A 57,671-nucleotide genomic window follows, 5' to 3' on the forward strand; every position below is an offset into this window, starting at 1 on the left:
GGCAGAAGCTGCCCCAGGCCGTACGCGACAGCCACGACCTCATCGGATTCGCGCCGCGCGGGCTCGCCCCGTCCACCGCGGTCGACTGCGGTCTGGAGTACGGCGACCTCGCCACCTCCAGGCTGCGTCCCTGGCCCGCCCCGGACGGGTCGGTGGACGCCAACATGGCCACCGCCCGGCGGATGGCCGACGCCTGCGCACGCAACGGCGGGGAGCTGATCAAGCACCTGAGCACCGCCAACGAGGCCCGCGACATCGACCGCCTCCGGGCCGCGCTGGGCGAGCGGAAGATCTCCGCGTGGGGGGTGTCGTACGGGACGTACGTCGGCGCCGTGTACGCGCAGTTGTTCCCGCACCGCACCGACCGCATCGTGCTGGACAGCAACGACGACCCGGACCCCGCCCGGGTGTCGCGCGGCTGGCTCGCGGGGCACGAGCAGGGCGTCGAGGACACCTTCCCCGAGTTCGCCGCCTGGGCCGCCCGGCCCGGGAACCCCGACCGTGTCGCCCGCCGGGCCGCCGAGGTGCGGCCGCTGTTCCTGCGGCTCGCCGCCCGTCTGGACCGGGAGCCGATCCCGTGGCCGGGTGCCAACCCGGCGGAGCTGAACGGCAACGTGCTGCGGCAGACGATGCTCGACAGCCTGTACTCCCCCGGCAAGTTCCCCACGCTGGCCAGGCTGATGCGGGCCGCCCAGCGGGGCACCGTGCCGCCCGCGCCCCCGGCGCCGCCCGAGGCCGTGCTGCAGAACGTCGCCGCCGTCGGGGCCGGGGTGCTCTGCAACGACGTCGCCTGGCCCGGCTCGGCGTCCTCGTACGAGAAGGACGTCGCCGTCAGCCGCGCCGCCCACCCGCTCACGGCGGGGATGCCGCGCAACGCGATGCTGTGCGCCGCGTGGCCCTACCCGCCCCGCGAGGCCCCCGTGCGGATCACCGGCCGCGGGCCCTCCAACGTGCTGCTGGTCCAGAACGAGCGGGACGTCGCCACTCCGCTCGCCGGCGCGCGCAGGCTGCGGGAGGCGTTCGGCCGGCGCGCCGTCATGGTGACCGTGGACTCCACCGGGCACGACGCCTACCTGGCCAACGGCAACGCCTGCGGGGACGCCGCGGTCTCCCGGTTCCTGGCGACGGGACAGCGGCCGGACGCCGACCTCTACTGCCGTCGGCTGCCGGGCGCGTAGCGGCGGGCCAGGGCGTGGAAGGCGGCCTTGGGCTCCCAGTGCCAGGGGGACGCGGGGTCGTCGGGGCGGTCCCGGACCGGCCTGGTGAGGGCGTAGCTCGCCATGTCCAGGTCGTGGAGCGGGTCGTCGGGGTGGTGGGGCGCGTCCGGGGTGACGAACTCGAAGGCCATCGCCGCGTACAGGCCCATCGACTCGAAGACCGAGAGCAACCGCGTCAGGTAGGCGGCCTGGGTGGACTCGCTGCGCACCAGGCCGCCCCTGATCTCCGGCGGGTCCTTGTCGTAGTCGACGACGGACCAGCCCATGCCGCCCGCCTGCGGCGCCCCCTCGTACGTGCACGTGCCGAACTCGGTGATGGCCAGGGGCTTTCCCCAGCGCTGGTAGCCGCGCAGTTCGCGGACGTAGTCGGCGGGGTCCCGGTGGTACGAGTAGTAGTCGATGCCCACCACGTCGAAGAGGGACCAGTCGACCTCGTCGTCCTGGGCGGCGGCGTAGCTCAGCCGGCCGTCGAAGACGGCGCGGCCGACCGCCGCCGCCTTCGCGGTGAAGGCGTTCAGGCGGCGCTGCATCCGCGCGAGGTCCACGGTGCCGTTCTGGAGGTTGGCGACCCGTTCCAGGGCCGTCTCCCCGGGGACGATGCCGGGGACGAAGAGCCAGAACTCGCAGCCGACGCTGAGTTCCACGCTCGCCCCCTGCCTCCGCAGCCGCTGGGCGAACCGGCCGCACTCGGCGAGGTGTTCCAGGATGTCGCGCTGCGGTGCGTCGCCGAGGGTCGGCTGCAGCCAGACGTGCAGGCCCTGTTCGGCGGCCTCGGCGGCGGTGGCGACGAGGCGTTCGACGCCGTCCCCGGTGACGTCGACGGTGTCGGCGTGCAGGTCGCGGCGGACGGCGCGGAGGTCGGCGCGCATGCGGGCCGGGTCCCAGGCCGTGGCGGGGGTCTCGCCCGCCCCGACGGTGTAGACGACGCCCCGGCGGGTCAGTCCCCGCCTCCGCCCGGCCCGTTCCTCCGCCGCCCCGGCACCGGCCGCCGGGAGCGCCGCTCCCGCCAGGCCCAGCGCCGCCGTCCCCGCCAGGAACCGTGCCCGGCTGATGCCCTTGCTGTCCTTGCTGTCCTTGCTGGTCTTCCCGGTCTTCTCCATGCGGCCACTGTGCCGGTGCCGGGCACCGGGGGCAGCCCTCCGTCGGTCTACGGCACACCGACTTGAGTAGACCCTCCCGCGCCGAAGGTCGGCCCCGCCCCGGCGAGGGGCGCGTCCGGTGTCAGGCCCGGTCGACCATCCAGTTGCCGTCCTCCTCGTCGTCGACGCGGACCTCCAGTTCGCGCAGGCCCATGCCGGCGTCCCAGAGTTCCCTGAAGCGCTTGAGGCGGTCCCGTACGTACTCCTGGCGGGCGGTGAGCCGGGTGCGGACGTTGATGTCGCGCAGGTCCTGCTCGATCTCGAACGACACCTCCTCGTCGTAGAGGATGAAGTCGTTGGTGGTGCCGCGCTGGAGGTGCGGGGGCAGTTCGGGCAGGACCGCCGCGCGGACGTCGATGCGGCGCAGTTCCTGTTCCTCGCACAGCCGCAGCAGCCGGTCGTCGAGTTCGCGGGCGCTCTCCAGCAGGAACAGGCGGCGTACTTCGACGCCCTGTTCGTCGATGGCGGCCTGCTGGGCGTCCAGGTAGCGGCCGGCGGGCTCGCTGTTCCAGAACTGCCGGTCCACGGAGGTGCTGGTGGCGTAGATGGAGCGCTCGGCGGCACGGGTCAGGCCGAGCATCCAGTCGTGGTTCTCGCCGGGGCACTCGGCGCTCAGGTTGGTGAGGTCCGCCATGTGCCCGACCACCCGGGACATCTCCAGGTGGACGAAGGTGTGCAGGATGGAGTCGCCGGGCAGCAGGACGTCGGCGAAGCCCTTGGCCAGGTCGGGCACGCTGTCGATACGGACCGGGTCCAGGGCGCGGGCGGCCTCGGCGGGCCGGTGGTCGGCCTGGGCGACGTGGGTCTCGACCAGGTGCTTGACGTCCTCGGTGTGGCGGGTCAGGCCCGACTTCAACTCGTCGTCGTACCGGTTGAGTCCCTCACGGACGGCGGCGGTGTTCTCGGCCAGGGCGTCCTCCACCCGGCGGGTGTGTTCCGCCAGGCGGTCCGGCCGCGGGCGGGGGGCCAGGCCGAGGACGTACTGGACGGCCAGGGCGGCGACGGCGCTGAGCAGCGCGGCCAGGAACTGCCGCACGGTGGCGCCGTCCGGGTCCAGCAGGGCGGCGACGCTCCACAGGAGGCCGCCGACGACCAGGGCGACCAGCAGCCTGCGGGGCCAGGGGGACTCTCCCCTCGGGTCGATCGGGCCGGCCGTGCGGGGTGTGTCGTCGGGTCGGGGTGACTGTGCCGTGCTCATCTCGCTCTCCCCCCGTTGGGATACGCGTCGGATGGTGCGGGGCGGCTGTGCGGGGACGTGCGTGCCGGGCGGCGGGGTCCGGTCAGGGCGCCGGTTCCACCTCCCGGTGGGCCGCGGGAATGGCCTGCAGGGTGAGCTGGTCGCGGATGCGCTGCACCAGGGCCTGCCACTGCCGGGTGAAGCCGGGCCGCTCCTCCAGCGGGTCCCACAGCGCGGCCAGCGTGCGGCCGACGCGGGCGCCGGGCATCCACAGGTGGAGCAGGTGGTCGACGGCCGGGCGCAGGGTGCGCACCACGGCGTCGGTGTCCTGAGCCGCTCCGGCGCCCAGGCGCAGGCCGTCGAGCATGCGGACGACGGTGGTGAGCAGCCAGTCGTGCAGCGCGAGGTCGTCGCAGAGCGCGGCGATGTCGGCGCCGGAGGTGCCCTCGGGCACGCGCAGGCGCACGGTGCGCAGTTCGTCCTCGGCGAGGGTGAACCGCTCCAGCGAGGGGCCCTCGCCGGGGGCCGCGGGCAGGGCCGCCCAGCGCAGCCGGGTGGGGCGGGAGCGGAAGGGCGGGCGCTGGTCGAGCAGGGGGTGGCGCAGGACCCGGGTGAGCAGGCCGTCGGCGATGAGGCCGACGTCGAGGTCTCCCTGGCGGGGGCCGCCGAGGACGCCCTGCGCGACCGCCTCGTGGGGGAGCTTGCCGAGCGGCTCGACGACTCCCGGCCGCACCAGGTACTCGCCCCAGGGCCGCCGCTGGTCGGGACCGGCGCCGGGCAGGCGGCAGTGGGCGGAGGTCTGCAGGACGCGGCCCTCGGTGAGCGCGGCGTGGGCGGTGACGGTGCCGACGGCGCGCACGCGGGCGCCGTTGGCGCTGGGCAGGGGGCAGTCGACGCCCGTGAGGGTGTCGGGGGAACGCGCGTAGAGGCCGGGGCGCTCGGAGAGCAGGACGCGTTCGCCGGGGCGCAGGCCGAGGAGCTGGGCGGCCGAGCGGATGTCGAGGGCCTGCCGGGCGGGCAGCAGGCAGGTGCGGATCTCGCCGCAGGCGAGGACGGCGGGCGGGGTGCTCTGCCGCGGCGCCATGTCAGTGCCCCGCGTAGTACACGTAGGAGATGCGGTCGGCGACCGAGGGCGGGACGGTCAGGCCCTCGCGCCCGGAGCGGTCGGTGACCTGTTCGAGCGCCGCCGGGTCGGCCTCGATCTGGTCGAGGATCACGCGGACGGCGTGCTCGACGGGGAGGAACCGGGTCGGCAGGACGGAGCAGGTGCGGTAGGCGGAGAACGGGGCCGCGCGGTCGTTGAGCCGGAGCAGGGAGGGTAACTCGTCCCACTTGTCGGGGAAACCGGCGGCGGCGGTGTGCGGCTGGGGGGCGAGGACGGCCTCGCCCTCGTTGCGCAGGAGCCCGAGGCGGGCGAGCTGCCACACGGCGGCGAGGAAGGGGCAGGACCAGGTGCGCAGCCCGTCGGCGTCGTCGCTCCACAGTTCGACGTCGAGGAAGATGGAGTGGCGGCGGGCCGCGGTCTCGTGCGGGGGCTGCCAGGGCACCGCACGTTTCATGGCCTGCGGGGCGCGGGCGACGGGGCTGCGTTCGCCGTTGGCGAGCCAGCCGGTCTGCGCGGCGGGCGGGCGCAGGCCGTAGGTGCCGGGCGGCGGGGACTCCACGATGTGGGCGGCGACCGCCTCGGCGACGGGCACCTTGCCGGTGACCGCGCAGCCGGACTCGCGGGCCAGGTAGTCGACGCTCAGCCCGGCCGCCTCGGCCTCGGCCAGGAGCATGGGGACGACCTCGGCGGGGGTGGAGAAGCGGGTGAAGTAGTCGTCGATGAGGAAGCAGGTGCTGATCCGGGGCCGCTTGCCGCCGGCCCGGGCGGTGGCGGCTGCGCGGGCCGCCTCCGCCCAGGGGCGCACTTCGGCGAAGTGGGCGCGCAGCCGTTCGGGCCCGGCCTCGAAGTCCTCCATGTAGAGGTGGCCCAGCTCCAGGGAGAGGTGGGCCAGCGGCACCGACTGGGTGCGCGGCTCGGCGGCGGTCTCGCTGAACACGGACTCCGTCACAGCCGCCCCCAGTGGGTGTCGTCCGTCAGACGCCTGGCGATCTCCTCCAGCGCGTCCAGCGTCTCCTTGTTGGCTATCTGGGTGGAGAGGACGTCTTCCTCGGTGATCAGTTGCTCGTGCCACTGGAGGATGGGCTCCAGCGGCACGATGCCGAGGACGACGCTGTCGCCGATTCGGTGCTCGGCGGCGAGCCGGCGCAGCGCCTCGTCGCGGGCCTGCATCCAGGTGGCCTGGGCGGTGGAGCCCTGGGACCACACGGCCGACTCGGGGTCGGGCACGGCGGCCCGCACGAAGCGGACGGCGGCGCGCAGGGTGTCCTCGTCGTGGCCGCTGAGGACGCCGCCGCCGATGATGCCGTGGTCGCCGTGGACGAGTCCGGAGGCGGCGATCACGTGCTGGCGGGTCCAGCGGTGGAAGACCAGCCAGCGGAAGGGGATGTTGCTCATCCGGGGGTGGGCGGTGGCGGCGAGGACCATGTCCACGGCGTAGCTGCGGCCGGCGCTGAGATCGACGAAGGTGACGTCGAACTCGGTGTTGAGCTTGAGCAGCAGGTCGACGCAGCGCTCCAGGGCCTCCTCGCCGGTGGCGAACTCGCCGCCGCCCGCGTCGCCGGGGAGCAGCACCAGACGGCCGGACTGGTTGGGGCGGGCGCGCAGCAGGGGGTGCTCGGTCTGCCGCCAGACGTCGATGCGGACCGGTTCCGCGGTCTCGCCCTCCAGGTAGGAGTGCAGGCCGCGTTCCTCGGCGCCGCGCATGGCGCCGGGCACGTCGAAGACGGCGGCGGCGGTGGGGGAACCGAAGTCGAAGTCGACGTAGGCCACGTGGTCGCCGGTGAGGGCGCGCTGGTAGGCCAGGTTGGCGCTGGTCACCGAGCGCCCGGTGCCTCCCTTGTCGGAGGCGGCGAAGACCAGCACCTCATACCTCCTGGGAGGCGGCGCCCCTGGCCTGGGCCAGGGTGTCGAGTTCCTGGAGCACGGGCAGGGCCAGGGCGAAGGCGGTCGCGGGCCGTTCGTCGACCAGGCTGCGGGCGTGGTCGAGGCGGCTTTCGATGCTGCGCATGGCCCGGGCTCTGCTTCCGTCGGCCGCGGCGGATGCCTCCAGTTGCTCCCGGCCGAACAGGTGGGTGGCCTCGCTGAGCAGTTCCCGGGCGAACTCGGCGAGTTCGGGGCTGCGGATGGGCTGTTGCTCGTAGAGGGAGCGGGCGGCGACGAGGCATTCGGTGACGCGCTCGGTGATGCTCCAGGACAGGCGCAGCCCGGCGTCCTGGGCGTCGGGGTAGACGGCCTGGATGTTGTCCCAGAGGCCGGCGCCGTCCTCCTCGTCGATCCGCCGTTTCCACAGGTGCTCGAAGGACTGCTCGGCGAGGCGCAGCAGGCGGTCCTGAGCGCCGATGTTCCGGGAGAGTTCGGCGAGTTGGATGATCCGTTTGAGGAGCTGGGCGGAGAAGTCGGTCATCCGCCACAGGAGCAGGCCGCCGGCCCGCTCGGACCCGGCCAGCGGCATGGTGACGCCGGGGGTGTGCAGCCGGAGGGTCGGGTCCCTGCGGGTCATGCGGCTGGTGACGCGGCCCCGGTCGGCCAGGCGTTCCATGATGGCGACGGTGCGGGTGAGGTCGTCGTCGGTCGCCTTCCGGCGGACCAGGTCGTGGACGAGGATGGCCGCGACGGTCAGGGAGAAGTACTCGGACTCCAGGCGCAGGCCGGTGGTCTGCCAGGGCAGGTCCTCCAGGGGCCAGCGATCGCCGCCGAAGCGGGCGATCGCGGACCAGTACTGCTGGCTCAGCTCCCAGCGCAGGCGCAGCATCTCGGCGAGCTTCTGCTGGTCCTCGTCGAGGAGGCCGAGGGTCAGGGTCCGGTCGGAGAACAGGTCCTGGATGCCGTCGAGGGCGACGACGGTGAAGTACACGTAGGGCAGCCGGTCGGCGATGCCGTCGGGCTGGCCGGGGACGTCCGCGTTCAGGTCGGTGATCTGCGGGGCGTCCTTGACGATGCCCCAGGCCCAGCCGCACTCGAAGAGCTGGCTCTCGTCGCGGATGCCCTCGTCGACCTGGATGCCCCGGGAGAGGCTTTCGATGATGGTGGCGCGCAGCGGGCGTAACCGGCGGGAGAACTGCTGGAGGACGATCCGGTCGGACTGTCCGCCCTGGCCGATGACCTGGATCAGCCGCTTGCCCTGTTCCGACTCGGCGTCGAAGACGTTCACGGCGAAGGAACGCAGCAGGCTGACCATCGCGGCGGTCAGCCGGGCGTTGGTGGCTTCCCTCAGTTCGGCGATGGACCTGAGGACCTCGGGCCGGGTCGTGGCGCCCTCGTAGACCTTGAGGAAGCCGAGGGTGGCGAGGCAGAGCGTGACGGACATGGAGTAGGAGTCGACGACTCCGAGCTGCCGCTGTTCGTGGGTGACCGTGCCGCCGGACTCGGAGGGGCGGAAGTAGTGGCCGCCGGAGAAGGTGGGGCTGTCGTCCGTGGCCGTGTGGGTGCGCATGAACTGGGTCAGCGCGGCGATCAGGTTGGGCGGGATCTCCAGCCGGCTGCCGACCCGCTCGAGGGCGCGCAGTACGTCCCGTTCGGTGGTGTCGGGCTGGTCGAGGCGGAAGGCGGGGACCTCGGTGGCCGGATACAGGAGGCAGAGCAGGCGTTCGGCGTCCGCGACGCTGCTCAGTCCGTCCGTGTCCCGCCGGACCAGCTTGCCCTCGTCGAACGCATGGCGGGCCATGGCCTGCCAGATGTCCAGCAGGTGCTGGCGTGGCTTGATCTGCATCCCCGCACCCCCTCGTACAGACCTCGTTACTTTATGTTTGTCATGTCCCCGTTATACAAGGCTCTGCCCGGCGGCCACTCGTTCCTGCGGGGCGGCGACCGTCGCGTTGCGCCGTCCCAGGGCGAGGAGCATGCCCTCGTGCCCGGGTCGTACGGAGTGGTGGAGATCGTGGATCTCCAGCTCCCCGGTGAACGGCTCCAGGCTCTCCCGGACCGTCTCCTCGTTGACCCGGTAGGCCGGGTAGTCGTGGGCGCCGACGCGGTAGCCGACGGACTCCTTCATGAAGGCGGCGGCGAACGGCGCCGTGTCGTCGAGCGCGTTCATGAAGCAGCGCACACCCCGGTGGAACTCCTCGGGCGCCTCGGACATGGAGTCGGCGACGAAGAACATGGTGCCGAGGGACCAGCGCCGGTCCCCGCCCTCCAGGTCGAAGAGGTTGCCGCGCTCCACCCGGACGATGTCCGCCACCAGCGGTCTGGGCTGGACGGCGGCGTAGGCGGGAGCCTCGCGCAGCACGTCCCAGAAGGGGTCCCAGGCGATGTCGAAGCCTGCCGGGGCGATCTGCTTCTCCAGGTACTCGACGTTCGGGTGCGCGTACTCCAGCAGGAGCACCTTCTCGCACCAGGGCAGCATCGACAGGGCGGGGTACAGGTTCGCGCCGGCACCGACGTCGATGCCGCACGCCGAGCGCGGCGGGGCGCCCTCGAAGCAGCGGCTGAAGTAGTCGCGCATCAACCGGACGATCAGCAGGTCGACTTCGAGCGGCGTCCGGTAGTTGTTGTCGACGTACACCTCTGGATCGAACTTCGACCACGGTGCGTCGGCGTTGCGATCCATAGTCACCCTGCCACGTTCCATTCGAATTTGGACAAACCCCCAGCACTGTCACGGTAGGTGACCCAGCCACTACGGACCAGTGCGGGAATACGCCATCCTCATCCGCCCGGCGCACGTCGGGCGCATGGTCGCACACCCGAACTCGCCCTTGCATGAGGGAAGTTGGGCGCTCACTCTAGCCAGAAGCAGACACTGGCCGCCACATGAGTCCTTCACTCGATCGTGAGCGGTGCGGGTGCCCACGAGTTGACGCAGTCTGAGCAGGGGGTTACATGACCGCCGAACCGCTGGAACGTTCCCTCGACCATCACGACCAGCTCACGCGAACCGGTGTGACACCGGACGGCCTGCCACTGGACCTGCGCACGGCACGGGAGTCCGATCTTCCGGAACTGCGGCGGCTGGACGAGGAGGTCTTCCAGGAGTTCGCCTACCCCGGCTTCCTGCTGCGCCAGCTCTTCGACATGTACGAGGAGCACTTCCTGGTCCTGGACGACGGCACGGGCCGGCTGCGCGGCTACGTGCTGGCCGCCACCCGGACGCTCGGCACGGACAGTTGGATACTCGGGCTGTGCGTGACCCTGGACCGGCGCCGCCACGGGCTGGGGCGGGAGCTGATGCGGGAGGTGCTGGCCCGGTTGCGCCGGGACGGCATACGGGTGGTCCGCCTCACCGTGGAGCCCGCCAACCTCGCGGCGATCTTCCTCTACCGCTCCCTGGGCTTCCGCCCCGAGGAACCCGACGGAGGCCTGCGTCCGGACTACTTCGGTCCGGGCGTGCACCGTCAGGTCATGCGGCTGGACCTCCCCGGGGGTCCGTGAGCACGGCACGTCGCCGGTCCGCCCTAGGAGGGCGTGCCCGCCGACTCCAGGAGGCGGGTGACGTCGTCGGAGCAGAGGGTCAGGGCCGCGCCGACGGTGGCCAGGGCGTCGCGTTCGGCGGGGGTGTACGGGCCGTCGGCCAGGGCGATGCGGGCACCCTGGAGGAGGATCGACTCGCGGCCGACGGCGGCCAGGTGCGGGGCCAGCGGGTCGAGCGCCTCGTGCAGTTCTATCGCCAGCCCCGGCACGCAGGGCTCCCCGCGGACCCGGCCGGTGTCCGCCTCCAGCGCCTCGACGAGCGCGTTCAGCCGGTCCTCGGTGCACTCCTCGAAGCCGGCCGCGCGCACCGTGACGGCGGCGGTCTCCAGTGAGGTGCGGGAGCAGGTGCCGCCCGCGGTCAGGACCGCCAGGGCGACGGTGTGGACGGCGTCGCGGAGCATCGCGGAGAAGCGGGTGGTGGTCGGGTGGTCGAGGACGTCCGTGCCGTAGCGGCACCGGCAGGCCGCGCACTCGACGGCCGGCGCGGACTCGCCGCGGGGCAGCAGGGGCACGCCGAGCACGGTGAAGCGGCGGTGGCCGGTGAGCCGGGTGTAGTTGCGGTCGCCGCCGCATCCGGGGCAGAAGAACTCCCCGTCGCCGACGGGTGTCCACGCGGTGCGGGTGCCCAGGATGCGTGGCAGCCCGGCAGCTCGGCCGTTTCGTCCCCGTCCAGGCAGCACGTCGCACCTCCGTAACGGCGCGACAGCTTCGTCGCGCTGGCGTGATGTTAGCCACATCACCGACGTGGAGTCAGTACCCAGGACGAGACCTTTTCGTGACCATCACAGATATATGGCCGGTATATGACGGGGTCCCGTCCGCCGGATTCCGGCGGACGGGACCTCAAACCGCTGATTCGGCTGGTCAGCGCGCCGCGCGGTTGACGGCGGAGACGACCGCCTTCAGTGAGGCGCGCGTGGTGTTCGCGTCGATTCCGATGCCCCACAGCACCTTGTCGCCGATGGCGCACTCGATGTAGGAGGCGGCCTGCGCGGAGGCGCCCTCGCTCATCGTGTGCTCCTGGTAGTCCAGCAGCCGTACGTCGATGCCGATGCCCTGCAGCGCGTGGAAGAACGCCGAGATCGGGCCGTTGCCGGTGCCGACCAGGGTGGTCTCCGCGCCGTCGACCGTGGCGTCCACGGTGAGGGTGTCGACGCCGTCGCGGTCGGTCGTGGTCTGCCCCTTGGCCACCTGGATGCGGCCCCAGGGGTTGTCCGGGTTGGGCAGGTACTCGTCCTGGAAGACGTCCCAGATGGCGCTCGGGGTGATCTCGCCGCCCTCGGCGTCGGTCTTGGCCTGGATGATCTTCGAGAACTCGATCTGCATCCGGCGCGGCAGGTCCAGGCTGTGGTCGTTCTTCAGGACGTAGGCGATCCCGCCCTTGCCGGACTGCGAGTTGACGCGGATGACGGCCTCGTAGGAGCGGCCGACGTCCTTGGGGTCGATGGGCAGGTAGGGCACCGCCCACTCGATGTCGTCGACGGTGACGCCCCTGGCGGCCGCGTCGGCCTCCATCGCGTCGAAGCCCTTCTTGATGGCGTCCTGGTGGGAGCCGGAGAAGGACGTGTAGACCAGGTCGCCCACGTAGGGGTGGCGCGGGTGGACCTCCATCTGGTTGCAGTACTCCCACGTGCGACGGATCTCGTCGATGTCGGAGAAGTCGATCTGCGGGTCGACGCCCTGGGAGAACAGGTTCATCCCCAGGGTGACCAGGTCGACGTTGCCGGTGCGCTCGCCCTGCCCGAACAGGCAGCCCTCGACGCGGTCGGCGCCCGCCATGACCGCCAGTTCCGCCGCCGCCACCGCCGTGCCGCGGTCGTTGTGCGGGTGGACGGACAGGCAGACGTACTCACGGCGGGACAGGTGGCGGCCCATCCACTCGAAGCGGTCGGCGTGCGTGGACGGCGTGGAACGCTCCACGGTGGCGGGCAGGTTGAGGATGATCTCGCGGCCGGGACCGGGCTGGTAGGTGTCCATCACCGCCTCGCAGACCTCCAGGGCGAAGTCCAGCTCGGTGTCGGTGAAGATCTCGGGGCTGTACTGGTAGCCGAACTCCGTCTCGGGGCCCAGCAGTTTCTCCGCGTACTCCATGACCAGGCGGGTGCCGTCGACGGCGATCTGCTTGATGTCGTCCCTGGAGCCGCGGAAGACGACCCGGCGGAAGACCGGGGCGGTCGCGTTGTACAGGTGGACGGTGGCCCGCCTGGCGCCCTTCAGGGACTCCACCGTGCGCTCGATCAGGTCCTCGCGGGCCTGGGTCAGTACGGAGATGGTGACGTCGTCGGGGATCGCCTCCGGGTCCTCGATGATGGACCGCACGAAGTCGAAGTCGGTCTGGCCGGAGGCCGGGAAGCCGACCTCGATCTCCTTGTAGCCCATCTTGACCAGCAGGTCGAACATGGCCCGCTTGCGGACCGGCGACATGGGGTCGATCAGGGCCTGGTTGCCGTCGCGCAGGTCGGTGGAGAGCCAGCGGGGGGCGGCGGTGATCCGCCGGTTCGGCCAGGTGCGGTCGGCGATGTCGACCTGTTCGTAGCCGCGGTACTTGGCGGTCGGCATGGGGCTGGGCTGCTGGCGGTTGGCCATGATGGCGTGGGCTCCTCTGATGTCCGCGGTCTGTGCGGTGTCCGCGACGTCCGCGTGTCCGGAAGGACGGCCGACGGCACCACCAAGCTCCGCGGGGAGGGAGTCGGCCTCTACAGGCCCTCGCCGCGGCAGCTAAGGAGAAGCAGCCCGAATCGCATGATGCCCAGCACCTTAGCCGAGTCACGCGGGTCACGCGGGTCCGTATCAGTATGCGGGACCGGGACCGCAACCGGGACAAAAAGTGCCGTATACCACTCGTGGCCGGATCGTGGAGCCGCGTTCGCGCCGCAGTGCCCCCATCGTGGTCGCGACTGGTGACAGGACGGTCACACAGTGCGAAAGTGCCGGACATGACGACATACGGGGGCTTCCAGCCCGTCTTCTGCACCATCGTCCCGCCCCACGTCCTGGACCGGCTCGCCCAGCACGGGGACCCGGTGCTGGCCGGGCCCGCCCGGCGCACCCTCCAGCGCGACGCCCTGGAGCGCACCCGCCGCGGCCTGACCACGGTCATCGGCGCCCCCGCCGTGGCCCCGCTGGCCGGCGCCGAGCCCGGCAAGCCGCAGCGCACGGTCTACGACGCCCGGCACGGCACGGACCTGCCCGGCCGCAAGGTGCGCGGCGAGGGCGACGAACCCGGCCGGGACGCCACCGTGAACCGGGCCTACGCGGGCCTGGGCGCCACCTTCGAGCACTACCTGGAGGTGTACCGGCGCGACTCCATCGACGGCGCCGGACTGCCGCTGGACGCGACCGTGCACTACGACCGCGAGTACAACAACGCGTTCTGGAACGGCGAGCAGATGGTCTTCGGCGACGGGGACGGGGAGATCTTCCTCGACTTCACCGTCGCCCTGGACGTGATCGGCCACGAGCTGACCCACGGCGTCACCCAGCACACCGCCAACCTGACCTACTACGGCCAGCCCGGCGCCCTCAACGAGTCGGTGTCGGACGTCTTCGGCTCCCTCATCAAGCAGTACACGCAGGGCCAGACCGCCGCCGAGGCCGACTGGCTGATCGGCGCCGGGCTGCTCGCCCCGCGCGTGACCGGCGAGGCGCTGCGCTCCATGAAGGCGCCGGGCACGGCCTACGACGACGACGTGCTCGGCAAGGACCCGCAGCCCGCGACCATGGACGACTTCGTGCGCACCGGCCGCGACAACGGCGGCGTGCACATCAACTCCGGCATCCCCAACCACGCCTTCTACCTCCTCGCCACCGAGCTGGGCGGACACGCCTGGGAGCGGGCCGGGCAGATCTGGTACGACGTGCTGACCGGCGGCGAGCTGGCCCAGGACGCGCTGTTCGCGGACTTCGCGGAGCTGACGGTGAAGGCCGCCCGGGCGCGCTACGGCGAGGGGGACGAGCTGGACGCGGTCGGAAAGGCCTGGGAGCAGGTCGGGGTGCGGACGCCGTAGTTCCGTACTAGACACGGGTCCATGCGGATTCAGGTGAGGCGCACAGGAGGCTTCGCGGGCATCGAACGCCACGCGGAGGTCGAGACCGCGGGCCGCCCCGACGCGGACGAGTGGCACGCCCTGGCCGAGCGGGCGGTCGCCGACGGCCGCGGCACCCCGCCGGTGGGGGTGCCGGACGGGTTCAGCTACCAGCTCACCGTGGACGGCAGGACGGTGTACGCCGCCGATCCCCGGCTCACCGACGAGCAGCGCGCGCTGATCTCGCGGGTACTGAAGGAGGGGGCGTAACACCGCTCGCGCGCACGGGCGTTGACTTCCCTCGCCGGGGGTGCGGATGATCCGCGCATGGCGACTGACGCGATGCCCCGGTTCCCCGACGGCTTCCTGTGGGGGTGTCCACGTCCGCGCACCAGATCGAGGGCGCGGCCGGGCTGCGGGGGCCGTCCGTGTGGGACGCCTTCACGGCCGAGCCCGGGCGGGTGCGGGACGGCTCGACGGCGGCGGTGGCCTGCGACCACTACCACCGCTACCGCGAGGACGTGGCCCTGCTCGCGGACCTCGGCGTGGACGCGTACCGCTTCTCGGTCTCCTGGCCCCGGGCGGACTCCCCCGGCGGCCTCGACTTCTACGACCGCCTGGTGGACGAGCTGTGCGCGGCGGGCGTACGGCCGGTGCCGACGCTGTTCCACTGGGACCTGCCGGCGGGCCTGGACTGGCTGGAGCGGGACACGGCGGCCCGGTTCGCCGAGTACGTGTCGCGCGTCGCGGGACGCCTGGGCGACCGGGTCGGCAAGTGGATCACCCTCAACGAACCCGCCGAGCACACCCTGCTCGGCCACGCCCTGGGCACCCACGCCCCCGGCCGCAGGCTGCTGTTCGACGCGCTCCCGGCCGCCCACCACCAGCTCCTGGCCCACGGTCTGGCCGTGCGGGCCCTGCGCGCCGGGGGCGCCGGGGACATCGGCATCGCCAACTCCCACGGCCCGACCTGGGCCGCCTCGGACGACCCGGCGGACCGGGAGGCGGCGGACTTCTACGACCTCCTGCTGAACCGGATGTTCGCCGACCCGCTCCTCACCGGGCGCTACCCGGAGGGCATCGGCGACCTCATGCCCGGCTCCCCCGGTGACGTGGCGGCCGACCTGGAGGTCATCGCCGAGCCGCTGGACTGGTACGGCGTGAACTACTACGCGCCGACGCGGGTGGGCGCCCCGCAGGGGACCGGGACCGAGTTCGGCGGGGTGCCGCTCCCGGCCGAACTGCCCTTCTCGGTGCGCCCGGTCGAGGGCCGCCCACTGACGGACTTCGGCTGGCCGGTGGTCCCGGAGGGGCTGACCGAGCTGCTCACCGGCTTCCGCGAGCGCTACGGCGACCGCCTCCCGCCGGTCGTGATCACGGAGAACGGCTGCTCCTACGAGGGCCTCGACGACCAGGACCGCATCGCCTACCTCGACGGGCACGTGCGCGCCCTGCACCGGGCCCTCGAGGCGGGGGTGGACGTGCGCGGCTACTTCGTGTGGTCGCTCCTGGACAACTTCGAGTGGGCCGAGGGGTACGCCCGCCGCTTCGGACTGGTCCACGTGGACTTCACCACGCTGGAGCGCACGCCCAAGGCGTCGTACGGCTGGTTCCGGGACCTGCTCCTCGGGCAGCGGCGGGCACCGGTCGGATAAACGACTCGGTGCTGTGGACGGGGAGTCGTACGCTGGAGACAGCAGAAACACCCGTCACGCGGCGTGCGCCGCAGAGGAGGACGAGCAGGCCTAGAGCGCCGGCCCATGACTCAGACACCCTCAGCCCACACCCCCGCGCAGGGGCAGGCGAGAGCACAGATCACCGTCCCCGCCCGGCACCCCATGGTGACCGTGCTGGGCTCCGGAGACTCCCTCCTGCGTGTGATCGAGAAGGCCTTCCCGGCGGCCGACATCCATGTCCGGGGCAATGAGATCAGCGCCGTCGGTGACACCCATGAGGTCGCCCTGGTACAGCGCCTGTTCGACGAGATGATGCTGGTGCTGCGCACGGGGCAGCCGATGACGGAGGACGCAGTGGAACGCTCGATCGCCATGCTCAGGGCGAGCGGGAACGGGGAGAGCGACGGCCAGGAGACCCCGGCCGAGGTGCTCACGCAGAACATCCTGTCCTCGCGCGGCCGCACGATCCGCCCCAAGACGCTGAACCAGAAGCGGTACGTCGACGCGATCGACAAGCACACCATCGTCTTCGGCATCGGCCCCGCGGGCACCGGCAAGACCTACCTGGCGATGGCCAAGGCGGTGCAGGCCCTGCAGTCCAAGCAGGTCAACCGCATCATCCTGACCCGCCCGGCGGTCGAGGCCGGCGAGCGGCTGGGCTTCCTGCCCGGGACGCTGTACGAGAAGATCGACCCGTATCTGCGCCCGCTGTACGACGCGCTGCACGACATGCTGGACCCGGACTCGATCCCGCGGCTGATGGCGGCCGGGACGATCGAGGTGGCGCCGCTGGCGTACATGCGCGGCCGCACGCTGAACGACGCGTTCATCATCCTGGACGAGGCCCAGAACACGAGCCCCGAGCAGATGAAGATGTTCCTGACCCGCCTCGGCTTCGACTCCAAGATCGTGATCACGGGTGACGTGACGCAGGTCGACCTGCCCGGCGGCACCAAGTCGGGTCTGCGGCAGGTGCAGGACATCCTGGAGGGCGTCGAGGACGTCCACTTCTCCCGGCTCACGTCGCACGACGTCGTCCGGCACAAGCTGGTGGGCCGTATCGTCGACGCCTACGAGCAGTACGACAGCAGGAACGGCACCGAGAACGGCGGCCACAACGGCGGCCGGACGCCCAGACACGGTGCCAAGGCCAAGGGGAAGTAGACCAGCACGACCATGTCGATCGACGTCAACAACGAGTCCGGAACCGAGGTCGACGAGCAGGCGATCCTCGACATCGCCCGCTACGCGCTCGCGCGGATGCGCATCCACCCGCTCTCCGAGCTCTCGGTGATCGTCGTGGACGCCGCCGCCATGGAGCAACTGCACATCCAGTGGATGGACCTGCCCGGCCCCACCGACGTGATGTCCTTCCCGATGGACGAGCTGCGTCCGCCGTCCAAGGACGAGGAGGAGCCGCCGCAGGGGCTTCTCGGCGACATCGTGCTCTGCCCCGAGGTCGCCGAGAAGCAGGGCGCGGAGGCACCGACCCGGCACTCCATGGACGAGGAGCTCCAGCTCCTGACCGTCCACGGGGTGCTGCACCTGCTCGGGTACGACCACGAGGAGCCGGACGAGAAGGCCGAGATGTTCGGTCTGCAGGCCGCCATCGTCGACGGCTGGCGTGCGGAGAAGGGCCTGACCGGCCCGTCCCCGGCCCCGACGGTCTCATGAGTCTCCCGCTCGTCGCCGGTGCCGTCGCCCTGGTGGTGGTCGCCTGGCTGGCCGCGTGCGCGGAGGCGGGACTCGCGAGGGTCTCCAGCTTCCGCGCCGAGGAGGCGGTACGGTCCGGGCGCCGGGGCGCCGAGAAGCTCGCCCAGGTCGCCGCCGACCCGACGCGCTACCTCAACGTGGCGCTGCTGGTCCGCGTCGCCTGCGAGATGGCGGCCGCCGCGCTGGTCACGTACGCCTGTCTCAGAGAGTTCGACGGCACCGGCGAGGCGCTGATCATCGCCATCGCGGTGATGGTGCTGCTCTCCTACGTCGCCGTCGGGGTCTCCCCGCGCACCATCGGCCGCCAGCATCCGCTGAACACGGCGACCGTCGCGGCGTACGTGCTGCTGCCGCTGGCCCGGATCATGGGCCCGGTCCCCTCGCTGCTGATCCTCATCGGCAACGCGCTCACCCCCGGCAAGGGCTTCCGCCGGGGCCCCTTCGCCTCGGAGGCGGAGCTGCGGGCGCTGGTGGACTACGCCGAGAAGGAGTCGCTGATCGAGGCCGAGGAGCGCCGCATGGTGCACTCGGTGTTCGAGCTGGGCGACACCCTCGTGCGGGAGGTCATGGTGCCGCGCACCGACCTCGTCGTCATCGAGCGCTACAAGACCATCCGGCAGGCCCTCACCCTCGCCCTGCGCTCCGGTTTCTCCCGGATCCCGGTCACCGGGGACAGCGAGGACGACATCGTCGGCATCGTGTACCTGAAGGACCTGGTCCGCAGGACGCACATCAGCCGGGACGCGGAGAGCGACCTGGTCTCCACCGCGATACGCCCGGCGTCCTTCGTGCCGGACACCAAGAACGCCGGTGACCTGCTGCGCGAGATGCAGAAGGAACGCAACCACGTCGCCGTCGTCATCGACGAGTACGGCGGCACGGCGGGCATCGTCACCATCGAGGACATCCTCGAGGAGATCGTCGGCGAGATCACCGACGAGTACGACCGTGAGCTGCCGCCGGTCGAGGAGCTGGGCGGGGGCCGTTTCCGGGTCACCGCGCGCCTGGACATCGGCGACCTGGGCGACCTGTACGGCCTGGACGAGTACGACGACGAGGACGTGGAGACGGTCGGCGGTCTGCTCGCCAAGGCCCTGGGCCGCGTCCCGATCGCCGGTGCCTCGGCGCTCGTGGAGCTGCCCGACGGCCGTGAGCTGCGGCTGACGGCGGAGGCCGCGGCGGGCCGCCGGAACAAGATCGTGACGGTGCTGGTGGAGCCGGTCGCCGCGGCGGAGCCCGCCGAGGAGGCCGTACCGGAATGACCCCGGCACAGCTCCGCGACTTCTGCCTCTCCTTCAACGCGGCGGTGGAGGACTTCCCCTTCAACCCGGAGACCTCGGTCTTCAAGGTGCTGGGGAAGATGTTCGCGCTCACGTCGCTGGACGGACGCCCGCTCACGGTCAACCTCAAGTGCGACCCGGACGACGCGGTCCGGCTGCGGCGCGAGCATCCGGAGCTGATCGTCCCGGGCTGGCACATGAACAAGCGGCACTGGAACACGGTGACGGTCTCCGGGGGCCCGCGCGGCGGCCTTGCGGATCGCGTCGTCAGGGAACTGGTGGAGGACTCCTACGACCTGGTCGTCGCGGGCCTGCCGCGCGCCGACCGGCTCCGCCTGGACCGTCCCTGAGCCCGCCCGGGCGCCGGCTCCGGGGGGCTCCGTATGCTCACCCCATGACCGAGACTCCCGACCTCGACCCCGAGGACCGCAAGATCGTCACCCTGGCCCGCTCGGCCCGCGCCCGCAACGGCGTGCCCGAGGGCGCGGCCGTCCGCGACGAGACCGGCCGCACGTACGTCGCGGGGACCGTCGCCCTGGACTCCCTCCGGCTCAGCGCCCTGCGCACGGCGGTGGCGATGGCGGTGGCCTCCGGCGCGAAGTCCCTGGAGGCGGCGGCCGTGGTCACCGAGTCGGAAACGGCGTCGCAGGAGGACCGGGCGGCGGTACGGGACCTGGGCGGGGCGGGGACGCCGGTGCTGGTGGCCTCGCCCGACGGCACGGTGCGCGGGACGGTCAGCGCGGGCTGACCGGTCACGGCCCGGCCGGCGGGAGGGGCGACCGTGGTACGGCGGGGCTCCGGGGATCAGGGACAATGGGCGCCATGAGCGTTCGTACCCAGTCATCCGAAGAACCGGCCGAGACAGTTCACCGGGCCGGCTTCGCCTGCTTCGTGGGCCGTCCCAACGCGGGCAAGTCCACCCTCACGAACGCTCTGGTCGGGCAGAAGGTGGCGATCACCTCCAACCGTCCGCAGACCACCCGGCACACCGTGCGGGGCATCGTGCACCGCGAGGACGCCCAGCTGATCCTGGTGGACACCCCGGGGCTGCACAAGCCGCGCACGCTGCTGGGCGAGCGGCTCAACGACGTGGTGCGCACGACGTGGGCCGAGGTGGACGTCATCGGCTTCTGCCTGCCGGCCAACGAGAAGCTGGGCCCGGGTGACCGTTTCATCGCCAAGGAGCTGGCGGGGATCAGGAAGACCCCGAAGATCGCGATCGTCACCAAGACCGACCTGGTGGACTCCAAGGCCCTGGCCGAGCAGCTCATCGCGATCGACCAGCTCGGCAAGGAGCTGGGGATCGCCTGGGCGGAGATCGTCCCGGTGTCGGCCACCGCCAACCAGCAGGTGGATCTGCTCGCCGACCTGCTCACGCCGCTGCTGCCCGAGGGCCCCGCGCTCTATCCCGAGGGCGACCTGACCGACGAGCCCGAGCAGGTCATGGTCGCCGAGCTGATCCGGGAAGCCGCGCTGGAGGGGGTGCGGGACGAGCTGCCGCACTCCATCGCGGTGGTCGTCGAGGAGATGCTGCCGCGCGAGGACCGCCCCGCGGACAAGCCGCTGCTGGACATCCACGCCAACGTGTTCATCGAGCGCCCCAGCCAGAAGGGCATCATCATCGGCCCCAAGGGCAAGCGCCTGAAGGACGTCGGCATCAAGTCCCGCAAGCAGATCGAGGCACTGCTCGGCACTCCGGTCTTCCTGGACCTGCACGTGAAGGTCGCCAAGGACTGGCAGCGCGACCCCAAGCAACTCCGCCGCCTCGGGTTCTGAACCACCGCCGGGAATCCCGGGCCGGGGCCCTGAACCGCCCGGCCGACCCCGGGCCCGCGCCCCGGCCACGCGGCGGCAGCGGCACGCCGAGGACGGGCGGCACGGCCCCGGGCAGACGCGGCGGCCGGGCTCCGAAGCCCCCGGAGGGCGGTGGCGGTCAGCGCGTTGGGCGGCGGAAGCCGATGGTCGGGACGGCGCGGCGCAGGGGCCAGGAGCCGGGCAGGTCGTCGGGGACGAGACCGGCCAGGAAGGCGTAGCGGCGCAGGGCAGCCGGGTCCTGGGCCTCGACGGACTGGACCTTGCGCCACCAGGTGGCGATCTCGCCCCACCCCGGCGCCGACAGCGAACCGCCGAACTCCTGCACGGACAGCGCCGCGGTGAGGCCGGCGAAGGCGAGGCGGTCGGCCAGCGGCCAGCCGGCCAGGGTGCCGGTGACGAACCCGGCCACGAAGACGTCCCCGGCGCCGGTCGGGTCCAGGGCCTCCACCTCGATGGCCGGGACCTCGGCGCTCTCCCCCGTACGCCGGTCCACCGCGTAGGCGCCGTCCGCGCCGAGGGTGACCACCGCGAGCGGCACGTGCTCGGTCAGGGCGTGCGCGGCGGCCCGCGGGCAGGTGGCGCCGGTGTAGCGCATCGCCTCCTCGGCGTTCGGCAGGAAGGCCTCGCAGTGCGCGAGGTCGGGCAGCGCGGCCAGGTCCCAGGCGCCGGTGTCGTCCCAGCCGACGTCGGCGAAGACGCGGGTGCCGCGGGCGGCGGCCTGGGCGATCCAGGGGGCGCGCACGCCGGGCGTGAGGGAGGCGACGGCGGCACGGGCGCGGGGCGGGCAGTCGGGGGAGGGCTCCTCGGGCGGCGGCTCGTGGCCGTGGGAGACCATGGTGCGCTCGCCCTCGTACGCCATCGAGACCGTCACCGGCGAGTGCCAGCCGGGCACGGTGCGGGACGGGGACAGGTCGATGCCCTCGCCCTGGGCGAGGGCGTCCCAGCAGTAGTCGCCGTAGTGGTCGTCGCCGAACGCGGCGGCCAGCGAGGTGCGCAGGCCGAGACGGGCCAGCGCGGTCGCCATGTTCGCCACGCCGCCGGGGCTCGACCCCATCCCGCGGGCCCAGGACTCGGTGCCGCGCACCGGGGCCGAGTCGAGCCCGGTGAAGACGACGTCGAGGAAGACGGTGCCCGTCAGGTACACGTCCCAGGGCGGGTCCTGCGGGGTGCGCAGGACGGCGAGGGGGTCGACCTCGGGCCGGCGGTGCGCGGTGCCGCCCTGGGTGTGGCGGTGGGTTCTCTCGTCGGCCGGCAGGACGGGCGACTCGGGCACGTCGGAGACGGCGGACACGTCGGAGACGGTGGCCGCATCGGAGACGGTGGACACGGTGGAGGCTGTCACGGTGCGCTCCCTGGCATGGTGCGGATCAGGCCAGTGTGCACCACACCGAGGACAACCGGACGCAGGCGGCGGAACCGCCGGTCACCAGCGCGGCACGGACGGGGTGACCCACCCGGGGTCGGCGACCCGCATCGCGGCGGCGTCGTCGCGGTCCCGCAGGGAACCGTCGTCGTCGAGCCAGCGCCGGTGCAGGAACTCCAGCCGGTCGCGGTCGAGTTCGACGCCGAGGCCGGGGGCGTCGGAGACGGTGACGCGGCCGCCGTCGAAGGCGACGCGGTCGGTCAGCACGTCCTCGGACTGCCACGGGTAGTGGGAGTCGCAGGCGTGGTGGAGGTTCGGCACGGTGGCCGCCACGTGGGTCATGGCGGCCAGGCTGATGCCGAGGTGGGTGTTGGAGTGCATGGAGACGCCGACGCCGAAGGTGCGGCAGAGGGCGGCGAGTTGCCGGGTGTTGCGCAGCCCGCCCCAGTAGTGGTGGTCGGAGAGCACGACCTGGACGGCGCCCTTGGCGAACGCCTCCGGTATCTCGGCGAACGTCGTCACGCACATGTTGGTCGCCAGCGGCACGCCGGTCCGCGCGGCGACCTCGGCCATGGCCGGGGTGCCGAGCGCGGGGTCCTCCAGGTACTCCAGGAGGTCCCCGAGTTCCCCGGCGACCCTCAGTGAGGTCTCCACGGACCAGGCGCCGTTGGGGTCCAGGCGCAGCGGGCGGCCGGGGAAGGCCGCGGCGAGGGCCCGGACGGCGGCGATCTCCTCGTCGGGCGGGAAGACGCCGCCCTTGAGCTTGAACGAGGTGAAGCCGTACCGCTCGGTGAAGGCACGCGCCTGCTCGACCACGCCGGCCGGGTCGAGGGCGGCGCCCCAGTCGTCCTTCTCGCACGCCACGCCCTCGGGGTGGGCGGCCCACTTGTAGAAGAGGTAGGCGCTGTACTCGACGGCGTCCCGGACCTTGCCGCCGAGCAGCGCGTGCACGGGCAGGCCGAGCGCCTTGCCGAGTGCGTCCAGGCAGGCGACCTCCAGGCCGGACAGAACGGACAGGCGCAGCTTGTCGGCGGTCTGGGAACCGCGCAGCCCGCCGACGTCGACCTGCCCGGAGACCCGGGAGGAGTCGACGGCGACCTCGTCGGCGAGGACGAAGAGAGCGTTCACGTCCGTGACCTGACGGCCGACCAGCAGATCGGCGAGGGGGCGGGCCAGTTCCAGGTACTTGGTGTCGCCGTAGGTCTCGCCCACCCCCGTGGCCCCGCCGGCCGTCTCGACCTCGACGATCAGGCGGGGAGTGTACGGCTGGTGCACCCCTTGCGTGTTCAGCAGCGGCGGGTCCGCGACCAGGACCGGCGTGAGGCGGACGGCCGTGACGGTGAGGTCGGTGAGCACGGGGCACCTTTCCTTCGTCCATGTACGGGAATGGAGGCTAGGTAAGTGAACCCGATGACGTCAATGGGCCGACGGCGCACACGGGGCGCACGCAAGGAGGTCCGCCAGTCCGCCCCGGCGCGAAACGGGGCGCCTTCGGCAAGGGCGGCGAACACGGCTACCCAGCTTCAAAACAACCAAACAACAATGTGACCCAGATCACACCAGCCCGCCTGTTTGTCGCCTCCCCCCGCTTGATACAAATTGCCCGCGCGCCCCTCTCGACCGACGGTCGTCGCCCCCTCTTTCTTCTCTTCCCACCGTCCCTTTCGCATGCCCTGGGAACGCCCGTGTTCGCCCCCCGCACCACTCCCTGGCCCCTCGTCGCCCTTTTCACGGCCGGCTACCTGCCTCCGTACCTGCTGCCCACCACCGTGGGCAGACTCGACACCAGCCTTCCGCTGTCCACCACGCAGGCGGGCGCCGTCGGCAGCGCGCTGCTGCTGAGTTCGGCGACCGCGGGCCTCCTGCTGGCCTCCCGGGTGCGGAGCCTCGGCCCCCGGACGCTGGCCCGCCTCGGGCTCGCGCTGGCCTTCCTCGGCTACGGCACCGCCGCGCTCACCACCGCCGTCCCGGCCGTCGTCGCCGGCGCGGTCGTCGGCGGATTCGGCTCGGGGACGGCCATGACCGTCGCCGCCTCCCTGATCGCCGCCGAACGCGATCCCCACCGCGCCTCCACGGTGGGCCTGCTGAGCGTGTCCGCGCTGGCCGGTGCGGTGTATCTGACGGTGCCGCATCTCGGCCGGGCCCACGGTCTGCCGCTGGCCGCCATCGCCCTGACCGCGCTGGCGGTGTGGGCGCCGGCCGGACGGCTGCCGGACGGTACGGCCGACGCCCCGGCCGCGCACGGCACCGGCGACACCGGCGCAGCCCCGCTCCCCCACCGCCGTTCGGGACTGGTCCTCGCCGTCGCGGTGCTGTGCTGGTCCCTGGCGCAGAACTCCCTGTGGGGCGTCAGCGGCCGGATCGGCCTGACGCAGGCCGGGCTGGGCGACGCCGCCCTCGGTGCCGTCTTCGCCGTCGCGCTGGGCGCGGGCCTGGTGGGCGTGCTGGCGGCCGGTGCGCTCGGGCCTCGGCTGGGACGGGCGGTGCCCGTCGGCGCGGGCACGGTGCTCATCGGGGTCTGCATCGCCCTGAGCGCGTCCGCGACCACCCCGGCGGCCTTCGCGACCGGCGAGATCGCCTGGAACACCTTCTACCCGGTCGTCCTGTCGTACCTGATCGGCCTCGCCGCCTCGCTCGACGCGCGCGGCCGGTGGGCGGTGCTCGTGGGCTCGGCGTGCTCGCTGGGCTCGGCGGCCGGCCCGCTGACCGGCAGTGTGCTCTCGGCGCAGGCCGGCTATCCGGTCATGGGCCTGGTGCTGGGCGCCGGGCTGCTGCTGCTCGCCGCGCCGATGACCGCCGTCGCCCTGCACACCGGCGGGCGCCCGCTGCTGCCCGGCGCGATCCGCCGCCGCGGCGGCACCCCGGCGGCGCTGGTCGCCGCGGCCACGGGCACGCCGAGCGGTGCGGTGCCGGAGGTCGGCGCGGTGGAGCAGCCGGTCGTGGAGATCGACGTGGAGGCCCCGGCCGTGGCCGAGCGGGGGGCCTACGACACGGCGGGACCCCGGCAGGCGGCGGCCACACCGGGGTCCGGTACGGGCTGAGTCCTACGCCGCCGGGAACTCGTACGCCTCGACCTCCGCGAGGCAGCGCGCCCGCAGTTCCTCGTCGTCCTCCAGGAAGGAGGCGAGGAAGGAGTTGCGGGCCAGCTCCCGCAGGCGCTCCTCGGTGAGGCCGAGGGCGGACCGAACGGCGTCGAAGTTGTCGCCCGCGTAGCCGCCGAAGTAGGCGGGGTCGTCGGAGTTGACGGTGCACATGAGGCCCGCGTCGAGCATCGCGGGCAGCGGGTGGCCGGCGAGGGTGTCGACCGTGCGCAGCCGCACGTTGGACAGCGGGCACAGGGTGAGCGGGACGCGGTCGCGCACCAGCCGCTCGACCAGCGCCGGGTCCTCCACCGACCGCAGCCCGTGGTCGATGCGCTCGACGCCGAGGACGTCGAGGGCCTCGACGACGTACGCGGGCGGCCCCTCCTCGCCCGCGTGGGCGACCCGGCGCAGCCCGAGGGCGGCGGCGGCCTCGTACACCTCGCGGAACTTCACCGGCGGGTGGCCGACCTCGGCGGAGTCCAGGCCGACGCCGGTGATGCGGTCCAGGTACGGCTTGGCGGCGTCCAGCGTCGCCATCGCCGACTCGGCGGACTCGTCGCGCAGGAAGCAGAGGATCAGCCGCGTGGAGACGCCGTGGTTCTCGCGGCTGCTGCCGAGCGCCCGCCACAGCCCCTCCACGACCGTGCCCATCTCCACGCCCCGGGCGAGGTGGGCCTGCGGGTCGAAGAAGATCTCGGCGTGCCGCACGCCCTGCGCGGCGGCGCGGGCCAGGTAGGCGTTGGCGAGGTCCTCGAAGTCCCGCTCGGTGCGCAGGACGGCCATCAGCTCGTAGTACAGGTTGAGGAAGGACTGGAGGTCCTCGAAGCGGTACGCCTCGCGCAGGGCGTCCTCGTCCGCGTACGGGAGCGCGACACCGTTGCGGGCGGCCAGCGCGAAGGCCAGCTCGGGTTCGAGGGTGCCTTCGATGTGGAGGTGCAGTTCAGCTTTGGGCAGGGGCATCAGAGCATCGTACGACCGTTTCACCGGCGTTTCGGAACCGGGACGCGGGTGAGGTCGCGGGCCACGGTCAGCTCCCCCGCGTATCCGGCCGCGCGCGCCTGCCGCTCGAACTCCCCGGGGTCCGGGTAGCGCTGGCTGAAGTGCGTGAGCACCAGGTGCCGTACGCCCGCGTCCCGGGCCGCGCGCGCCGCCTGCCCGGCGGTGAGGTGGCCGTGGTCGGCGGCGAGCGTCTCGTCCTCGTCGAGGAAGGTGGACTCGATGACGAGCAGGTCGCAGCCCTCGGCGAGGGCGTGCACCCCCGCGCACAGCCGGGTGTCCATGACGAACGCGAACCGCTGGCCGCGGCGGGCCTCGCTGACCTCGTCGAGCCGGACGCCGTTGAGCGAGCCCTCGCGCTGGATGCGGCCGACGTCGGGGCCCTTGATGCCGTGCGCGGCGAGGCGCTCGGGCAGCATGCGGCGGCCGTCGGGCTCGGTGAGCCGGTAGCCGTACGACTCGACGGGGTGGGAGAGCCTGCGGGCGTCCAGGGTGTAGGCGGGGGTGCGGGCGAGGGGTCCGTCGGTGTCGACCGGGGCCTCGGTGAGGGCGACGGTCTCGCGGTAGGCGGTGGCGTACCGCAGCCGCTCGAAGAACCGCTGACCGGAGCGCGGGTAGTGGGCGGTGATCTCGTGCGGGACCCGGTCGAGGTTGATGCGCTGGATCACGCCGGCGAGGCCGAGGCTGTGGTCGCCGTGGAAGTGCGTGACGCAGATCCGGTTCAGGTCGTGGGCGGCGACCCCGGCCCGCAGCATCTGGCGCTGGGTGCCCTCGCCGGGGTCGAAGAGGATGCCCTCGCCGTCCCAGCGCAGCAGGTAGCCGTTGTGGTTGCGGTGCCGGGTCGGGACCTGGCTGGCGGTGCCGAGGACGACGAGTTCACGTGCGGACACGGTGCCTGGTCCTGGTCCGGGCTATCCGGGGGGCCACTGGAGGCCGCGTCCGCCGAGCACGTGGGCGTGCGCGTGCCAGACGGTCTGTCCGGCGCCGCCGCCGGTGTTGAAGACGGTGCGGTAGCTGTCCAGTTGCTCGGCGTCGGCGACGACCTGCGTCTCGCGCAGGACGTCCGCGGCGAGCTGCGGGGCCTCGGCGGCGAGGGCGGCGGCGTCCTTGTGGTGGGCCTTGGGGATCACGAGGACGTGGGTGGGGGCCTGGGGGTTGATGTCCCGGAACGCGACGGTGGTGTCGGTCTCGCGGACGATCGTCGCGGGAATCTGCCCCGCGACGATCTTGCAGAACAGACAGTCGTCCTGGGGTTCGCCGGCCACTTGGCCCTCCTCACGCAGTGATCTTCTGGATGGGCATCGTATCCGCCACCGCCGTAGCTGCGGACAGTCCCCGTAGCTGCGGGCAGTCGTGCCGCTGGGGCGGCACGGGTGGGCGCAGCGGCACCCGGCACGCGCCGGCGAGCGCCCCCCGGCGACGACCACGGTGCGCGGCGCCCATGCCGTCCTGGGGGGAGGCACGACTGCCCCGCGGCCTCGGCCACATCCGCCACGGGCTAGGGCAGGCTCGGCGGCGTCTTCGCCGGGGACTCCTCCAGCGCCGCCAGCGCGAGCGCGACCGCCTCGTCCAGTTGAGGATCGCGGCCCGCCGCGTGGTCCTGCGGGCGTTGGGGGACCTCGACGTCGGGATCGACGCCGTGGTTCTCCACGCCCCAGCCGTACCCCTCCAGCCAGAACGCGTACTTCGGCTGTGTGATCAGCGTGCCGTCCACCAGCCGGTAGCGGCTGTCGATGCCGATGACCCCGCCCCAGGTGCGGACACCGACGACCGGACCGATGCCCAGCGCCTTGATCGCCGCGTTGACGATGTCCCCGTCCGAGCCGGAGAACTCGTTGGCCACCGCGACGACCGGCCCCCGGGGCGCGTCCTGCGGGTAGCTCGTCGGCCGCATCCCGCGCGGCAGGTCCCAGCCGACGATGCGCCGGGCCAGCTTCTCCACCACGAGCTGGGAGGTGTGGCCGCCCCGGTTCTCGCGGACGTCGACGACCAGGCCCTCCCGGGCCACCTCGACGCGCAGGTCGCGGTGGATCTGGGCCCAGCCGGGCGCCTGCATGTCGGGCACGTGGAGGTAGCCGAGCCGCCCGCCGGACTTCTCGTGGACGTAGGCCCGGCGGTCGGCGACCCACGCGTGGTAGCGCAGCGGCTCCTCGTCGGCGAGCGGGACGACGACCGCGTGCCGCACCTCTCCCCCGCCGGACGGCGAGACGGTCAGCTCGACCGGCTTGCCCGCGGTGCCGACGAGCAGCGGGCCGGGCCCGGTGACCGGGTCCACGGCCTGGCCCGCGACCGCGACGATCGCGTCCCCGGCGCGCACGGCGACCCCGGGTGCGGCGAGCGGGGAGCGGGCGTCGGGGTCGGAGGTCTCGGAGGGCAGCACCCGGTCGATGCGCCAGGCGCCGTCCTCGTGGCGGGAGAGGTCGGCACCGAGCAGTCCCTGCCGGGCGCCGGAGCCGTGGCCGCCGCGCGGGGTGACGTAGGCGTGCGAGGTGCCGAGTTCGCCGTGCACCTCCCACAGCAGGTCGACCAGGTCGTCGTGGGTGGCGACGCGGTCGAGGACGGGCCGGTAGCGGTCGAGGACGCCGTCCCAGTCGACGCCGTTCATGTCGGCCCGCCAGAAGTGGTCGCGCATGATGCGGCCGGTCTCGTCGAACATCTGCCGCCATTCCGCGGCCGGTTCGACGGTCTGCCGGACCCGGCCCAGGTCGACGGCGATGTTGGTGTCGCTGTCCTCGTCGCCGGAGGGCCGCCGGTCGCTGGGGACGACCTTGAGCCGGCCGTCGGTCCACAGCAGCACCCGCTTGCCGTCGCCGCTGACCTCGAAGTGGTCGGCGTCGCCGCCCAGGTGCTCGACACGCTGCTGGACGAGGTCGTACCGCTCCAGCTCGGTGTTGGGGTCGGGGTCCTCGGGGTTGGCGCGGGAGGCGCCGAGGACGCCGGTGAGCGGGTGGCGCAGCCACAGGACACCGTCCTTGGCGGCGCGCAGCCGGGAGTAGCGGGCGGCCTCCACCGGGAAGGGCACGATGCGGTCGGCGAGGCCCTCGATGTCGATCCGGGTGGTGGGGGTGCCCTCGCTGTCGGGGGTCTCCTCACGGTCCGGGGTCTCGAAGGCGCGGCCGTGGCGCTGCGGGCCGAAGGGCGAGGGCGTGGTCGCGGCGAGGGTGATCAGGTACGGCCGGGCGCCCTCGACGAAGGCGAGGTCGAAGACGTGCTCGTCGTAGACCGGGTCGAAGGAGCGGGTGGAGAGGAAGGCGAGGTGCTTGCCGTCCAGGGTGAAGGCCGGGGAGTAGTCCTTGAAGCGCAGCGGGGTCGCCTCGCTCACCGACAGGTCGGTGGTGTTGGCGAGCTTGAGCTGCCGCAGCGGCTCGGGGCCGGGGTGGGACCAGGCGAGCCAGGCGGAGTCGGGCGAGAAGACGAGACCGGAGGCGTCGCCGTCCTCGCTGCGGTCGACCTCGCGGACCTCGCCGCTCTCGCGCTCGACGAGCAGGACCCGCCCGTCGTGCGAGGCGACGGCGACTCGGCTGCCGTCGGGGGCCACGGCGAGGTGCAGCACCCGGCCGAGCTGCCCGGCGGCCAGGCGCCGCGCGGTGGCGCCGGGGGCGAGTCCGGTGGCGGGCGCGAACTCCAGGGCGTCGTCGCCCTCGGCGTCGGTCACCCACACCACCCACTCCTCGCCCTCGGCGCGGAAGGTGCGCGGCAGCCGGTTGCGCACGCCGGGCGTGACGGCGAGCGCGCGGGCGGGTCCGGAGCGGTGGGTGACCCAGTGCACGCCGCCGCGCACGGCGACGGCGCTGCCGCGCGCGGTGTGGTCGGGGGACGCGGAGCCGAACCAGTGGGCGGCGTTGACCGGGTAGGGCTGGAGGTCGACGCGGGCGCCGCCGAGCCGGATGTCCAGCCGGCGCGGTTCGGCACCGTCGAGGTCGTCCAGCGTCCACAGTTCACCGGCGGAGGAGTAGACGACGCGGGTGCCGTCGGTGGCGGCGTGCCGGGCGTAGAAGCCGTCGAGGGGGGTGTGCCGGCGCAGGTCGGAGCCGTCGGCGAGGGAGGAGTAGAGGGCGCCGGTGCCCTCGTGGTCGGAGAGGAAGGCGATCCGCTCGCCGACCCAGAAGGGGTACTCGATGTTGCCGTCGAGGCCGGCGTGCAGGCGAACGAACTCGCCGTCGTCCTCGCGGTCGATCCACAGCTTGCCCGCCGTGCCGCCCCGGTAGCGCTTCCACCAGGCGGCCTCGCGGCCCATCGGCGCGGACAGCAGCACGGTGTGCGGCCCCCGCGCGACGTCGCCGACGGGCCCGTACGGCAGGGTGGTCGCCGGTCCGCCGTCCAGCGGGACGGCGCGGGCCCAGCTACGGCGCAGGCTGGCCTGGCCGTAGGTGCTCAGGGCCAGGACGCGGCCGTCGGCGGTCCAGCCGCGGACCTGCGTCCTGATGCTGCCCCAGTGGGTGAGGCGCCGGGCGGGGCCGCCGTCGACGGGGGCGACGTGCACCTCGGGGGCCCCGTCGCGGGTGGAGGTCCAGGCGACCGCGGTGCCGTCGGGCGAGATGCGCGGATGGTTCACCGGTACGTTGTCGGCGCTGACCCGCCAGGCGCGGCCGCCGTCGAGCGGGGCGAGCCACACGTCGTCCTCGGCGGTGAAGGCGACCAACTCGCCGTGCGGGTGCGGAAAGCGGAGGTAGGCAGGCGCTGCGGGCTGAGTCACCCCCATACCCTATGCAGGGGCGCGGCCCGCCGACAGAGGTTTGGATCACTTCCCGGCCACGGACCCGCTCCGGCCGGGGACCCGTCCCGGTCACTTGCCCTCGACGGGCCCGCAGTGCGGGTCGCTCGGGCACCAGATGGTCCGGGTGACGGTCACGGTGGGGCCGGGCCGGTCCTGGGAGGGCCGGTTCGCGGGCGGGGCGCTCGGGGCGGCGTCGCAGTTGCCCAGTCCCTTGACCCGGAACCACTCCTTGCCGTCCACCTTCGCGCTCAGGTTCCCGCGCACGCAGGCGCCGTTGACGACCTTGGTGACCTTGCCGTCGACGGTGATGTCCTTGCCGTCGTCCGTCCTGCCCTCGCAGTGGACGGAGGCGACCGCGTCCTCGCCCGCCGAGGCCGTGCTGCCCCGGTCGCCGTAGGAGGCGGTGCAGGTGAGCCAGCGCACCTCCGCCTTCTGCCGCTGCAGTTCACGGGTCACGGTCTGGTCGGTCGTGTAGGCCACCGACGCGGAGCCGAGTCCGCCCGGCTCGCACGCGACGACCCCGCCGACGGCGACGGCCGCGCCGACGACCACCGGAGCCATGCGCCAAATCCGCCTCATTGCCCACATGAAGGGCAGCGTCCCACCGCTCCGGGACCGGCGGTAGGGCGCATACGGCCACTCTCACTACCGTGGGTGCCATGGGCAACGACCGCAGACAGCGCGGGCTCGTCGTCGGCGAAGGGCCCGCCTGGCTGTGGAGCCACCGGCGCAAACGGGGGCGCGACGGCGTCTGGCGGGACGCGCTGACGCTGTACCGGGACGGTGTCCGGGTGCGGTTCGTCTTCCGCGCGGGCGCGCCCGGCTCGGGCCGGTGGACCACGGAGGGCGGCCTGTGGTACGAGGGCTGCGTGGGCGACGACCGCGGCAACCTGCTCAACCTGCGCGAACCCGGCACCGTACGGGCGCTGGTCGAGGAGGCCGGGCGGCGCGGCCTGTTGCCCGGGCCCGGGGGCCGGCCGGTGGAGCTGGACGGCTGGGAGCTGTTCCCCGCCGTCGTCGCCGCCACCACCGACGGCTGACCGGAGCCCGCCGCGACCCGCGCGGTCCGGCGCCGTCCGGTCCGGCGCCGTCCGGTCCGGCGCCGTCAGGACCAGCGGCCGGTGCGGGACAGCAGGACGGCGGTCGCGGCGGTGCCCGCGGTGGAGGTGCGCAGGACGCTGCGGCCCAGGCGGTGGGGCCGGGCTCCGGCCTCGGCGAAGAGCGCCAACTCCTCCGGGGACACGCCCCCTTCGGGGCCGACGACCAGCACGATGTCGCCGGTGGCGGGGAGTTCCGCGGCGGACAGGGGCGCGTCGCCGCTCTCGTGGAGTACGGCGGCGAAGTCGGCGTCGGCCAGAAGTGAGGCAACCTGCTTGCTCGTCGCCGCGTCCGCGACATCGGGGAAGCGGACCCGGCGGGACTGCTTGCCCGCCTCGCGGGCCGTCGCCCGCCACTTGCCGAGCGCCTTCAGGCCGCGCTCGCCCTTCCACTGGGTGATGCACCGGGACGCCGCCCAGGGCACGATCGCGTCGACGCCGACCTCGGTCATCGTCTCGACGGCCAGCTCACCGCGGTCGCCCTTGGGCAGGGCCTGCACGACGGTGATGCGGGGCTGCTCGGCGGGCTCCTCGCGCACGCCGCCTGGCACGCCGACGACCAGGCGGTCCTTGCCCTCGGCGGCCTTCACCACGCCCTCCGCCCAGTGACCGCGCCCGTCGGTGAGGACGACGTCCTCGCCCGCCCGCAGCCGCTTCACGGAGACGGCGTGGCGTCCCTCGGGGCCGTCCAGGACGTACTCCCCCGCGGGCAGGTCCTGGGGCCGCAGGGAGTCGACCACGAACACCGGTGCCGTCATCGGGTGCCGTCTCCCGTCGTGTAGTGAGTCAACGCGCTTCCGGCGGCGGCGAGTTCGGCGACCAGCACCTCCACCAGCTCCCCGGCGGGCAGGTCCCGGGCCATGCGGTGGCCCTGCCCCGCCCACAGCGCCATGCCCTGCGCGTCGCCCGCCTTCGCCGCCGCCTTGCGCACCGGCGAGGTGAGGTGGTGCACGTCGGGGTAGGCGGCGGGGGCGTAGGGGCCGTGCTCGCGCAGGAACCGGTTGACCAGGGCGCGGGCGGGGCGGCCGGAGAAGGCGCGGGTGAGTTCGGTGCGGACGAACAGGGGGTTGGTCAGCGCCTGTTTGTGCAGGTCGTGCGCGCCGGACTCGGGGGTGGCGAGGAAGGCGGTGCCGAGCTGGGCCGCGCTCGCGCCGGCCGCGAGGACCGCGGCGATCTGGGCGCCGCGCATGATGCCGCCGGCGGCGACGATCGGCAGGCTCACCGCCTCCCGGACCTGGGCGACCAGTGACAGCAGCCCGGTGCCCGCGCCGCCCGTCTCCGGGTTGTCCCGGTGGGTTCCCTGGTGGCCGCCGGCCTCGGCGCCCTGCGCGATCACCGCGTCGGCGCCGGACTGCTCGACGGCCCGGGCCTCGTCCGCGGTGGTGGCGCTGACCAGGGCGAAGGTGCCGACGCGGTGCAGGGAGTCGACGACCTCGCGGCTCGGGACGCCGAAGTGGAAGGACACCACCGGCACGGGGTTGTCCAGCAGTACGGCGAGCTTGGTCTCGTAGCCGTCGTCCCGGCCTCCGTCGGGGTCGCCCAGCTCCGTCTCGTACCAGGCGGCCTCACCGGCCAACTGGTGGGCGTAGACCTCCACGGCGGCGGGGTCGGCCGTCTCCGGCTGCGGGAGGAAGAGGTTGACGCCGAAGGGGCGGCTCGTCAGTCCCCGCAGATGCTTGATCTCCTGGTACATCCCGTCCGCGGTCTTGTACCCCGCGGCCAGGAAGCCGAGACCGCCCGCTTCGGACACCGCGGCCGCCAGACCCGGCACGGAGACGCCGCCCGCCATGGGCGCCTGCACGATCGGGTAGGGGAAGAGATCGGTCAGTGCGGAGGACATGACGGCATGGTGTCACGTCCTCCGCACAAGTCCGAATCCGGGCTTCCGTTGGCATACGCCAGAAGCATCCGCATCGGAACCCGGAGCGTCAGCGCCCGTTGAACGCGTCCTTCAACCGCGAGAACAGCCCCTGCTGTCCAGGCTGACTGTGCCTGCCCGGGGACAACCCCCGGACCCCCGGCAGACTCCGGCCACCACCCGCACCCGCGCGACAAACCGACGCCCACCGAGCCCGGCGTCAGCGCCCGTTGAACGCGTCCTTCAGACGCGAGAACAGCCCCTGCTGTCCAGGCTGGAACTGCCCCTGCGGGCGTTCTTCGCCGCGCAGCTTGGCCAGTTCGCGCAGGAGGCGTTCCTGTTCGGGGTCGAGCTTGCCCGGGGTGGTGACCTCGACGTGGACGATGAGGTCGCCCCGGCCGCCGCCGCGCAGGTGGGTGACGCCCCGACCGTGCAGCGGGATCGACTGGCCGGACTGGGTGCCCGGGCGGATGTCGACCTCCTCCATGCCGTCGAGGGTCTCCAGCGGCACCTTCGTGCCCAGGGCCGCCGCCGTCATCGGGATGGTGACCGTGCAGTGCAGGTCGTCGCCGCGGCGCTGGAAGGTGGAGTGGGACAGCTCGTGGATCTCGACGTACAGGTCGCCGGCGGGGCCGCCGCCGGGGCCGACCTCGCCCTCGCCCGCGAGCTGGATCCGCGTGCCGTTGTCCACACCGGCCGGGATCTTCACGGTGAGGGTGCGCCGGGAACGGACCCGGCCGTCGCCCGCGCACTCGGGGCACGGGGTGGGCACCACGGTGCCGAAGCCCTGGCACTGGGGGCACGGGCGGGAGGTCATGACCTGGCCCAGGAACGACCGGGTGACCTGCGAGACCTCACCGCGGCCACGGCACATGTCGCACGTCTGGGCCGACGTGCCGGGCGCCGCGCCCTCGCCGTTGCAGGTGTTGCAGACGACCGCGGTGTCGACCTGGATGTCCTTGGTCGTGCCGAAGGCCGCCTCGTCCAGCTCGACCTCGATGCGGATCATCGCGTCCTGGCCGCGCCGGGTGCGCGAGCGCGGCCCGCGCTGCGACGCCGTACCGAAGAACGCGTCCATGATGTCCGAGAAGTTCCCGAAGCCGCCCGCGCCGAAGCCGCCGGCGCCACCGCCGCCCCCGGCCTGCGAGAGCGGGTCGCCGCCGAGGTCGTAGACCTGCTTCTTCTGCGGGTCCGACAGCACCTCGTAGGCGGCGTTGATCTCCTTGAACCGCTCCTGGGTCTTCGGATCGGGGTTGACGTCCGGGTGCAGCTCGCGGGCGAGCCTCCGGAACGCCTTCTTGATCTCGTCCTGGGAAGCGTCGCGGCGCACGCCGAGTACGGCGTAGTAGTCCGTGGCCACCTACGACTCCGCCAGGATCTGTCCGACGTACCGTGCCACTGCGCGTACCGCTCCCATCGTTCCCGGGTAGTCCATGCGGGTCGGTCCGACCACGCCGAGCTTGGCAACCGCCTCGCCGCCCGAACCGTAGCCGACCGACACGACGGACGTTGAGTTGAGTCCTTCGTGGGCGTTCTCGTGACCGATCCGTACGGTCACGCCCGGATCCTTCGCCTCGCCGAGCAGCTTGAGGAGCACGACCTGCTCCTCGAGCGCCTCCAGCACCGGCCGGATCACCAGGGGGAAGTCGTGCCCGAAGCGGGTCAGATTGGCGGTGCCGCCGATCATCAGCCGCTCCTCGTTCTCCTCGACCAGCGTCTCCAGGAGAGTGGAGAGCACGGTGGAGACCGTACCGCGATCCTCGGCCTCGAAGGGCTCCGCCAGATCTTCCACCAGGGACGGCACATCCGTGAAACGGCGTCCCGCGACCCGGCTGTTGAGCCGCGCCCGCAGATCGGCCAGCGAGGCCTCGCCGAACGGCGCCGGGCAGTCGATCATCCGCTGCTCGACCCGGCCGGTGTCCGTGATCAGCACGAGCATCAGGCGCGCGGGCGCGAGCGAGAGCAGTTCCACGTGCCGCACGGTCGAACGGGTCAGCGACGGGTACTGCACGACGGCGACCTGCCGGGTGAGCTGCGCGAGCAGCCGCACCGTGCGGGCCACGACGTCGTCGAGGTCGACGGCGCCCTCCAGGAAGTTCTGGATGGCGCGCCGCTCGGGCGCGGTCATCGGCTTGACGCCGGCCAGCTTGTCGACGAAGAGCCGGTAGCCCTTGTCGGTCGGGATGCGCCCGGCGCTGGTGTGCGGCTGGGCGATGAACCCCTCGTCCTCCAGGGCCGCCATGTCGTTGCGCACGGTGGCCGGGGAGACGCCGAGGTTGTGCCGCTCGGTGAGGGCCTTGGAACCGACCGGCTCCTCGGTGCCGACGTAGTCCTGGACGATGGCGCGCAGCACCTGGAGCCTGCGTTCACTGAGCATGCGGCACGCACCTCCCGCTGTCGTCCGCCCGTTTCGGCCTGTCTGCCCTGTCTGCCCTGGCACTCACGGCTCGCGAGTGCCAGACTTCCCCGGCCCAGTGTACGGCTGTGGGGTACGCCCCCGGCAAGGCCGGGGCCGAGCCGTTAGCGTCGTCGCCGTGAGGGTGACTTGGGAAGAGCTGGGCTGGGAGCGGCTGGCGGACGGGGTGGGACGGTGCCGGCTGCCGGGCTGGGACTGCACGGCGGGGCTGGTGCGCGGCACGGACGCGGCGCTGATGGTGGACGCGGGGTCGAGCCTGGCGGAGGGCGCCCGGTTGCACGGAGCGGCGCGACGGCTCGCCGGCCGCCGTGTGACGCATCTCGCGCTGACCCACCCGCATTTCGACCACGTCTTCGGCGCGGCGGCGTTCGAGGGCGCGCGGGTGTACGGCGCTCACGGCGCCGCGGGTACGGCCGCGCTGTTCGCGCCGGGCGGACAGGGGCGGGAGGCGCTGCGCGCGGACGCGGCGGCCGAGGGGCTGGACGCGCGGGCGGCGCGGGAGGCCGCCGACGCGCTCGTCCCCGTCCGGCACGAGGTCCACGGCGAGCGGACACTCGGCCTGGGCGGCGGCCGTCACGTCCTGCTGGCCGACGTGGGCCCGGGCCACACCGGGCACGACCTGGCGGTGCTGGTGCCGGGCGACCCGGCGGTCGTCTTCTGCGGCGACCTGGTCGAGGAGTCCGGCGAGCCGCAGGCGGGCCCCGACGCCGTACCGTCCCGCTGGCCCGCAGCCCTGGACCGGCTGCTGGAGCTGGGCGGCGAGGACGCGCTGTACGTCCCCGGTCACGGAGCGGTGGTGGACGCGGCGTTCGTGCGGGCCCAACGGGACGCGCTGGCCGCCCGGTTCGGCGTGTCGCGCTGATCATCGCGCGGGCCTTCCTCGTATCGTCGGCAGAATGCGCCAGTACTCCGCCGACCTGACCCCTCCGTGGAAGAAACCGCAGCCCGTCCCCGAGGTGCCGGCCGACCCCGGCCTGGTGGTCGAGGAGCCCGGCACCGGGTTCTGCGGCGCGGTGATCCGCTGCGAGGCGGGCACGGTGACCCTGGAGGACCGCTTCGGCAAGCACCGCGTCTTCCCGCTGGAACCGCGCGGGTTCCTGCTGGAGGGGCGGGTGGTCACGCTGGTCCGCCCGTCCTCCTCCGCTCCGGCGCGCTCCGTCCCCGCCCGCACCGCGTCCGGTTCGGTCGCCGTCCCCGGCGCACGGGCGCGGGTGGCGCGCGCCGGGCGCATCTACGTCGAGGGGCGGCACGACGCCGAACTGGTCGAGAAGGTGTGGGGCGACGACCTGCGCATCGAGGGCGTCGTCGTGGAGTACCTGGGCGGCGTGGACGACCTCCCGTCGATCGTCGCCGACTTCGCCCCGGGCCCGGACGCGCGGCTGGGCGTCCTCGTCGACCACCTGGTGCCGGGTTCGAAGGAGTGGCGCATCGCGGAGGCGGTGACGAGCGAACACGCGCTGGTGGTGGGCCACCCGTACATCGACATTTGGGAGGCGGTGAAGCCGTCCTCGGTGGGGATCGAGGGGTGGCCCAGGGTGCCGCGCGGCCAGGACTGGAAGACGGGGGTGTGCCGGGCGCTGGGGTGGCCGTCGGAGAACACGGGCGCGGTGTGGCAGGCGATCCTGGCACGGGTGGGCTCGTACAAGGACCTGGAGCCGGAGCTGCTGGGCAGTGTGGAACGGCTCATTGATCACGTAACCGTGTCCTGAACGTCGTCCGGTCGTTGCCAGACGGGGCCTGGTGGCCTGCTCTCCGCCGTTGCGGAGGTGGTCCGTCGATCAGTTCGTCCACACGGCCGAGCAGTTCCTGCTCCCCGCGGAAGCGGGGATGACCCGTCAGTCCACCAGGTCCCGTACCACCGCGTCCGCCAGCAGTCGCCCGCGCAGCGTCAGCACCGCGCTCCCCGCCTCGTACGGCCCCTCCTCCAGCAGCCCCTCCGCCAGCGCCCGCCGAGCCGCCGCCAGCCCCGCCTCCCGCAGCAGCGCCAGCGGCACGCCCTCCCGCAGCCGCAGCTCCAGCAGGATGCGCTCCACGCGCCGGTCCTCGTCCGACAGGACCTCGCGCCCGGCGCCCGGTGACTTCCCCGCCGCCAGCGCTCCCGCGTACGCGCCCGGATGCTTCACGTTCCACCACCGCACGCCCCCCACGTGCGAGTGCGCCCCCGGTCCCGCGCCCCACCAGTCGGCGCCCCGCCAGTACAGCTCGTTGTGCAGGCAGCGCCCGGCGTCGGAGGTGGCCCAGTTCGACACCTCGTACCAGTCGAAACCCGCCGCCGCGAGGGTCTCCTCGGCGATCAGGTACCGGTCGGCGTGGACGTCGTCGTCGGTCATGGGGACCTCGCCGCGCCGGATGCGCCGGGCGAGCCGGGTGCCCTCCTCGACGATCAGGGCGTACGCCGACACGTGGTCGGGCCCGGCGCCGAGCGCGGCGTCCAGGGAGGCCCGCCAGTCGTCGTCCGACTCGCCCGGGGTGCCGTAGATGAGGTCGAGGTTGACGTGGTCGAAGCCGGCCGCGCGGGCCTCGGCGACGCAGGCTTCGGGGCGGCCGGGGGTGTGGGTGCGGTCCAGGATCTTCAGCACGTGCTGCTTCGCGCTCTGCATGCCGAAGGAGATCCGGTTGAAGCCGCCCTCGCGGAGGGTCGCGAGGTAGGCCGGGTCGACCGACTCCGGGTTGGCCTCCGTCGTGATCTCCGCGTCCGGCGCCAGCCCGAACTCGTCGCGGACCGCGTCCAGCATCCGCACCAGGTCCCCGGCGTCCAGCAGCGTGGGCGTACCGCCGCCGACGAAGACCGTGCGGACCTCGCGGGGGTCGTCGCCGAGGACCTTGCGGGCCAGGCGCACCTCGTCGGCGAGGGTGCCGGCGTAGTTGTCGCGGGAGGCCAGGACGCCGCCGGTGCCGCGCAGCTCGGTCGCGGTGTAGGTGTTGAAGTCGCAGTAGCCGCAGCGGGTCGCGCAGTACGGCACGTGCAGGTAGAAGCCGAGGGGGCGGTCTGCGGCCCCGGTGAGCGCGGACGCGGGCAGGGCGCCGTCGGCGGGGACGGGCTCGCCGTCGGGGAGTGCGGAGGGCATGCGTTCCATTGTCCCGTACCCGCGCGGGTCCCCGTTCGTGTGTCCCGTGCCCGCGCGGGTCCCCTTTCGTGTGTCCCGTACCCGCGCGGACCCCCTGCCCCCGCGCGGGTCCCCGCCCGCTCACTCCGCCTGGAGCACCAGCAGCGCCAGGTCGTCCTCCGGCGGCCGGGGCCCGAACGCGTGCACCAGCCGCCTGATGCGCTCGGCGACCAGCTCGGCGTCCAGACCCGTGCAGCCGGCCAGCGCCGCGGCGAGGCCGTCGCCGTCGTCGAACTGGCGGGAGCCGCTGCGCCGCTCGGTGACCCCGTCCGTGACGCACAGCAGGGTGTCGCCGGACCGCAGCTCGAAGGTCTCGCTGACGTACGTCGCGTCCTCGACGACACCGAGCAGGGTCTGCGGGCAGGCGACCGCGGTCACCGTGCCGTCGGGCCCGAGGAGCAGCGGCAGCGGGTGTCCGGCGGACGCCAGGGTGCAGCGGACGCCGCCGTCGAAGGGGACCAGCTCGCCGTAGAGCAGGGAGAGGAAGCGGGTCTGCGGTCCGTCGCCCGGGGCAACCGGTGGGCCGCCCGCGGCCACCAGGGCGCGGGCGGCGGCGTCGGCGGCCTCGGTGGCGTCGTCGAGCAGGAGCTGGTTGAGGCGGTCGAGGACGTCCGGGACGCCGTACTGCTCACGCGCCAGCAGCCGCAGCCAGGGCCGGGCGAGTCCGATGACGACGGCGGCCTCGGGGCCCTTGCCCTGGACGTCGCCCAGGGCGAAGCACCAGCGGCCGTCGTCGGCCGGGAAGAGGTCGTAGAAGTCGCCGCTGGGGCCGCCCTTGTCCCGCGGTTCGTAGACGAGGGCGCTGCGCAGGCCCGGGATCTCGGCGACGGCACCGGGCAGCAGGCCGCGCTGGAGCACGGCGCTGATGGTGGCCTGCCGGGCGTACTGGCGGGCGGCGCCGATGGCGAGCGCCACCCGGCGGCTGAGGTCCTCGACCAGGCCGGTGATCTCGTCGGGGAAGCCGGGCGGGCCGACGGGATCGCCGGTGTCCGTGCCGTCCGCGGTATCGGTGCCGTCCGCGGTGTCCACCGGGTCGGCCCGGCCGATGACCAGGGTGCCCAGGGGCCGGCCGCCCGCGACCAGGGGGTAGGCGAGCGCGGTGCCGCTCGTGCCGAGCGCCTCGGCGGGCCAGGGGTGGCCGACGGGACCGGAGCGCCACGGGTCGCGGGGCCGGGGCGGCTCCTTCTCCAGCGCCGCGCGCAGAACGTCGAGGTGCCCCTCCCCGGCATGCCACACGCGGGCCAGCCGGGCGCCGACGGACGCCCCGGGGTCGTCGCTCCAGGCGCCCCGGCCCAGGGCCTCGTCCTCCAGCCACACCCCGCACCAGTCGGCGAGCCGGGGCACCACGAGCTGCCCGGTGAGCGAGGCGACCAGATCCTCGTCGAGCTGCCCGGCCAGCAGGTCGGATGCCTCGGCGAGGAAGGACAGGGCCCCGCGGCCCAGCCACTCCCGGTCGCGGGCCCCGCACCGCCCGGTCCCCGCGGCGCCGTCACGCAGGCCGGGCCACTGCGAGGAGCGGACGGGCCCGTCCCCCGGACCACCGGAACCCGCTAGCCCGCCCGTGCCGGGGCCGAGTCCCCCGGCGCGGCCCGGCACCGCAGCGCCCGGGACCGCGGCACCGTCCCGCCGTGTCCTCCGCGCCTCCTCACCGTCCCGGGCGCGGCTCCGGTCGCCGGGGCCCTCCACTGCCGGCCACGCGTCCGGCTCCGCGGCCGGCTCCGGGTCCGGCGTGGGGGCGTCCGGACCACCCGGGCCGTCCGGGCCCTGGGCCGGCAGCCGCGCCCACACGGTCTTCGTGCCCGGGCGGTAGGTGATCCCCCAGGCCTCCGCGAGCGCGGCGACGAGCCGCAGCCCACGCCCGTACTCGGCGGGGTCCTGCGGTGCCCCGTGGTCGTCGCCGCCCCTCGGGGCACGGGAGGGATGCTGGTCCACGACCTCGACGACGAGAGTGCCGGTCTCCTCCACCTGGAGGCCCACCTCGACGTCGGTCCCGGCGTGCACGACGGCGTTGGTGACCAGCTCGCTGACCACGACCAGGACGTCGGTGGCGAGGTGCTCGGTCAGCCGGTCGGTGCCCGGCAGGCCGAGCGCGGTCCAGTCGGCGAGCGCGGCCCGTACCATCGCGCGGGCGGCGCCCGGCGCCAGCGAACTGCCCAGCAGCGTCACACGCGCCCGCGCGCACTCCTCGAAGCACCCGCCGGCGCCCCCGGCGGATGTCGCGACGGTGCGCGCCGGCGCCGCGCCGGCACGGGAGGCGGTCTCCCGCTGCGTCGGAATGGCCCCCATTGGACGTCTCCCCGGGCAGTTCGTGCGAATTCCTCACACTCGATGCCGACAGAGTGACAGACCGGCCCCGCACACGAGCACGGAGTTACCGAAGTGGACCGCGATGAGTGAAATCCGTGCTAAGCGAACGCTCGAAGACGTCCGGAACCCGCACGCGAACCGGACGTCCTCGAACACCTACGCCTCGCGCGCCCCCTCGTACATCTCCTCGATCAGGTTCTTGTACTCCCGTTCCACCACCGGCCGCTTGAGCTTCAGGCTCGGGGTGATCTCGCCGTGCTCGACGTCGAGGTCGCGGGGCAGGAGGCGGAACTTCTTGATGGTCTGCCAGCGCTGGAGGCCCTCGTTGAGCTGCTGGACGTAGCCGTCGACCATCTCGACGGTGGCCGGCGCCGCGACGATCTCCGCGTACGGCCTGCCCTCCAGACCGTTCTCCTTGGCCCACTCGGTGATCGCGGCCTCGTCGAGGGCGATGAGCGCGGTGCAGAAGTTCCGGTCGGCGCCGTGGACCAGGATGTTGGAGACATAGGGGCAGACGGCCTTGAACTGCCCCTCGACCTCGGCGGGCGCGATGTACTTGCCGCCGGACGTCTTGATGAGGTCCTTCTTGCGGTCGGTGATGCGCAGGTAGCCGTCGGGCGACAGCTCACCGATGTCGCCGGTGTGGAACCAGCCGTCGGACTCCAGCACCTCGGCGGTCTTCTCGGGCAGCTTGTGGTAGCCCTCCATGATGCCGGGGCCGCGCAGCAGGATCTCGCCGTCCTCCGCGATGCGCACCTCGGTGCCGGGCAGCGGCTTGCCGACGGTGCCGGTGCGGTAGGCCTCGCCGGGGTTGACGAAGGAGGCGGCGGAGGACTCGGTGAGGCCGTAGCCCTCCAGGATGTGGATGCCGGCCCCGGCGAAGAAGTAGCCGATCTCGGGGGCGAGGGCGGCCGAGCCCGAGACGCAGGCGCGCAGGCGGCCGCCGAAGGCCTCGCGGATCTTGGCGTAGACGAGCCGGTCGGCGACGGCGTGCTTGGTGCGCAGGCCGGCGGGGGCGCTCGCGGTGCCGGTGCGCTTGAAGTTGTCCTGGGTGACCTTGGCGTACTCGCGGGCGATCCCGGCGGCCCACTGGAAGATCTTGTACTTCGCGCCGCCGCCCGCGCGGGCCTTGGCGGCGACACCGTTGTAGACCTTCTCGAAGATGCGGGGCACGGCCGCCATGTAGGTCGGCCGGACCACCGGCAGGTTCTCGATGATCTTGTCGACGCGGCCGTCGACGGCGGTGACGTGACCGGCCTCGATCTGCCCGGAGGTCAGCACCTTGCCGAAGACGTGCGCGAGCGGCAGCCACAGGTACTGCACGTCGTCCTTGGTGACCAGACCGGTCGCGGCGATCGCCTTGGCCATGTACGACCAGCAGTCGTGCGGGAGACGGACGCCCTTGGGCCGGCCGGTGGTGCCGGAGGTGTAGATGAGGGTGGCGAGCTGGTCCTTGGTGAGCGCGCCGACCCGCTCCTTGATGAGCTGCGGCTCGTTCTCCAGGCGGGCCGCACCCCGGCGCTCCAGCTCGTCGAGGGTGAGGACCCAGTCCTCGGTGGTGTCCGCGCCGGCCGGGTCGACCACGACCACGTGCGTGAGGTCGGGCAGCTCGGCCCGCTTCTCCTTCGCCTTGGCCAGTTGCGCGGCGTCCTCGGCGATCAGCACCCGGCTCTCGGAGTCGGAGAGGATGTACGCCGACTCGTCGGCGTTGGTCTGCGGGTAGACGGTGGTCGTCGCCGCGCCCGCGCACATGATGCCGAGGTCGGCGAGGATCCACTCCAGGCGGGTGGCGGAGGCCAGCGCGACGCGCTGCTCGGGCCGCACGCCCAGTTCGATCAGGCCCGCCGCGATCGCGTACACCCGCTCGGCGGCCTGCGCCCAGGTCAGCGACTTCCAGTCGTCGGGGCCCTCGCCCGAGGCCGGCGGCACCGGGTAGCGGTACGCCTCGGCGTCCGGCGTGGCGGCCACCCGCTCCAGGAAGAGTCCCGCCACGGAGGGCGGACGGTTCTCGATCAGTGTCTGTGTGTCGCTCACGACATCCTCCGGGCCCGCGACGGTGCGGCTGGCTCAGGTGCGGCTGGATTCACTCTCGGGCGGTTGTTCGGGCCGTGGTCAAGCGGCGCGTCGGACTGGTGCCCGAGCACTTGTTTAACTCACGAGTAACTACGGGGCAGGCATCAGCGTAAAGGGCGACCGGCCCCCGCGTAAGAGTCCGCGCCCTGTCATTTCCTACAGACGCCCGCCCGTGACATGCGAAGAGACCCGCCGCACTTTCGTACGACGGGCCCCCTGCTGTCCGGTTTGGCCGGACTCCGCGTGCGGTGCGGCGGTTACTTCTTGCCCTTGGCCGACCCCGCGCTGTCGTCGCTGGACAGCACCGCGATGAAGGCCTCCTGCGGAACCTCCACGGAACCCACCATCTTCATCCGCTTCTTGCCTTCCTTCTGCTTCTCCAGCAGCTTCCGCTTGCGGGAGATGTCACCGCCGTAGCACTTGGCGAGGACGTCCTTGCGGATGGCGCGGATGGTCTCGCGGGCGATGACGCGGGAGCCGATGGCGGCCTGGACCGGCACCTCGAAGGCCTGCCGCGGGATCAGCTCCTTGAGCTTGGCGACGAGCCGCACGCCGTAGGCGTACGCCTGGTCCTTGTGGGTGATCGCCGAGAAGGCGTCCACCTTGTCGCCGTGCAGCAGGATGTCGACCTTGACCAGACTGGAGGTCTGCTCGCCGGTGGGCTCGTAGTCGAGCGAGGCGTAGCCGCGGGTCTTGGACTTGAGCTGGTCGAAGAAGTCGAAGACGATCTCCGCGAGCGGGAGGGTGTAGCGGATCTCCACCCGGTCCTCGGAGAGGTAGTCCATGCCGAGCAGGGTGCCGCGCCGGGTCTGGCACAGCTCCATGATGGCGCCGATGAACTCGGTCGGAGCCAGGATCGTGGCGCGCACGACCGGCTCGTAGACCTCGTTGATCTTGCCCTCGGGGAACTCGCTCGGGTTGGTGACGGTGTGCTCGGTGCCGTCCTCCATGACCACGCGGTACACCACGTTGGGCGCGGTGGCGATCAGGTCGAGGTTGAACTCGCGCTCCAGCCGCTCGCGGATCACGTCGAGGTGGAGCAGGCCGAGGAAGCCGACGCGGAAGCCGAAGCCGAGGGCGGCGGAGGTCTCCGGCTCGTAGACCAGGGCGGCGTCGTTGAGCTGGAGCTTGTCCAGGGCCTCGCGCAGCAGCGGGTAGTCGGAGCCGTCCAGCGGATACAGGCCGGAGAAGACCATGGGCCTGGGGTCCTTGTAGCCGCCGAGCGCCTCCTCGGCACCCTTGTGCTGGCTGGTGACGGTGTCGCCGACCTTCGACTGGCGGACGTCCTTCACGCCGGTGATCAGGTAGCCCACCTCGCCCACGCCGAGGCCGTCGGCGGCGAGCATCTCGGGCGAGTTGGTGCCGATCTCCAGCAGCTCGTGGGTGGCTCCGGTGGACATCATCCGGATCCGCTCGCGCTTGTTGAGCTGGCCGTCGATGACACGGACGTACGTCACGACGCCGCGGTAGGAGTCGTAGACGGAGTCGAAGATCATCGCGCGGGCGGGGGCGTCCTTGACGCCGACCGGGGCCGGGATGTCGGCGACGACCTTGTCCAGCAGCGCGTCGACGCCGAGGCCGGTCTTGGCGGAGACCTTGAGCACGTCGTCGGGGTCGCAGCCGACCAGGTTGGCCAGTTCCTCGGCGAACTTCTCGGGCTGCGCGGCCGGCAGGTCGATCTTGTTCAGCACGGGGATGATCGTGAGGTCGTTCTCCATCGCCAGGTAGAGGTTGGCGAGGGTCTGGGCCTCGATGCCCTGGGCGGCGTCGACCAGGAGGATGGTGCCCTCGCACGCGGCCAGCGAGCGCGACACCTCGTAGGTGAAGTCGACGTGCCCCGGGGTGTCGATCATGTTGAGGATGTGCGTGGTGCCCTCGTCGTGGGACGGGGCCCACGGCAACCGCACCGCCTGGGACTTGATCGTGATGCCGCGCTCGCGCTCGATGTCCATGCGGTCGAGGTACTGGGCGCGCATCTGCCGCTGCTCGACCACACCGGTGAGCTGGAGCATCCGGTCGGCGAGCGTGGACTTGCCGTGGTCGATGTGCGCGATGATGCAGAAGTTGCGGATCAGCGCCGGGTCGGTACGGCTCGGCTCGGGCACATGGCTGGGGATCGCGGGCACGCAGGGTCCTGATTCTTGAGGCGTCCGCAGTGTCTGCGGTCTCGGGTCTCGGGTCGGATCGATACGTAGCCTCCATGGTCCCACGGGTGGGGAGCCGGATGGGGTTTGGGACCCTCGCCGGGCCGCTGGTAGTGTGGGGGGCCGTGTCTCTTGCCCTCTCAGCGCGAGGCACTCCTTCAAGAAATCACCGGTACGGGACCCTCGCGGCCTCGTGCCTGAACCTGCAAAGGCTCATTCGTGGCGAACATCAAGTCCCAGATCAAGCGGAACAAGACCAACGAGAAGGCCCGGCTGCGCAACAAGTCGGTCAAGTCCTCTCTGAAGACCGCGATCCGCAAGGCCCGCGAGGCCGCCGCCGCGGGTGACGTCGAGAAGGCCACCGAGTACCAGCGCGTCGCTTCGCGCGAGCTCGACAAGGCCGTCTCCAAGGGCGTCATCCACAAGAACCAGGCCGCCAACAAGAAGTCGGCGCTGGCGCAGAAGGTCGGCGCTCTCAAGGGCTGAATCCCTTGACCGGATTCATCTGACCGGATTCATCTGGTCCGATCGCCGGAAGGACCCAGAGCGGGCCCTCTCTCATCCGCTCCCGTCCGGCACCCGGGATCCGTGCGCGGCCTGCGTTCGCCACGCGGGCACGGATCCGCGAGCTTGATCCGAAGGCCCCGGCGGCCGTCCTTCCCCAGGACGGCCGCCGGGGCCTTCGGTGTGTCCGGGCCGCACGGGCCCGGGGAGGCAGCCGGGAGGGACGGGCCTACGACCGTCCCCGCGAGCGCGCCGCCCGGGCGATGGTCACCACGGCCTTCTCCAGGGCGTACTCGGGGTCGTCCCCGGCGCCCTTCACTCCCGCGTCCGCCTCGGCCACGGCGCGCAGGGCCACGGAGACGGCGTCGGGGGTCCAGCCGCGCATCTGCTGCCGGACGCGGTCGACCTTCCAGGGGGGCATCCCCAGCTCGCGGGCGAGGTCGGCGGGGCGTCCGCCACGGGCGGAGGACAGCTTGCCGATGTTCCGCACGCCCTGCGCCAGGGCGCTGGTGATCAGCACCGGCGCCACTCCGGTCGCCAGCGACCAGCGCAGCGCCTCCAGGGCCTCCGCCGCACGTCCCTCGACCGCCCGGTCGGCGACCGTGAAGCTGGAGGCCTCCGCCCGCCCGGTGTAGTACCGCCCGACGACCGCCTCGTCGACGGTCCCCTCGATGTCGGCGGTGAGCTGGGAGACCGCCGAGGCCAGCTCCCGCAGGTCGCTGCCGATCGCGTCGACCAGGGCCTGGCACGCCTCGGGGGTGGCGGAGCGCCCGGCCGTACGGAACTCCGAGCGCACGAACGCCAGCCGGTCGGCGGGCTTGGTCATCTTCGGACACGCCACCTCGCGCGCCCCCGCCTTGCGCCCGGCGTCGAGCACGCCCTTGCCCTTGGCGCCGCCCGCGTGCAGCAGCACAAGGGTGATCTCCTCGACGGGGGCGGCGAGGTACGCCTTGACGTCCTTGACCGTGTCGGCGGACAGGTCCTGCGCATCGCGTACGACCACGACTTTGCGCTCGGCGAAGAGCGAGGGACTGGTGAGCTCGGCGAGGGTGCCGGGCTGCAACTGGTCGGAGGTGAGGTCGCGTACGTCCGTGTCGGCGTCGGCGGCCTTCGCGGCGGCCACCACCTCCTGCACGGCACGGTCGAGCAGGAGGTCCTCCTGGCCCACGGCAAGGGTCACCGGGGCGAGAGGGTCGTCGTTTGCAGTCTTCCTGGCCATCGCGACAAGCATCGCACGCACCACTGACAGCGCCGGACGGGCACGGTCCGACACCCCCTAGGGCGCCTGGGCGCGATCAGACATGCGACGCGCCACCGTCCGCTGCCAGGCGCGTGAGCCACTCACGCAGCAGGCGCTGCTCGGCGTCGCTCAGGACATCGGCGTCGTCGGGGAGGGCGGCGCGCAGCGCGCGGGCCGCTGCGGCGGGACCGGACTCCGCGGCGGGGAGCGTCGGCTCGGCGCGGGTGACGGCCGCGACCATGGACTCGCGCAGGACGGTCAACAGGGCCGGATCGCGGCGGTCCGCGGGGGTGGAGTGCCAGGTGGTGACCGCGCCCTGGCCGGTGGCTTGGATGATCTGGGCGGCCAGCTCCTCGTCGACCCGCAGCCACCCCCCGGCCGCCAGCCGACGCACCCGCCCACGGAGGACCTCCAGGCCCGCGCGGTGTGCCGCCTCCGGTCCCCGGCCGGTGGCCCTGTTCATCACCGCGAACAACTCCGGGCGACAGACCCCGAACTCGACCACCCCGTCCCAGCCGCGGCGCAGTTCCTCCACCGGGTCCTGGGGGGCGGGGTCGAGCTGCGCGCGCTTTCTCTCCAGGAACTGCGCGTAGCCGTGCTCGGCGACGGCCTCGAGGAGCCCCTCCTTGTCGCCGAAGAGGCGGTAGATCGCCGGCGGCTGCATGCCGGCCGCGGCCGCGACCGCGCGGGTGCTCACCGCGTCAGGGCCGCCGTTCTCCAGCAGCTCGACGGCCGCCTCGACGATGCGGCGCCGAGGGCTGTCGGTGGAGTCGCGTGTAACCATGAACCGATGGTACCGAGAATTTGTTTCCAGCGGAATTTCCGGTGTTATCGTTGAAGCGATTCCACCGGAAACAGTGTCGGGAGAACCCAGTGATCATCGTGACCGGAGCCACCGGAAAGCTCGGCCGCCGCATCGTCGAGCGCCTCCTGGAGCGTGTCTCCGCCGACCGCGTCGGCGTCAGCGTCCGCGACCCCCGCAAGGCCCAGGACCTCGCCGACCGCGGCGTCCGCGTCCGACAGGGGAGCTTCGACGATCCCGCCTCGCTCGTGCGCGCCTTCGAGGACGCCGGGCAACTGCTCCTCGTCTCCCTCGACCGCACGGGCAGGGAGTGCGTCAGCGGCCACCGCGCCGCCATCGACGCCGCCGTGAAGGCCGGCGTCGGCCGCATCCTCTACACCAGCCAGACGGGCGCCGCCCACGACTCCCAATTCCAGGCATGCCGCGACCACGCCCGGACAGAGGACCTGCTGCGCGCCACCGGCCTGCCCTGGACCGCGCTGCGCAACGGCTTCTACGCCTCCAGCGCCCTGCAGTTCCTGGAGTCCGCCCGCCACACCGGGGACATCGCCCTTCCCGCCGACGGCCCCGTCGCCTGGACCGGCCACGACGACCTCGCCGAGGCCACCGCGGCGATCCTCGCCGAGGAGCACCGCTTCGAGGGGCCCACCCCGCCGCTCACCGGCCCGGCGGCGCTCGACTTCGACACCGTCGCCGACATCGCGTCCCAGACCACCGGACGGCCCTTCACCCGCACCGTCGTCCCCGACGACGCCTTCCGCGAGCAGGTCCTTGCGCACGGCACCCCGGCCCCGATCGGCGACCTGATGCTGAGCATCTTCGCCGCGGCTCGGAATGGCGAGTTCACCGCTGTCGACTCGACGCTGGCCGAGCTGATCGGGCGAGAGCCCGCCACCTTCCGCACCCAACTGGAGCATGCCTGGGCCGAATAGCACCGGTGGGGCCCGCAGGCGGCCCCGGCCCGACTCGCCGCCCACGAAGGGATCGCCCTCTGTCGCCCGAGACGTCGGTCACCGGATCGGCGGCCTCGGGCACGAACCCGGATTCCGCACCACCGCTAGGGCTCCTCGCGCCAGCCCTCCCACTCCCCCGCGAACGCGTCCAGCTCGCCGGGGTCCAGCGCGTTCCGCTCGTCCGTCAGGACGACCAGCCACTGGGCGTCCTCGGCGTCGTCCTCACCGGCCAGGGCGTCCCGCATGATCCGGGGCTCCTCGTCGGTCCCGAACCGCTCCCCGAGCGCCTGGGCCGCCTCCTCGGCGGCGTCGCGGTCGGGCAGTACCAGTACATGTCTCACGTCGCTCACGGGAGCCATTGTCGATCAGCTCCCGGGCGGTCAGCCCTTGGGGACGATCTGCACGTCGAGCTCGATGCGGATGCTGGGGCCGACCACCGCGATGCCGCGGGCCAGCATCGTCTGCCAGCTCACCGTGAAGTCGTCGCGGTGCAGCTCGGTGGTGGCGCGGCAGGCGGCCCGCGTCTCGCCCTCCATGCCGTTGCCGAGGCCGAGGTACTCCGTGTCCAGGGTGACCGTGCGCGTCACACCGTGCAGGGACAGCGCTCCGGTGACGGCCCAGCGGTTGCCGCCGCGGTGGGCGAACCGGTCGCTGTAGAACTCCAGGGTCGGAAAACGCTCCACGTCCAGGAAGTCCGCCGAGCGCAGGTGGTCGTCACGCATCTTCACGTTGGTGTCGATGGAGGCCGCGTCGATCACGACGTGCATCGCCGACTGCTGCATGTCGTCGGCGATGCGCACGGCGCCCGCGAAGGAGTTGAACCGGCCGTGGATCCGGGCCAGTCCGATGTGCCGTGCGGTGAACGCGATCGAGGAGTGCGCCGGCTCTATCTCCCAGTCCCCCGACGCGGGCAGCTCCGGCGGCTGGGCGACCTGGAGCGTCACGTCGCCGAGCGAGGCCAGCGTGTCCTCGACGACCGTGACGGAGGCGCGGTAGGGGGTGTAGCCCTCGGCGGACACGGCGAGCCGGTACTCCCCCGCGGGCACCGTCGTCACGAACGAACCGAAGGGGTCCGTACTGCCGCCGACCACCTTGCGCCCCATGGCGTCGCTGACCGTGAACTCCGCGTTCGGCACCGGGGCGCTGACGGGGTCGAGCACCCGGCAGCTCAGCACTCCCGCGTCCGGCGGGGTGTGCACCGACGCCAGGGGACCCGTCCGTTGCATCCGCTTCGTTCGGCTTCCCAGCAAGCGGCCGATCATTGGCGACACCCTCTGCACGACATCGAAGAATTAGTTGTCTGGGCAAACATTCGATCACCGATGTGGCTTTCGAGGCAACACGGGACTACATCACAGCAAACCGTCACATGTGCCGGCAGTCGGCGGGAGACGCCCTCTGTGCTCCGGTTTCACCGCACCGGGCGGGATTTCTCACAGCGCCCGCACAGGCACCGGGTCCCGGGCAGCGCCTCCTCATGCCTCCCAGTACAGGCCGCGGACCTTCGCACTCGTGATGGTGACCGGGGTCTGGTCGCCCGCGTCGGGCGGGTAGTAGGCGAACTCGAAGCGCACCCTCTCGTTGGCGACGACCGAGCCGCTGTTCCCGAAGTCCGGATAGCTGCCGCCGGTGGTGCCCAGCCGCTCGACGATCGGACCCGTCCACCTGCTTCCGTCCGGCCGCAGGTGGTAGAAGCGGCCCTGGAGGGTGGCGCCGGGCGGCACGACCATCTGGAGGTGGGCCGTGGCCTGGTAGTGGGACGCGCCGGTCAGCAGGTCCGCCCCGCCCACGGTGAGCGTCGTCCACTTCCGGGGCGTGATCCGCTGGTCGTCGTCGCCGGTTCGGCTGATCGCTCGCGGCATGTCTTCCTCCTCGGATGCGCCGGGCGTCCAGCCGGCGGGGTGGTTGAGGCGTTCTGCGACCCTGGCGCGCATCGATGCCATGGTGAATCCGCGCGGGTCGATCTTTCCGGGCTGCCACTCCAGGTGGCCGATGACGGACCGCCCGTTCCAGCCGTGGTGGCGGCACACGGCCGCGGCGGCCCGTTCGATCGCGTCCAGTTGTGCCGCGGGCCAAGGGTCCTTGCCGTCGCCGAGGTTCTCGCACTCGAAGCCGTAGAAGTGGCGGTTGCCGTCGGTGTCGGCCTCGTTGTCCGGGGGCAGCGCCTTCTCGGCGATGACGGCGCGCAGCACGTCGCCGTCGCCCAGGCCGGCGTGGTTGGCGCGGCCGTACCCGACCAGGTGCACGCGGCCGTCCTTGGTGATGACGCCGTGGCACAGGGGGCCGGGCAGGCTCTCGTAGCCCTTGCGGCAGATGTCGACGGTGGCGGCGCTGCCCCGGGTCACGGTGTGGTGGATCATCACTCCGTGGACGGGGCCCCACGGTCCCTTGTGGTTGCGGTTGTGGCTGCGCCAGTCGCCCACTTCTACGACGGTGAGGCCCTCGTCGCGCAACGCCTTCAGGAAGCCGCCCGCGGTCATGGGGGCGGCCATCACACACGCTCCGACGACGGCCGGGCGGCCGGCCGGGCGGCCTCGCCCGGCAGGTGCGCGACGGTGTGCCCCGGGCTGGGGGCGGGAGGTTGGGGCATGGGCTGCTCCTTCTGCGGTCGTTCGGGCGTCCGTTGACGAAGCCCTCGCGGGCGAAGCCGTCGTCGGCCGGGCGGCTTCGAGGCCTTGGGACGCTGGAAGCGGAGGGTGGGGGCGCTGGTGGGGGATGCGCTGGTGATGGGGCGCGCTGGTGGGGGATGCGCTGGTGGTGGGACGCTGATGGGGGGGACGATCGGCCGGGCGCGTCGGCTGCGCCGCACGGTGGCGTCGTTCTTCCGTGCTGGTGCTGGTCTGGAAATTCCCGGTGCCCGCCCGGCCTACGCCTCCCACGGCACAGCGGAACCGGAGCGGTGCGCGTTTCGGCCAAGTGCTGGGCCTGCGCGCCCGGGTGAGCGCGGCCCGGCCGGACGTCCCGCCCGGGTCTCAGTCACCCGCCACCCGCAGCTCCCTCCCCGTACCGGCGACCGCCAACGCCCCGTCCCGGTCCGTGCGCAGCACCGTCGCTCCCTGGGCCCGCAAGGCCGCCACGGTGCCGGGTGCGGGGTGGCCGTAGGTGTTGTCCTCGCCGCAGCTGACGAGGGCCAGACGGGGGGCGACCCGCCGGAGGAACGCGAAGTCCTGGTGGGCCGAGCCGTGGTGGGCCACCTTCAGCACCTCGGCGCCTGCCAGCTCCGCTGCCACCGGGGAGCGGGCCAACTCCCGCTGGGCCGGGGGCTCCAGGTCGCCGAGAAGGAGCAGACGCATGCCCGCCGTCCGGACCAGGAGGGTGACGCTGGCGTCGTTGGGGCCGCTTCCGGTGCCTGGTGCCGTGGCCGTCGGCGGGCTCGGCGGGGGCCACACCACCTGCCAGGACAGCGGGCCGGAGCGACGCCGGTCCCCGGCGGCCGCGTGCCGCAGGGGAATGCCGGCGGACTCCGCCTGCCTGTGAACGAACTCCGCCTGATCCGCGGGTTCTTCGAGGGCGGTTGTCTCGATCGCGCCCACCGGGCGGCCCCGCAGTACGCCGGGCAGCCCGGCCACGTGGTCGGCGTGGAAGTGGGTGAGCAGGACGAGGGGGACGCGGGTGATGCCGAGGGAGCGCAGGCAGCGGTCGACCAGGGCGGGGTCGGGGCCCGCGTCCACGACGACGGCCGCCCCCTGCCCCGCCGCGAGGACCAGTGCGTCGCCCTGGCCCACGTCGCACATCACCATCCGCCAGCCGGGCGGGGGCCAGCCCTTGATCACCCGGGCCAGCGGGGGCGGCTGCACCACGACGAGGATCAGGAGCAGGGCGCACAGGCCGCACCACCACGGGTGCCGCAGCAGGCGGCGGCCCACCAGCAGCACCCCGGCCGTGACGAGGGCCAGCAGCGCAGCCCCGGCCCAGTTGCCCGGCCAGTCCACTCCCGCACCGGGCAGCGCGGCCCCGGTGCGGGCGATCCCCGCGATCCACTCGGCAGGCCAGCCCCCGCACCAGGCCAGGGCCTTGGCCAGCGGCATCGCCACCGGTGCCGTCGCCAGTGCCGCGAAGCCGAGCACCGTGGCCGGGGCCACCGCGAACTCCGCCAGCAGGTTGCACGGCACACCCACCAGGCTCACCCGCGCCGACAGCACCGCGACCACCGGCGCGCACAGGGCCTGCGCGGCACCCGCGGCGGCCAGTGCCTCCGCCGGGCGGGGCGGCACCCCCCGTCGGCGCAGTCCCGCGCTCCACCGCGGGGCGATCGTGAGCAGCGCCCCCGTGGCCACCACGGAGAGCACGAAGCCGTAACTGCGGGCCAGCCAGGGGTCGTACAGCACCAGCAGCAGTACCGCCGTCGCCAGAGCCGGCAGCAGGGTTCTGCGGCGTCCGGTGGCCAGCGCGAGCAGGGCGACGGATCCGCAGGCCGCCGCGCGCAGCACGCTCGGGTCGGGCCGGCACACGACGACGAAGGCCAGCGCGAGCACTCCGCCCAGCAGGGCGGTGGTCCGCAGGTGCAGGCCGAGGCGGGGCGCCAGGCCACGGCGCTCGCTGCGCTGGGCCAGGCCCGGTGGGCCGAGGAGCAGTGCGAGCACGATGGTGAAGTTGGCTCCGGAGACAGCCAGCGTGTGGGTGAGATCGGTCTCCTTGAACGCCTCCTCCAGCTCCGGCGTGACGCGCGCGGTGTCGCCGACGACCAGGCCGGGCAGCAGCGCCCGCGCGTCGGCGGGCAGGTCCTCGGTCGCCTCGCGCAGGCCGGCCCGCAACCGGCCCGCGAGCCGTTGCACCGCCGAGGGCTCCGACGTCCGCTCCGGTGCCTGCCCGCCCGCCCGGACGCGCAGCACCGCGGCGATCCGGTCGCCCCGCTGTCTCGGGGGCGCGAGCCGGGCGGTGACGCGGAACCGCGTGGTCGGCAGCAGGCTCAGCCAGCGGGCGGGGGCGGGTTGCGCGCGGGGCGGCTTGCCCTGCACGCCCACCTCCACGTCCACGAGCACGAGGACCGGTGTCCTGGCCGTCACCGTCCTCCCGCCCCGCTCGGTCACCCGTCGCACGTCCGCCTCGATCAGCACCGTGGGCGGCACCGCACGGTCGCCCCGGACGCGGGGCCGGGTGAGGCGGGGGTCGGCCGTGACCTCCACCTCGGCGGTGACGGTGGCGTACCGCCGCGCCAGCTCGGGCACGGGGCCCCTGCGCAGGTCCGCGCCGTGCAGCGCGGCCGAGGCGGCGGACGCGGCGACGCACAGGAGGACGGCGGCGGCCACCGGCGCGTGGTGCCGACCGCGCCTCGCCGGGCCCAGCAGGAAGGCACCGGCCAGCAGCACACCGGCCGCCACCACCCCCGCCGCCCAGCCGGCCGGCACGTCCAGCGTCAGTGCCGCCGTCGCCCAGGCCGCCAGGGCGGGCGGGACCAGACGCAGGTCGGCGGGGCCCTCCTGGCGGGGGTGGGCCGCGCCCAGCCGGTGGCCGGAGGCGGCGTGCACGGCGGCCCGCGGGCGCCTCGCCGGTGGCTCCGGCGGCCCGTCGCGCCCGTCCGGCGGCTCCCGCCGGCCCGGGCGGGCCGCTCCCCTCACGTCCGTGTTCACGGCCGCACGAGTCATGTCCGTGTTCACGGCCGCACGAGTCACGTCCGTGTTCATGGCCGCACGAGGTCCCGCAGATCGGCGAAGCGGCGTTCACCGATGCCGTTGACCTCGCGCAGTTCGTCCACCGAGCGGAAGCCGCCGTGCTCGGTGCGGTAGTCGACGATGTGCTGGGCGAGGACCGGGCCGACGCCCGGGAGGGTGTCGAGCTGGTCGGTGGTCGCCGTGCTGAGGGAGACCGGTGCCCCGGGTGCCGCTCCCGCCGGTGCGCCGGGGGCCGGGCCCGCTCCGGGCGGGGGTGCGGGCGCGGACGCTCCGACGATCACCTGCTCGCCGTCCACCAGGAAGCGGGCCCGGTTCAGCCCGTCGGTCCTCGTGCCGGGCCGCACGCCTCCGGCGGCCCGCAGGGCGTCCGCGACGCGGGAACCCGCCGGGAGGCTGTGGACCCCGGGTTTGCGGACCTTGCCGCCCACGTCCACCACGATCTCGGTCCCGGCCGTGGCCGTGGGCCCGGTACTGGCCCCGGGTTCGTCCGGGGCGGCACGGTCCCCGGCCGTCGGCCCCGGCTTCCCCGCTCCGTACGCCGCCGCCTCCCGCACCACCTCGGGTGCCGCCACCGGCTGGGTGCGGCCGGACCAGAAGTGCTGCGCCGCGAAGACCGCCGCGACGACGAGCAGGACCGAGAGCGCGGCCACGCCGCGCCGCTCCAGTTGGCACCGTGCCTGCAGCCACAGCGGCATCCGCTCCACCAGCGCCTGTCCGGTCCGCTCCCGCCAGGTGGCCGTCGCACCGCGGAGGTCACCGGTGTCCGCGCCGCCGGGCGCCTCGGGCCCGGACGCCTCGGTTCCGGGCGGCGGCCCCTTCCCCGTCGCGCCCCGCGTCCCCTCGTGTCCCGCGTGCTCGGCTCCCGCGTGCTCGACACGCTCCCCGAACAGCGCCTCGGCCCTGCGCCGCAGCTCCTCCGGCGGCGCGGTCCGGCGACCGTGCGGGGCACGGGAGCGTGGGCGGGCGTGGGCGGGGGAGCCGGACGGGCGGCGGTGGGCGAGGCGGCCGTCGGAGGCCGGGGCGCGGCCCGGGCCACTGGTCGCGGACGCGGTGCGTGAGCGTGATCGAAGAGCCATGCGACGAGCATCGGGCACCCGGGCGGCCACGCGATGATCATGGTCAATTCCCGGGGACCACCCACGGGTTGTGGAAAACCCCGCCACCCTCACGGGGGACGGAACCGGCCGGCCAGGGACCGGAACGCCTCACCGCGACGAGACCACAACCCCCAGCAGCCCCGGCCCCGTATGCGCGCCGATCACCGCCCCGACCTCGCTCACGTGCAGGTCCGCCAGCCCGGGCACCCGCTCCCGCAGGCGGTCCGCGAGGGCCGACGCCCGCTCCGGGGCGGCGAGATGGTGGACGGCGATGTCGACGGGCGCGCCGCCCGCCCGGTCGGCGGCGATCTCCTCGAGCCGGGCGATGGCCCTGGAGGCCGTCCGGACCTTCTCCAGGGGTTCGATGCGCCCGCCCGCCAGTTGCAGCAGCGGTTTCACGGCGAGCGCGGAGCCGAACAGCGCCTGGGCTGCGCCGATCCGGCCGCCGCGGCGCAGATAGTCGAGGGTGTCGACGTAGAAGTAGGCGGAGGTGCCCGCGGCCCGCTTCTCGGCGGCCGTGACGGCCTCGTCCACGGTGCCGCCCGCCTCCGCGGTCTCCGCGGCGGCCAGCGCGCAGAAGCCGAGCGCCATCGCGATCATCCCGGTGTCCACGACCCGGACCGGGACGGCGGCGTCACGCGCCGCGACGACGGCCGCGTCGTGGGTGCCGGACAGCTCGGCGGACAGGTGCAGGGAGACGATGCCGTCGGCGCCGGACTCGGCGATCCGGCGATAGGTCTCGGCGAACACTTCCGGACCGGGCCGGGAGGTGGTGACCGGCCGGCGTTTCTGCAGGGCCTGGGCCAGGGAACGGGTCGAGATCTCGGTGCCCTCCTCCAGCGCCCGGTCGCCCAGGACGACGGTCAGGGGTACCGCGGTGATGCCGTGCCGCTCCATCGTCCGGGCCGGAAGGTAGGCCGTTGAATCCGTGACGATAGCGACATGGCGGGACATGAGCTGGAGGTTACCTGGCGTAGTGCCCGCACGGCAGTCCGGCCCCGGCGGGCGGGCGTCCACAGGTTCCCGACCGGGCGACCGGACCGCTCCGGCGGACCGGGGCGGGTCAGGTCGTGCTCTCCGGGCGGGCCTTCTTCTGCCACGGGTACACCGGGCTCGCGGCAGGCGGCGTGATGGCGGGGCGGGCCGGGTCGCCCTGCGCCGGTTCCCGTGCCGGGGAGTTGGGCCAGGTCTGCCGGGTGGACGGGGCGTCGATGGCGGGGGCCTCGGGCCAGGACGGCGGTGTGGTGCGCGCACCCTCCCCCGGGCCGGTTCCGGCGGCCGTCTCCGCCTGCGTCCCGGTCTCCGTCCAGTGCCGCAGCGCACCGGCCTCCACGTCGATCTGGGCGCTCAGCGAGTCCAGGTCGTCGTCGGCGAAGCGGCGGGCGCGGTCGCGGGCCGCCCAGCGCAGGGCGTCCGCCGACCGGGTGATGCGCTCGGTCCGCGCACGCAGCTCGGGAAGGCGCTCGGCCAGGGTGGCGCGGTCGGGCTCGGACTCCAGCCGCCGCAGTTCGCCGTCCAGCTCGAAGCCGTGCGCACTGAGCCGCTCGAAGAGGGCGAGGGACTCCTTGAGGGACGCGTCCTCGGCCACGCGCGCGTGGAGCGCGTCCTGCGTGGACCGCATGGAGGTGCGCAGCGTCAGCCGCAACTGGGCCAGCTCCGCCGCCGGCCCCACCTGGACGAGGGACTTGGCCCGCAGGGTGTGGTCCTCGACGGTGCGGCGGGCCTGGGTGATGCCGCGGTCCACGCTGC

At 73.2% G+C, this 57,671-nt stretch carries 49 protein-coding genes and 1 pseudogene (2 of these 50 running past the window's edge); 17 read left to right on the top strand and 33 right to left on the bottom strand.

What is annotated here, in order from left to right:
• Positions 1-1,178, top strand: the 3' portion of a protein-coding gene (locus IG88_RS0110770; RefSeq protein WP_031038120.1) for an alpha/beta hydrolase. It extends 346 nt beyond the left edge of the window; 1,178 of the gene's 1,524 nt are visible here — the last part of the coding sequence; its start codon lies beyond the left edge, outside the window; it ends in the stop codon at positions 1,176-1,178.
• Here IG88_RS0110770 and IG88_RS0110775 read toward each other — a convergent pair.
• The 7 genes from IG88_RS0110775 to IG88_RS0110805 form a co-directional block, all read right to left on the bottom strand.
• Positions 1,151-2,317: a hypothetical protein gene (locus IG88_RS0110775; RefSeq protein WP_031038123.1), complete on the bottom strand. Its 1,167-nt coding sequence runs from the start codon at positions 2,315-2,317 to the stop codon at positions 1,151-1,153. The genes IG88_RS0110770 and IG88_RS0110775 overlap by 28 nt on opposite strands.
• 121 nt (positions 2,318-2,438) lie before the next feature.
• A complete protein-coding gene (locus IG88_RS0110780) occupies positions 2,439-3,554 on the bottom strand; it encodes a hypothetical protein (RefSeq protein ID WP_031038125.1) in 1,116 nt (371 codons plus the stop codon).
• An 82-nt stretch (positions 3,555-3,636) separates the two neighbouring features.
• On the bottom strand, positions 3,637-4,617 hold the full coding sequence (locus IG88_RS0110785) for an SCO2521 family protein (RefSeq protein WP_031038127.1): 981 nt from the start codon (positions 4,615-4,617) through the stop codon (positions 3,637-3,639).
• Between the two features lies 1 nt (position 4,618).
• Positions 4,619-5,587 carry an SCO2522 family protein gene (locus IG88_RS0110790; RefSeq protein ID WP_031038130.1) on the bottom strand — a complete coding sequence of 323 codons (969 nt, stop codon included), beginning with the start codon at positions 5,585-5,587 and terminating at the stop codon, positions 4,619-4,621.
• The gene (locus tag IG88_RS0110795) at positions 5,584-6,501 is read right to left on the bottom strand and encodes an SCO2523 family variant P-loop protein (RefSeq protein WP_031038132.1); all 918 of its coding nucleotides are present in this window, start codon (positions 6,499-6,501) and stop codon (positions 5,584-5,586) included. Before IG88_RS0110795 ends, IG88_RS0110790 begins: the two co-directional genes overlap by 4 nt.
• A 1-nt stretch (position 6,502) precedes the next feature.
• The gene (locus IG88_RS0110800; protein ID WP_031038134.1) at positions 6,503-8,347 is read right to left on the bottom strand and encodes an SCO2524 family protein; all 1,845 of its coding nucleotides are present in this window, start codon (positions 8,345-8,347) and stop codon (positions 6,503-6,505) included.
• A gap of 51 nt (positions 8,348-8,398) precedes the next feature.
• Positions 8,399-9,205 (bottom strand): SCO2525 family SAM-dependent methyltransferase, encoded by an 807-nt coding sequence (locus IG88_RS0110805; RefSeq protein WP_051851870.1) that lies wholly within the window; start codon positions 9,203-9,205, stop codon positions 8,399-8,401.
• Positions 9,206-9,456: 251 nt separating this feature from the next.
• On the opposite strand from IG88_RS0110805, the gene IG88_RS0110810 reads away from it, so the two are divergent.
• Positions 9,457-10,005, top strand: a complete 549-nt coding sequence (locus tag IG88_RS0110810) for a GNAT family N-acetyltransferase (RefSeq protein WP_031038138.1) — start codon at positions 9,457-9,459, stop codon at positions 10,003-10,005.
• Positions 10,006-10,028: 23 nt separating this feature from the next.
• Here the strand turns inward: IG88_RS0110810 and IG88_RS0110815 are convergent, their stop codons facing one another.
• Together IG88_RS0110815 and leuA are read right to left on the bottom strand one after the other, a co-directional pair.
• Positions 10,029-10,724 (bottom strand): TerB family tellurite resistance protein, encoded by a 696-nt coding sequence (locus IG88_RS0110815; protein ID WP_031038141.1) that lies wholly within the window; start codon positions 10,722-10,724, stop codon positions 10,029-10,031.
• Positions 10,725-10,908: 184 nt separating this feature from the next.
• Positions 10,909-12,630 (bottom strand): 2-isopropylmalate synthase, encoded by a 1,722-nt coding sequence (gene leuA / locus IG88_RS0110820; RefSeq protein ID WP_031038144.1) that lies wholly within the window; start codon positions 12,628-12,630, stop codon positions 10,909-10,911.
• A 350-nt stretch (positions 12,631-12,980) separates the two neighbouring features.
• Here leuA and IG88_RS0110825 point away from each other — a divergent pair, with 350 nt between their 5' ends.
• From IG88_RS0110825 to era, 9 genes and pseudogenes are all read left to right on the top strand, one after another.
• Entirely contained in the window at positions 12,981-14,051 is a 1,071-nt protein-coding gene (locus IG88_RS0110825) for a M4 family metallopeptidase (protein WP_031038148.1), read from the top strand.
• Positions 14,052-14,072: 21 nt separating this feature from the next.
• Entirely contained in the window at positions 14,073-14,339 is a 267-nt protein-coding gene (locus tag IG88_RS0110830) for a protealysin inhibitor emfourin (RefSeq protein WP_030399854.1), read from the top strand.
• A 57-nt stretch (positions 14,340-14,396) separates the two neighbouring features.
• Positions 14,397-15,724, top strand: a pseudogene (locus IG88_RS0110835) (GH1 family beta-glucosidase).
• A 105-nt stretch (positions 15,725-15,829) separates the two neighbouring features.
• Positions 15,830-16,909, top strand: a complete 1,080-nt coding sequence (locus IG88_RS0110840; protein ID WP_063760605.1) for a PhoH family protein — start codon at positions 15,830-15,832, stop codon at positions 16,907-16,909.
• Positions 16,910-16,921: 12 nt separating this feature from the next.
• Complete coding sequence (gene ybeY / locus IG88_RS0110845) at positions 16,922-17,419, top strand: rRNA maturation RNase YbeY (RefSeq protein WP_031038156.1); 498 nt, start codon at positions 16,922-16,924, stop codon at positions 17,417-17,419.
• Positions 17,416-18,720 carry a hemolysin family protein gene (locus IG88_RS0110850; protein ID WP_031038173.1) on the top strand — a complete coding sequence of 435 codons (1,305 nt, stop codon included), beginning with the start codon at positions 17,416-17,418 and terminating at the stop codon, positions 18,718-18,720. Before ybeY ends, IG88_RS0110850 begins: the two co-directional genes overlap by 4 nt.
• Positions 18,717-19,088: an MmcQ/YjbR family DNA-binding protein gene (locus IG88_RS0110855; protein WP_031038176.1), complete on the top strand. Its 372-nt coding sequence runs from the start codon at positions 18,717-18,719 to the stop codon at positions 19,086-19,088. The genes IG88_RS0110850 and IG88_RS0110855 overlap by 4 nt, the downstream gene beginning before the upstream one ends.
• Positions 19,089-19,132: 44 nt before the next feature.
• Positions 19,133-19,486, top strand: coding sequence for a cytidine deaminase (locus IG88_RS0110860; protein WP_031038179.1), 354 nt, complete (start codon positions 19,133-19,135; stop codon positions 19,484-19,486).
• A 74-nt stretch (positions 19,487-19,560) separates the two neighbouring features.
• A complete protein-coding gene (gene era, locus IG88_RS0110865; protein ID WP_030399861.1) occupies positions 19,561-20,514 on the top strand; it encodes a GTPase Era in 954 nt (317 codons plus the stop codon).
• Positions 20,515-20,671: 157 nt separating this feature from the next.
• On the opposite strand, the gene IG88_RS0110870 is transcribed toward era, so the two are convergent.
• A complete protein-coding gene (locus IG88_RS0110870; RefSeq protein WP_031038182.1) occupies positions 20,672-21,895 on the bottom strand; it encodes a PfkB family carbohydrate kinase in 1,224 nt (407 codons plus the stop codon).
• Between the two features lie 81 nt (positions 21,896-21,976).
• Complete coding sequence (locus tag IG88_RS0110875; protein WP_031038184.1) at positions 21,977-23,272, bottom strand: glucarate dehydratase family protein; 1,296 nt, start codon at positions 23,270-23,272, stop codon at positions 21,977-21,979.
• A 329-nt stretch (positions 23,273-23,601) separates the two neighbouring features.
• On the opposite strand from IG88_RS0110875, the gene IG88_RS0110880 reads away from it, so the two are divergent.
• Positions 23,602-24,957 carry an MFS transporter gene (locus IG88_RS0110880; protein WP_031038187.1) on the top strand — a complete coding sequence of 452 codons (1,356 nt, stop codon included), beginning with the start codon at positions 23,602-23,604 and terminating at the stop codon, positions 24,955-24,957.
• A gap of 3 nt (positions 24,958-24,960) precedes the next feature.
• Here the strand turns inward: IG88_RS0110880 and IG88_RS0110885 are convergent, their stop codons facing one another.
• From IG88_RS0110885 to IG88_RS0110905, 5 genes are all read right to left on the bottom strand, one after another.
• Positions 24,961-25,959 carry an adenosine deaminase gene (locus IG88_RS0110885; protein ID WP_031038190.1) on the bottom strand — a complete coding sequence of 333 codons (999 nt, stop codon included), beginning with the start codon at positions 25,957-25,959 and terminating at the stop codon, positions 24,961-24,963.
• Between the two features lie 20 nt (positions 25,960-25,979).
• Entirely contained in the window at positions 25,980-26,885 is a 906-nt protein-coding gene (locus IG88_RS0110890) for a ribonuclease Z (protein WP_031038194.1), read from the bottom strand.
• A gap of 21 nt (positions 26,886-26,906) precedes the next feature.
• The gene (locus tag IG88_RS0110895) at positions 26,907-27,260 is read right to left on the bottom strand and encodes a histidine triad nucleotide-binding protein (RefSeq protein ID WP_031038197.1); all 354 of its coding nucleotides are present in this window, start codon (positions 27,258-27,260) and stop codon (positions 26,907-26,909) included.
• Between the two features lie 233 nt (positions 27,261-27,493).
• Positions 27,494-30,697 carry a S41 family peptidase gene (locus IG88_RS0110900; protein WP_031038201.1) on the bottom strand — a complete coding sequence of 1,068 codons (3,204 nt, stop codon included), beginning with the start codon at positions 30,695-30,697 and terminating at the stop codon, positions 27,494-27,496.
• 84 nt (positions 30,698-30,781) lie between these two features.
• Positions 30,782-31,273, bottom strand: a complete 492-nt coding sequence (locus IG88_RS0110905) for a hypothetical protein (protein ID WP_037835728.1) — start codon at positions 31,271-31,273, stop codon at positions 30,782-30,784.
• Positions 31,274-31,371: 98 nt separating this feature from the next.
• On the opposite strand from IG88_RS0110905, the gene IG88_RS0110910 reads away from it, so the two are divergent.
• The gene (locus IG88_RS0110910) at positions 31,372-31,752 is read left to right on the top strand and encodes a hypothetical protein (protein ID WP_031038206.1); all 381 of its coding nucleotides are present in this window, start codon (positions 31,372-31,374) and stop codon (positions 31,750-31,752) included.
• Positions 31,753-31,817: 65 nt separating this feature from the next.
• On the opposite strand, the gene IG88_RS0110915 is transcribed toward IG88_RS0110910, so the two are convergent.
• The 4 genes from IG88_RS0110915 to hrcA all read right to left on the bottom strand — a co-directional run bounded on the left by IG88_RS0110915 (position 31,818) and on the right by hrcA (position 36,044).
• Positions 31,818-32,567, bottom strand: a complete 750-nt coding sequence (locus IG88_RS0110915; RefSeq protein WP_031038209.1) for a 16S rRNA (uracil(1498)-N(3))-methyltransferase — start codon at positions 32,565-32,567, stop codon at positions 31,818-31,820.
• Positions 32,564-33,649, bottom strand: coding sequence for a nitronate monooxygenase (locus tag IG88_RS0110920; RefSeq protein ID WP_031038220.1), 1,086 nt, complete (start codon positions 33,647-33,649; stop codon positions 32,564-32,566). Before IG88_RS0110920 ends, IG88_RS0110915 begins: the two co-directional genes overlap by 4 nt.
• Before the next feature lie 238 nt (positions 33,650-33,887).
• Entirely contained in the window at positions 33,888-35,027 is a 1,140-nt protein-coding gene (gene dnaJ, locus IG88_RS0110925) for a molecular chaperone DnaJ (RefSeq protein ID WP_031038222.1), read from the bottom strand.
• Positions 35,028-36,044 (bottom strand): heat-inducible transcriptional repressor HrcA, encoded by a 1,017-nt coding sequence (hrcA, locus tag IG88_RS0110930; protein WP_030399874.1) that lies wholly within the window; start codon positions 36,042-36,044, stop codon positions 35,028-35,030.
• Positions 36,045-36,201: 157 nt separating this feature from the next.
• Between hrcA and IG88_RS0110935 the strand changes: the two genes are divergently transcribed.
• Positions 36,202-36,945, top strand: coding sequence for an MBL fold metallo-hydrolase (locus IG88_RS0110935; protein WP_031038225.1), 744 nt, complete (start codon positions 36,202-36,204; stop codon positions 36,943-36,945).
• A gap of 34 nt (positions 36,946-36,979) precedes the next feature.
• Positions 36,980-37,792, top strand: a complete 813-nt coding sequence (locus IG88_RS0110940) for a DUF3097 domain-containing protein (RefSeq protein ID WP_031038227.1) — start codon at positions 36,980-36,982, stop codon at positions 37,790-37,792.
• A 126-nt stretch (positions 37,793-37,918) separates the two neighbouring features.
• On the opposite strand, the gene hemW is transcribed toward IG88_RS0110940, so the two are convergent.
• From hemW to lepA, 4 genes are all read right to left on the bottom strand, one after another.
• Positions 37,919-39,151, bottom strand: a complete 1,233-nt coding sequence (hemW, locus tag IG88_RS0110945; protein WP_031038243.1) for a radical SAM family heme chaperone HemW — start codon at positions 39,149-39,151, stop codon at positions 37,919-37,921.
• Positions 39,152-39,271: 120 nt separating this feature from the next.
• Positions 39,272-41,476, bottom strand: coding sequence for a SpoIIE family protein phosphatase (locus tag IG88_RS0110950; protein WP_031038246.1), 2,205 nt, complete (start codon positions 41,474-41,476; stop codon positions 39,272-39,274).
• A 177-nt stretch (positions 41,477-41,653) separates the two neighbouring features.
• A complete protein-coding gene (locus IG88_RS0110955) occupies positions 41,654-43,531 on the bottom strand; it encodes an AMP-dependent synthetase/ligase (RefSeq protein ID WP_031038247.1) in 1,878 nt (625 codons plus the stop codon).
• A gap of 296 nt (positions 43,532-43,827) precedes the next feature.
• A complete protein-coding gene (gene lepA, locus IG88_RS0110960; RefSeq protein WP_031038252.1) occupies positions 43,828-45,696 on the bottom strand; it encodes a translation elongation factor 4 in 1,869 nt (622 codons plus the stop codon).
• A gap of 237 nt (positions 45,697-45,933) precedes the next feature.
• Here lepA and rpsT point away from each other — a divergent pair, with 237 nt between their 5' ends.
• Positions 45,934-46,200, top strand: coding sequence for a 30S ribosomal protein S20 (gene rpsT, locus IG88_RS0110965; RefSeq protein ID WP_031038253.1), 267 nt, complete (start codon positions 45,934-45,936; stop codon positions 46,198-46,200).
• Positions 46,201-46,447: 247 nt separating this feature from the next.
• Here the strand turns inward: rpsT and holA are convergent, their stop codons facing one another.
• Both holA and IG88_RS0110975 read right to left on the bottom strand, forming a co-directional pair.
• Complete coding sequence (gene holA, locus IG88_RS0110970; protein ID WP_199807439.1) at positions 46,448-47,437, bottom strand: DNA polymerase III subunit delta; 990 nt, start codon at positions 47,435-47,437, stop codon at positions 46,448-46,450.
• A gap of 76 nt (positions 47,438-47,513) precedes the next feature.
• Entirely contained in the window at positions 47,514-48,242 is a 729-nt protein-coding gene (locus IG88_RS0110975) for a TetR/AcrR family transcriptional regulator (RefSeq protein WP_031038262.1), read from the bottom strand.
• Positions 48,243-48,331: 89 nt separating this feature from the next.
• Here IG88_RS0110975 and IG88_RS0110980 point away from each other — a divergent pair, with 89 nt between their 5' ends.
• The gene (locus tag IG88_RS0110980; protein WP_031038265.1) at positions 48,332-49,192 is read left to right on the top strand and encodes an SDR family oxidoreductase; all 861 of its coding nucleotides are present in this window, start codon (positions 48,332-48,334) and stop codon (positions 49,190-49,192) included.
• A gap of 125 nt (positions 49,193-49,317) precedes the next feature.
• Here the strand turns inward: IG88_RS0110980 and IG88_RS0110985 are convergent, their stop codons facing one another.
• The 7 genes from IG88_RS0110985 to IG88_RS0111020 form a co-directional block, all read right to left on the bottom strand.
• Positions 49,318-49,563, bottom strand: coding sequence for a hypothetical protein (locus tag IG88_RS0110985; protein ID WP_037835764.1), 246 nt, complete (start codon positions 49,561-49,563; stop codon positions 49,318-49,320).
• A gap of 30 nt (positions 49,564-49,593) precedes the next feature.
• Positions 49,594-50,475: a YceI family protein gene (locus tag IG88_RS0110990; protein WP_031038271.1), complete on the bottom strand. Its 882-nt coding sequence runs from the start codon at positions 50,473-50,475 to the stop codon at positions 49,594-49,596.
• Positions 50,476-50,688: 213 nt separating this feature from the next.
• Entirely contained in the window at positions 50,689-51,705 is a 1,017-nt protein-coding gene (locus IG88_RS45290) for an N-acetylmuramoyl-L-alanine amidase (protein WP_031038274.1), read from the bottom strand.
• A 480-nt stretch (positions 51,706-52,185) separates the two neighbouring features.
• Positions 52,186-54,798: a ComEC/Rec2 family competence protein gene (locus tag IG88_RS0111005; RefSeq protein WP_078861473.1), complete on the bottom strand. Its 2,613-nt coding sequence runs from the start codon at positions 54,796-54,798 to the stop codon at positions 52,186-52,188.
• 35 nt (positions 54,799-54,833) lie between these two features.
• Entirely contained in the window at positions 54,834-55,901 is a 1,068-nt protein-coding gene (locus IG88_RS0111010; protein ID WP_031038283.1) for a ComEA family DNA-binding protein, read from the bottom strand.
• Between the two features lie 129 nt (positions 55,902-56,030).
• On the bottom strand, positions 56,031-56,876 hold the full coding sequence (locus IG88_RS0111015; RefSeq protein WP_031038288.1) for a DegV family protein: 846 nt from the start codon (positions 56,874-56,876) through the stop codon (positions 56,031-56,033).
• A 109-nt stretch (positions 56,877-56,985) separates the two neighbouring features.
• On the bottom strand, positions 56,986-57,671 hold the 3' portion of the coding sequence (locus IG88_RS0111020; RefSeq protein WP_031038291.1) for a hypothetical protein. The gene runs 94 nt beyond the window's last position; 686 of the gene's 780 nt are visible here — the last part of the coding sequence; its start codon lies off the right edge, out of view — the gene reads right to left on this strand; its stop codon occupies positions 56,986-56,988.

The sequence above is a fragment of the Streptomyces sp. NRRL F-5650 genome, assembly GCF_000721365.1.
Taxonomy (GTDB): domain Bacteria; phylum Actinomycetota; class Actinomycetes; order Streptomycetales; family Streptomycetaceae; genus Streptomyces; species Streptomyces ardesiacus.

Coding starts and splice junctions, on each gene's coding strand:
- IG88_RS0110775 (WP_031038123.1), bottom strand. CDS start 2,317: ATGGAGAAGACCGGGAAGACCAGCAAGGACAGCAAGGACAGCAAGGGC.
- IG88_RS0110780 (WP_031038125.1), bottom strand. CDS start 3,554: ATGAGCACGGCACAGTCACCCCGACCCGACGACACACCCCGCACGGCC.
- IG88_RS0110785 (WP_031038127.1), bottom strand. CDS start 4,617: ATGGCGCCGCGGCAGAGCACCCCGCCCGCCGTCCTCGCCTGCGGCGAG.
- IG88_RS0110800 (WP_031038134.1), bottom strand. CDS start 8,347: ATGCAGATCAAGCCACGCCAGCACCTGCTGGACATCTGGCAGGCCATG.
- IG88_RS0110805 (WP_051851870.1), bottom strand. CDS start 9,205: ATGGAACGTGGCAGGGTGACTATGGATCGCAACGCCGACGCACCGTGG.
- IG88_RS0110810 (WP_031038138.1), top strand. CDS start 9,457: ATGACCGCCGAACCGCTGGAACGTTCCCTCGACCATCACGACCAGCTC.
- leuA (WP_031038144.1), bottom strand. CDS start 12,630: ATGGCCAACCGCCAGCAGCCCAGCCCCATGCCGACCGCCAAGTACCGC.
- IG88_RS0110825 (WP_031038148.1), top strand. CDS start 12,981: ATGACGACATACGGGGGCTTCCAGCCCGTCTTCTGCACCATCGTCCCG.
- IG88_RS0110830 (WP_030399854.1), top strand. CDS start 14,073: ATGCGGATTCAGGTGAGGCGCACAGGAGGCTTCGCGGGCATCGAACGC.
- IG88_RS0110840 (WP_063760605.1), top strand. CDS start 15,830: ATGACTCAGACACCCTCAGCCCACACCCCCGCGCAGGGGCAGGCGAGA.
- ybeY (WP_031038156.1), top strand. CDS start 16,922: ATGTCGATCGACGTCAACAACGAGTCCGGAACCGAGGTCGACGAGCAG.
- IG88_RS0110850 (WP_031038173.1), top strand. CDS start 17,416: ATGAGTCTCCCGCTCGTCGCCGGTGCCGTCGCCCTGGTGGTGGTCGCC.
- IG88_RS0110855 (WP_031038176.1), top strand. CDS start 18,717: ATGACCCCGGCACAGCTCCGCGACTTCTGCCTCTCCTTCAACGCGGCG.
- IG88_RS0110860 (WP_031038179.1), top strand. CDS start 19,133: ATGACCGAGACTCCCGACCTCGACCCCGAGGACCGCAAGATCGTCACC.
- era (WP_030399861.1), top strand. CDS start 19,561: ATGAGCGTTCGTACCCAGTCATCCGAAGAACCGGCCGAGACAGTTCAC.
- IG88_RS0110885 (WP_031038190.1), bottom strand. CDS start 25,959: ATGCCCCTGCCCAAAGCTGAACTGCACCTCCACATCGAAGGCACCCTC.
- IG88_RS0110900 (WP_031038201.1), bottom strand. CDS start 30,697: ATGGGGGTGACTCAGCCCGCAGCGCCTGCCTACCTCCGCTTTCCGCAC.
- IG88_RS0110905 (WP_037835728.1), bottom strand. CDS start 31,273: ATGGCTCCGGTGGTCGTCGGCGCGGCCGTCGCCGTCGGCGGGGTCGTC.
- IG88_RS0110910 (WP_031038206.1), top strand. CDS start 31,372: ATGGGCAACGACCGCAGACAGCGCGGGCTCGTCGTCGGCGAAGGGCCC.
- IG88_RS0110915 (WP_031038209.1), bottom strand. CDS start 32,567: ATGACGGCACCGGTGTTCGTGGTCGACTCCCTGCGGCCCCAGGACCTG.
- IG88_RS0110920 (WP_031038220.1), bottom strand. CDS start 33,649: ATGTCCTCCGCACTGACCGATCTCTTCCCCTACCCGATCGTGCAGGCG.
- hrcA (WP_030399874.1), bottom strand. CDS start 36,044: ATGCTCAGTGAACGCAGGCTCCAGGTGCTGCGCGCCATCGTCCAGGAC.
- IG88_RS0110940 (WP_031038227.1), top strand. CDS start 36,980: ATGCGCCAGTACTCCGCCGACCTGACCCCTCCGTGGAAGAAACCGCAG.
- hemW (WP_031038243.1), bottom strand. CDS start 39,151: ATGCCCTCCGCACTCCCCGACGGCGAGCCCGTCCCCGCCGACGGCGCC.
- IG88_RS0110950 (WP_031038246.1), bottom strand. CDS start 41,476: ATGGGGGCCATTCCGACGCAGCGGGAGACCGCCTCCCGTGCCGGCGCG.
- holA (WP_199807439.1), bottom strand. CDS start 47,437: ATGGCCAGGAAGACTGCAAACGACGACCCTCTCGCCCCGGTGACCCTT.
- IG88_RS0110975 (WP_031038262.1), bottom strand. CDS start 48,242: ATGGTTACACGCGACTCCACCGACAGCCCTCGGCGCCGCATCGTCGAG.
- IG88_RS0110990 (WP_031038271.1), bottom strand. CDS start 50,475: ATGATCGGCCGCTTGCTGGGAAGCCGAACGAAGCGGATGCAACGGACG.
- IG88_RS45290 (WP_031038274.1), bottom strand. CDS start 51,705: ATGGCCGCCCCCATGACCGCGGGCGGCTTCCTGAAGGCGTTGCGCGAC.
- IG88_RS0111005 (WP_078861473.1), bottom strand. CDS start 54,798: ATGACTCGTGCGGCCGTGAACACGGACGTGAGGGGAGCGGCCCGCCCG.
- IG88_RS0111010 (WP_031038283.1), bottom strand. CDS start 55,901: ATGGCTCTTCGATCACGCTCACGCACCGCGTCCGCGACCAGTGGCCCG.
- IG88_RS0111015 (WP_031038288.1), bottom strand. CDS start 56,876: ATGTCCCGCCATGTCGCTATCGTCACGGATTCAACGGCCTACCTTCCG.